This is a genomic window from Cyanobium sp. Aljojuca 7A6 (genome assembly GCF_024346455.1).
In the GTDB taxonomy this organism is placed as follows: Bacteria; Cyanobacteriota; Cyanobacteriia; order PCC-6307; family Cyanobiaceae; genus Cyanobium.
In genome coordinates, this window is record NZ_JAGQCY010000005.1 from 54326 (window position 1) to 111295 (window position 56970).

The window sequence follows — 56970 nt, forward strand, 5'->3', positions numbered from 1 at the left end:
GTTGTCCTCCGGAAGGATGCAACCCACCGCAAAGCGGGAGAAGGGCTCCGCGGGCACCAGGCCGTAACCCTTGCCGCCGAGGCTCTGGAGGGCACCGGCGAGCAAAAGGGAATCACCCCCCACGCCATCCACCTGGCCGGCCAGCAGCGCCCGCACCGCCGGCTCGATTCCGGCGAAGGGCACCCGCACCGCCGTCGGCTGCACGGCCGCGATGGTGGCGCTGCCCAGGGAATCCTTCACCACGCCGATCCGCTTGCCCGCCATGGAGGCCGCGGAGCCGTCGAGCCCCCCCTGCCGGGTGAGAACGCGAATCCCGGAGAGGGCAAAGGGCATGGAGAAGTCGACGTACATCTCCCGCTCCCAGGTGAACTGGACCCCACAGGCCAGATCCACATCACCGCGGCTCACGTCACGGAACACCGCCAGCGGATCCGCATTGGCGGTGTAGACGATCTTCACCGGCCGGTTGAGATAGGTGGAGACCTCCGCCTCGATCAACCGGGCCACATCGAGGCTGTAGCCCACCAGCGACTTGCTGGCATCGCGGTAGGCGAAGGGCACCATGTCGGTGGGACCCGCCATGGTGATCTCGCCGGTGCGCGCCGCCTGCTCGAGCACCGATTCGGCCCTGGCTGCCGTGGGGTTGCCCAGCACCGCCACCAGCGCCAGCAGCAGGGAGGGCCCCACCACGGCGCCGCGCCGCGCCCAGGCGGCGACCCCGATCGGGACGGCCTTCGCTGGAGCTGCTGGCTGCGGAAGGGCTGGATGCGGCACGGGTCGCTGCGGCACGCGGGTCGGCTCGGGGGTCATCGCCGCCCACTCTGGCAACCGATCGGGGGCGGAGCCACCGGTGCCAGGGGAGTGCGGCGATTCTTCACCAAGGCCCCGGCTCAGGCCAGCAGGGGGTCGAAGCGCATGCTCAGATCCAGCCAGGGGCTGCGGGTGACCGGGGCGCTGGTAGAGATCAGATCGATGCCGGTGGCGGCGAAGGCCGCCAGCTGCTCGGGCCGCACCCCCGAAGCCTCCAGCAGCAAGGCTGGCGCCAGGGCCCGCAGCTGGGGCACCAGGGCCGCCAGCGCCGCCGGGGTGAAGTCGTCGAGCAGCACCGCATCGGCCCCGGCACGCACGGCGGCGACGGCTTCGGCAGGGGTTTCCGCCTCCACGATCACCTGCGCCGGCCAAGGGGCCGAGGCCCGCACCGCCGCGATGGCCAGCGCCACGCCGCCCGACCAGGCCAGGTGGTTCTCTTTGAGCATGGCGGCATCATCGAGGCCGAGGCGGTGGTTGCAGCCGCCACCGCAGCGCACGGCGTATTTCTCCAGCACCCGCAGGCCCGGGGTGGTCTTGCGGGTATCAGCCAGGCGCACACCGGTGCCAGCCAGGGCTGCCACCAGGTCGGCGGTGGCCGTGGCGATGCCCGACAGACGCATGGCCAGGTTGAGGGCCGTGCGCTCCGCCGCCACCAGGGCGGCCGCCGGCCCCTCCAGCTCCAGCAGCCGCTGGCCGGCGACCACCGGCTCCCCATCAGCCACCAGCAGCCGCACTGAGGCCTCGGGATCCAGCAGCGCCAGCAGCGGCCCCACCAGCACCCCGCCGCAGAACACCCCAGCGTCCCTGGTGACCCAGTGGGCCCTGCCGTGCCGGCCGATCAGGGCAGGGGCGGTGAGATCGCCGCGGCCGATGTCCTCCTCCAGCCAGCCGCGCAGCTGGGCCGCCAGGGCAGGGCTGAAGGACAGCACAGGGAACGCCGCCAGGGCAGGAGACATGGTGAGCCGCGTCAGCTGCCGACAGGGGGGGCCGGGTCTGCCGGGGCGAAGGGCGGACAGACCCGCTTCACCGAATCACAGCCAAAGATGGTGGGCTTCTGCCAGGACAGGGGAATCTCCAGCAGGTCGCGGCTGCCGGTGATCCCCTGGACCAGGAACAGCACCGCTGCCAGGGCCGACGCGGTGAGGTGCAGCCGGCGCCAGCGCAGGTCTTTGAGGATCTCCGGGCGGGCGGCCAGCGAGAAGATCATCAGCCCCACCACGCCCACCCCGGCCCAGTAGTGGGATTGCCAGAACTCGGCGCTCAGCGGGTTGTCGCTGAGGCGCCACACCTCCGGCTGGGCGCCGAGCCCGAGCACGCCCGCCCAGGTGAGCAGGGCGAAGACGAGCCGGTAGCCCTTGGCCTTCACCTGCCAGAGGGCCAGCAGGGACACCACGGTGCCCACCAGCACCAGCAGCAGCTGCAGGGCGCGGGCACCACCCCCGGTGAAGCCTTCGGCTGGCTGCTTGGTGACGATCACCACCGTGAGCGCCACCAGCACCACCAGCACCACCCCCGCCGAGAGCCACTGGCCCAGATCGGCATGGTCGCGGCCTGTGGTCGGGGGCAACTTGGCCCTGTCGACACGGCGCTGCCGGGCCTGGATGCCGAGCCGAACCACCATGCCGATCAGGGGATAGATCAGCACCACGGCCAGAGCGGGATGCAGGATCCAGAGCCAGTCGATCGTTTCCATCCGCCCGGTGGTACCTGTTTGCCAAAGCATTGACGCAACCGGTTGAGCGGTCAACCAGGGTGAGCGTTTCGTGATGGCGCCGGCGCCGGCTATTTGCCGATGCAGAAGCGGGAAAAGATCCGGTCCAGCACCGCCTCGCTCACCTCCTCGCCGGTGATCGCCCCGAGGCCCGCGATGGCGCCGCGCAGATCGATGGTCCAGAAATCCCAGGGCAGGCCCTGGTCGGCCGCCTCCAGGGAGCGCTCCAGGCTGGTGGCGGCGGCCGCCGCCAGCTCCCGCTGACGACCGTTGAGGGCCACCTGCAAGCCCTGGATCTCGGCGGCGCCGCAGAGGCCCAGCAGGGCCGCCACCAGGCCGTCGCGACCCGCGCCGCTGAGGGCGCTGATCCTCACCAGGGTCGCCTCCGGCGGTGCCGACGGGACGCCGGCCGGAGCGGCCCCCGGCGGCAGGGCATCGCGCTTGTTGCCCACCAGCAGCAGGGGCACCCCCTCGGGGACAAGGGCCCTCAGCTCCTCGTCGGCAGCGGTCCAGCCGGCCAGCAGATCGAAGAGCAGCAGCACCGCATCGGCGCCGGCCAGGGCCTGGTGGCTGCGGTCGATGCCCAGCTGCTCCACCCGGTCTTCGGTTGGGCGGATGCCGGCGGTGTCGAGCAGAGTGAGCGGTACCCCATCGAGCACCAGGTCGCTTTCAAGCAGGTCCCGGGTGGTGCCGGGCAGGTCGGTGACGATGGCCCGCTCGCGGCGGCTGAGCAGGTTGAGCAGGCTGGATTTGCCCACATTGGGCCGGCCGACGATGGCCACCCGCAGGCCCTCGCGCAGCAACTCCCCCTGGCGGGAATTGACCACCAGTTGCTGCAGCTCGCCGCGTACCGCCACCAACTCAGCCCGCACCGCCGCCCCATCGAGGGGGGGCAGATCTTCCTCAAAGTCGACCCGCGCCTCCAGCTCGGCCAACTGGTCGAGCAGGCGCTCCCGCAGGCCGCCGATGCGGCGCTGCAGGCCGCCGTCGATGCCGGCCATGGCCAGTTCAGCCGCCCGCCGGCTGCGGGCGGCGATCATCTCGGCGATAGCCTCAGCCCGGGTGAGGTCGAGGCGGCCGTTGAGGAAGGCGCGCTGGCTGAATTCCCCGGCCCCGGCGAGGCGGGCGCCGGCGGCCAGCGCCAGCTCCAGCACCCGCCGCACGGCGATCAGGCCGCCATGGCAATGCAGCTCCACCACGTCCTCGCGGGTGAAGCTGCGGGGGGCCCGCATCAGCAGCAGCAGGGCCTCATCCACCCGCCGGCCATCGGCCGGATCCACCACATGGCCGTACAGAACGCGATGGCTCTCCCAGCGCTGGGCGCCGGGGGCCAGAAACAGTCGCCGGCCGATCGTTTCGGCCGCCGGGCCCGAGAGACGCACGATCGCCACGCTGCCGGCCCCTGCCGCGACGGCGGTGGCGATCGCAGCGATGGTGTCGCCGTTAGGGTTCGCGCCAATCGGGCCATCTCCCCGCGTCACTGGTCCCATGGCACCGTTTCGCCTTCAGTCTCTGTCCCCGCCGCGGGCCCTGAGGGCGGCGAGGAGAAAGCTGCGGCAGGCGATCGAATGGGTCTGGCGCCAGGAGGGAAGCCACGGCCAGCGGGCCAGGGGGCTGGCGGCGGGGGTGTTCATGGGCTGCTTCCCGATCTTCGGCTTCCAGACCCTGCTGGGGGTGGCCCTGGCCAGCCTGGTGCGGGGCAACCACCTGCTGGCCGCCGCCGGAACCTGGATCAGCAATCCGATCACCGACGTGCCGATGATCTGGCTCAACTACCAGCTGGGCAGCCTGCTGCTGGGTCCGGGCAAAGGCTGGCCGGCCGGCGCAATCCTGCATCACGACACCCTGCGTCAGCTGGGCTGGGACTTCACCTCCCGCCTGCTGCTCGGCTCGGCTGTGGTGGGCACCGTGCTGGCCCCGCTCAGCGGCCTGCTGTGCCTGCGGTGGCTGCAGCGCCGCCAGGACCAAGATTCAGGTGGAAGGCACCCATAACCACTGCGCCTCAGTCCGGGAGGCTTGAGGTGAGCTGGTCCGACGGGTGCGACCCAGAGTTGTGCCGGGTCATCCGCGACTGTGAACCCTGCGGCCATCAAGCCAGAGCAGCCTTGACCCCCCTCCAGCAAATTCTGGGGTGTTCTTTTGAACAATGGGATAGGGGATCGATCTTGACCAATCGCATCCCCCGGGAACTGCAACCCTTCCCGCCGATGCACGTCTGTGGCCCCGCCTAAACAGCAAGAACGAGCCTCAGGCTCCTTTGGAGTGGAGCAGTCGGCAAATTAATGTAGGATCCCGGCGGCTGCAGCGAACCCAACCGTCATACAGCTTCATGAATGAGGCGGCGAAGTCAGCCGCCCAAGCCACCTCCATCGTTCACTGGCAAGCATCAACTTCTGCAGGCAGTTTGTTGTGAACTCAAAGGCATTACTGATCGGATGGGTCAATGGTCCCATCCGGGATGGCTGGGCCTCTATTGACATCAACGCAACACGAACAGTCAGATGCCCCAATTCTCTGGGACATCTGACCTCGCTGCCCTTCTGGATGCTTCGGCTGCCGAGAATGCAATGCCGTCACAGGTTTCACTGACTCTGATTGTTCCCTCGCACAATGGTCTTGACTGCCGCATCAAATCCGACGAGCTCCCTGGTCGGTTCTCTTCTCTTTCCCGAATGGTTCAGTCAAGGCAGTCGCTCATCCGATCTGTTGGTTCCGAACAGAATCAACGCACCAGTTCCTGAGACCGGCGGCCCGCTCCCCGCCGCAAGGTGGGAGTTTTCGACGACACAGGCCATCCCCTCCCCAGGCGGATCGACGAACAGAGAGACCAACGCTGTCATCGCGCCAGCTCAAGATCGTCGTGGCTCCCTGTTTCAATCCAGCGCTCGCCTCGAATCCTCTCCGAGCGTCGTCCAGAGCAGCCATCAGGTCCTGAGCGAGTCCTTCGCCAAGCTCACCACCACAGCCACCGCCTCAGGCCGTGGCTGCTGTCTCTGCAAGGACTGCAGCCAGCTCACCATCGACACTGACCCGGCCGTCTCGGGCGCCACTGCTCAGGCCCCCATTGTCCTCAGCGGACAGTTCACCCTGGCCGGCTCAGTGGATCTGAGCAAGACCTTCCAGCTCCACAGCAATCCCATCGCCACGAAGTCGATCTTCCTCGACTTCGATGGTTTCAGCATCAGCTCCACACGCTGGGAAAACGGTGGCGCCCTCAGCCTCGCACCCTTTTATACCTCCTTCGACTCCGCCGCCCTGACAGAAATCCAGCGGATCTGGCAGCGGGTGGCTGAAGACTTCTCACCCTTTAATGTCAACGTCACCACCGAGGACCCCGGCTCCGAAAACCTGCGCAAATTCGGCACTGGCGATGACCGCTGGGGCATCCGTGTTGCCTTCACCCACAACCTCAACCTGCTCACTAGCAATGCCATCACCAACGCCGGCGGTGGCGGCACGGCCTACTACAACAGTTTCAACTGGAGCACTGATGACGTGGCCCTGGTGTTCAACCGGGGCGAATACACCGCTGCAGAAACGGCCAGCCACGAAGTGGGCCATGCTCTCGGCCTCGACCATGATGGCGCCGGCACCACCGAGTATTACGGCGGCCATGGCGGCACGGGCCCTACCAGCTGGGGCTCCATCATGGGCGCTCCCTGGGTAGGCAACGACGAAAACCTCACCCAATGGAGCAAGGGTGAGTACGCCAACGCCAGCAACACCCAGGACGACCTCGCCGTGATTGTTGGCGGCAACGGCTTCACCTATTCCGCCGACGATCACGGCAACAGCTTCGCCACGGCAACTGTCCTGAGCGGACTGAGCTTCAGCAGCTTCGGCGTCATCGAGCGGAACACCGACATCGACATGTTCCGCTTCAACACCGGTGCCGGCCTGGTGAGCTTTGACATCGTCAACGCGACCCGGGCCTACATCGGCAGCCCAGGCAGCACCATCACCCAATATATCGCTCCCATCGGGCCCAATCTCGACATCGCCGCCAGCCTCTATCGGTCCAATGGCTCCCTCGTCCAGACCTTCAACCCAGCCGATCTGACCACGGCTAGCTTCTCCATCAACCTCTCCGCCGGCACCTATTACCTCGCTATCGACGGCGTTGGAGCTGGGACCCCCTTCGCCAGCACTCCCACCGGGTACACCGACTACGGCAGCCTCGGCCAGTACATGGTGACCGGCACGGTTCAATCCACCACCAGCCAACCTCCGCCCACTTCCACCCCACCCCCCACCAATAGCCTCCAGGTGCTGGATCCCAACGGCAACGCTCAGTTGCTGCGCGATACCAGCACCGATCTGGTCTCCGTACAGGTCAACGGCGTCACCTCTGCGGTCCGCTTGAGCGGCTCCCAGGTCAAGGCCAGCCAATTCGACGACAGGCAGATCCTCGCTGCTGAAACCGTCAACGGCGCCAACCAGATTCTCTGGAAAGTGCTCTCCACGGGGCAGGTCCGCACCTGGTCACTGGACAACAGGTGGAATTTCGTCTCCTCCAACACCCTGACCGATCCCACCAGCAGCGCGGGGCTACGGCTCCAGCAGCAGTTCATGGTCGATGCCAACGGCACACCGCTGGCCACCCTCCAGGTGCTGGATCCCAACGGCGCCGTTCAACTCCTACGTAACACCAGCACCGATCTGGTTTCGGTTCGGATCAACGGCGTCACCTCAGCCGTCCGCTTCAGCGGCTCCCAACTCAAGGCCAGCCAGTTCGCCGACAGGAAGATCCTCGCCGCTGAAACCATCAACGGCAAAAACCAGATTCTCTGGCAAGTGGTGTCCACCGGGGAAATCCGCACCTGGTCGCTGGATAGCAAGTGGAACTTCATCTCCTCTAACTCCCTGGCCACTCCCACCAGCAGCGCCGGCCTGCTGCTCCAGCAGCAGTTCATGCTCAACGCCAACGGCGCCCCGCTGGCCTCCGCGCCCTTGAACACCGCCACAGAGGCGATCGACCCGATCATCGGCGGCGGCACCAGCCTCGCCCCGGCCGCAGGCGACGACTTCGCCTACGACCAATCAGTCCTGGAGGCTGGCCTGCCCGAGGAACTGACCTTCAGCACCGAGCCGTTCCTGGCCCTCGCTGAGCTCGCCTCCCTGGATGCAACCAACCCCACCAGCACCGATCCTCTGGTCTCGATGTTCCCCGCCACCGGCCATGACTCCTTGCCGACCACCCCCTGGCTGGTCGCCAGCCAACCCCTGGTTTGAATGGCACCGCGGGCGTCCACGTTGACGATCTCGAAAGGTTGTTCCTATCGGTGCAGCCCAGGCGGGCATCGGCTTGGGCCAGGTGGCAGATGCCCTCAAACTCCCGCACCCGCACCTGCTCAGGGCGGTCCTGCCACAGTTCCCAGAACTGCTGCAGACCCTGCTGGGGGTGGCCCTGGCCAGCCTGGTGCGGGGCAACCACCTGCTGGCCGCCGCCGGAACCTGGATCAGCAATCCGATCACCGACGTGCCGATGATCTAGCTCAACTACCAGCTGGGCAGACTGCTGCTCGGCTCGGCCGTGGTGGGCACCGTGCTGGCCCCGCTCAGCGGCCTGCTGTGCCTGCGGTGGCTGCAGCGCCGACAGCGGGCTTCCTGAGCCAGTCCCACTCCCTCAGGATTCGGCCAGCCCTGGAAACACCATCAGATCAATGTGACCACCGGCGGGCTGGCGCCATTCGCGGAATTCTGCCGCCAGGGCCCTGTGCTCATGGTCGAGCGATTGTGATTCCAGATCCAACAGGCGCTGATGCACCAGATCGAGCGTGTTGTCGATGAGCTGGGCAGCCTGTTCGGAGGTCATGGCATCGCTGCGATGGAGAAAAGCCTGAGCTTCGAGGTGTTGTAGAAGACGCCGCCCTGGTGGGCTGTAGCCCCTGACACGGGCCGTCTCCCCCATCGGCGGATGCGCACCGATCAGATCGTCTGCGCCAGCCAGTTCTGCAGCGGCGTCCAGTCATCCCGTTCGTCAATGGCGGCCCAGATCCGCTCGATCACTGGCCGGATCGGGGTTTCCGGCAGGTTCCAGCGCAGAAGGCAGGCGGTGATGGCGGCCTCGGTGGCGGTGCCCGGACCGGCGGCCGCGGCATGGCTCCAGCGCCACCAGGCGTCCCGCCAGGCGAGCCATTCGGTGCGGGGCGGCGCCGGAGCCTCGCCGATGAAAGGCGCCAGATCGTCGGCCGTGGCCGGCAGCCCGAACGCCCGGACGTGCTCGGCCAGGGCGGCGAAGAAGCGGCCATAAGCCACGGGCCAACCGGCCAGCAGCCGCAGGGTGGGGGGCACCGGATCGGGAAGGTCGGCCAGCGCCTCGGCCGGCACCAGCCCAGCGTCGAAGCCGAGGCGCCGGCGCAGGCAGCGGCGGTAGTGGGTCTCGTGGACGGCCCCGAAATCCTCCAGGGCCGCCTCGAGCGGCGCCCGGGGCAGCAGCATCGCCAGGGGCTCCTGCAGCAGGCGCAGGTTGTGCTGGCAGATCAGGGGCTGACGGCCATAGGCGTAGAGGCCGCTGTGGTCGAAATAGGCGGCGGTGAAGCCCGGATCCCAGGTTTCAAGGAAAGCAAAGGGGCCGTAATCGAAGCTCTCCCCGGCCAGCGACATGTTGTCGGTGTTGAGCACTCCGTGGGTGAAGCCCGCCGCCATCCATTCGGCCGCGAGGCGCGCCACCCGCTGTACCAATTCGCCATAGAAGGCCAGCAGCAGCGGCTCACCATCGCTGTGGATCGCCTGCAGGTGCGGGTAGTGGATGGCCACCACATGGCGCAGCAGCCGCTCCAGCTGGGCCGGCTGACGCCGAAAGAGGAGCCGCTCGCAGGTGCCGAAGCGCAGGTGGGTGCGGGCCAGGCGCACCATCACCGAACTGCGGGTGGGGGAGGGCTCATCGCCGCGCCAGAGGTCTTCACCGGTCTCGATCAGCGCCAGGGTGCGGCTGGTGCTGACACCGAGGCGTTGCAGAGCCTCGCTGGCGATCACCTCCCGCACGCCGCCCTTGAGGGTGAGGCGGCCATCACCGCCACGGCTCCAGGGGGTGGTGCCGGAGCCCTTGGTACCCAGGTCCTGCAGCTGGCCGTGGCGATCGCGCAGCTGGCCGTAGAGGAAGCCGCGGCCATCCCCCAGCAGGGGGTTGTAGCTGCCGAACTGATAGCCGTGATAGCGGAGCGCCAGCAGGGGCGTGCGGCCCTCGAACCGCCCATAGGCCGCCTCCAGATCGGCGTCGCTGATGCTGGCCGGGTCCAGGCCGAGCTGGCGCAGCAGCGGGTCATTGCGGAAGCGCAGGCAGGTGAAGGGGAACGTCGCCGCCTCCACCACATCCCAGTACTCGGGCCCGAGCGCCTCGATGGCGCCCTCGAAGGGCAGGCCCAGCAAGGGATTGGGACGGGGCGAAGTCACCAGAGACGCAGGTGCGGACTCGGGGATCGCAGCCATGGGTGGGGCCGGTGATGGAACCAAGACTCTCTCAGCGCGGCAGCTCCTGTGTGACCACCGGCTGGAAATCGGTGGGGAATGAACTGTTCAATTCTGCGTTCACCGTCCAGACCTTTGGCCGCTATCGACTGGTTCTGGGCATCACATTGACTGGCGGCGAATGGAATGATCTGACGGGTATTAATCATGCCTTGCGGGCACGCTTCGGCAGGCACAAGAGCATCCCGTTGTTTCCCGACCTTTGGGTGGCCAATGTGCTTCTGGCCAGCCTGGAGCCACTGGTCGGCTACCACCGCTGAGGAAATCCTGACCACTTGCAGCAGATCCGCCCTGTCGCCACCCATCCACTGTTTTCTGAAGTAGGGTCGCTGTGGGGAGAGTGCAAAAAGCACACCAAAAGCACGCAAGGGATAGATATGAGAATCGCGCAGATTTCTACTCTTCATGAGAGGGTTCCCCCGGTCGGATACGGAGGTACTGAAAGGGTGGTTCACTATCTCACCGAAGAACTGGTGCGGCGTGGCCACGAGGTGGTTCTATTTGCCAGTGGCGACTCTCTCACCAGCGCCCAGCTTTTCCCGTGCGTTCCGCAAGCCCTGCGCCTGAGCGGGCAAGTGGGTGATGCCACGGTGCACAACCAGATCCAGCTCGACCACGTCATCAGCCAACTCAATGACTTTGACATCCTTCATTTCCACAACGGACACTTCCATTTCCCGCTGTCAGATTTGCTGGGTGTGCCCCATCTGAGCACCGTTCACGGCCCGCTTGATGCACCAGAGCAGAAGCTCCTGTATGCCCACTTCGATCGGGTGCCCCTGGTCTCGATCTCCGAAAACCAGCGCCAGCCTGTGCTTGGGGCCAACTGGCTTGGCAATGTGTACCACGGGCTGCCCAACGATCTCTATCGCTTCCAGCCAACTCCCAGGCCCTACCTGGCCTTCATCGGCCGAATCTCACCAGAAAAGCGGCTGGATCGGGCCATTGCCATCGCTTCGGCGGTGGGTCTGCCGCTGAAGGTGGCCGCCAAGATCGATCCGGTGGATGCCCCCTATTTCCACGAACAGATCGAGCCGCTGCTGCGCGACAACCCACTGGTGGAATTCATTGGGGAAGTGGATGACGCCGGCAAGCAGGATCTTCTGGGCCATGCCCTCGCCCTGCTGTTTCCCATCGACTGGCCCGAACCGTTCGGTCTGGTGATGATTGAGGCCAACGCCTGCGGCACGCCGGTGATCGCCTGGCGTAACGGCTCCACCCCGGAAGTCATCCGCCACGGGGTCAACGGTTTCCTGGTGAGCTCGATCGAGGAGGCCATCGCCGCGGTCGGCGCGCTGGAGCAGCTCGACCGATCACGGGTCCGCAGCCACTTTGAAGTGTGCTTCTCCGTCAGTCGCCAAGCCGAAGACTACGAACAGCTCTACCGCCATCAGATCCAGGCCCGCCGCTGCCACAGCCCCGCTCACCGGACTCCGGTGCATGTCTGATCCGCTCCATCCCTTCGTCCTCAAGAACGAAGAAACCTTCGCGATCCTGGATTCCCGTGGCGAAATCTGTCCGGATATCCAGCACGATGTCGGCATCTTTCACCGCGGCACCCGCCACGTCAGCCGGCTGCAGCTGTTGCTGTGGGATCGACCACCGCTGGTGCTGAGCGCCACCGAGCGTGGGGCGGTGGGTGTGCTCGTGAGCCATCTCAGTAACAACGATGACGCGGCCAGTGGCTCTGCGGCGATGACGATCCATCTGGAGCGCAGCACTGTCCTGACCGCCACCGCCTGCCTGCAGCAGTTCTGCTTCACCAGCTATGGCGATCGGCCCGTCGAGATGCCGCTGACCCTGCGCCTGGATGCGGACTTCCGCGACATCTTTGAGGTGAGAGGGTATGCCAGGACGGCGCGGGGCCGCACCGTCCGTCGCGGTGTGGACGGCACCCTGGAGCTCATCTACAGGGGCCTGGATGGGGAGGATCGGGTCACAGTCCTGCGCCTGAGCGATCCCGTTGAAGACGTGGGCGAGGAGCACATCAGCCTTCAGATGACCCTGGAGCCCAGGCAGACACGGCGGCTCTTCCTGGTGTTGGATTTTCACCCCAGTTCAACACCGCTGGGCGCGGAGGATCACTTCAATGCCGCCATGACCGCCACGATCCAGCGCTTCCGGGAGGCCCGGCGCAGTGCCGCTTCAGTAGTCAGCGACAACCCGGCCTTCAACAGCTGGCTGATGCGCTCCTTCTCCGACGTGCATCTGCTGGCCAGCCAGGTGGAGCATGGCCTCTACCCCTATGCCGGAGTGCCCTGGTTCAGCTGTCCCTTCGGCCGGGACGGGCTGATCACGGCACGCCAGATGCTGATGGTGGAACCACGGCTGGCGCGGGGCGTATTGGGCTACCTGGCCAGCCGTCAGGCGATTGTCGATGATCCCGCCCACGACGAGGAGCCCGGCAAGATCCTGCACGAATCACGGCTGGGGGAAATGGCAGCACTCGGAGAAGTGCCGTTCTCCAGGTATTACGGCGCTGTCGACTCCACGCCCCTATTCCTGATGCTGGCAGGCGACTATCTCTGCCGCAGTGATGACCGTGACTTCATCGCTGGCCTGCTGCCGGAGCTGCAGGCGGCCATGGGCTGGATCCACAGGGCGGAAGCCAGCAGCTTCGATGGCTTCCTGCGCTATCTGCGCGTGGCTGAGAACGGCCTGCGCAACCAGGGCTGGAAGGATTCCGACGACTCCATCCACCACGCCGATGGCCAGTTGGCCCAGGGCTCCATCGCCCTGTGCGAAGTGCAGGCCTACGCCTACGGCGCCCGCCGCGCCCTCGCTTCGATCCTGCACCGCCTGGGCAGACCCTCAGAAGCCGAAGGACTGCTGGAGGAGGCTGCCGCTTTGCGTCACCGCTTCCACCAGGCCTTCTGGACGCCCTGCATCGATTCCTATGCCCTGGCCCTCGACGGCGAGGGACAGGCCTGCAAGGTGCGGGCCTCCAATGCCGGGCACTGCCTCCTGACCGGCATCGCCACCAAGGAGGCGGCGGCGGCCATCGCCAGGCAACTGATGGCCCCCACCAGCTTCAACGGCTGGGGTGTTCGCACCCTGGATGAACGGGAGATCCGCTACAACCCGATGAGTTATCACAACGGTTCCGTCTGGCCCCATGACAACGCCCTGATCGGCATGGGCCTGGCCCGATACGGCCACCGCTCCGAGGCCGTGCAGATCCTCTCCGGCCTGTTCGAAACCGCCAGCGCCGTGCCCATGTTCCAGTTGCCGGAGCTGTTCTGCGGTTTCCCCCGCCGGGAGGAGGAGGGGCCCACGTATTACCCGGTGGCCTGCAGCCCCCAGGCCTGGGCCAGCGCCAGCGTGTTCGGCCTGCTGGAGGCGATCACCGGCATGGCGATCGAGCGGGAGCATGGCAGCCATCGGGTGCAGGTGCGCCTGCACAATCCCTCTCTGCCGAGGGGGCTCAACCTGCTGGACATCAACGGGTTGCGGCTGGGCGAGGAGGAGATCAGCCTGCAGTTCCACCGCAGTGACCACGACGTGGGCGTGCTGGTGCGCGGACGATCGCCCGGAGTGGACGTGCTGATCATGAAGTGAGATCCCGGCCGGGATCCGTTCGTGCGCTTCGCTGGGGACAGCAGACTTCATGGCCTGCCTGATGCACCACGTCAGGCAGAAGCCCCCAGCACCGGAACCAGACCATGAGGAGATTGGGACGTGCCGTGATTTTCGCCATCTGTGGGTTCCTGCTTTGTGCCGTGATCAGCTACATCTTGGTACTGCATTACTCACCACGCCATGACCGCGAACTGGAAGCGGCAATGACAAGCTTTTTCTTCTTCGGCCCCGTAGGGGCCGGAGTCGCCTTCGCCGTTGGTTTGTTGTGCTGAAGACGGCGATCGGCCCAAGGCAATTCCAACTTTGGCTTCTCTGTGGACACCCCCTTTCAACTGGGCGGCATGAACGCCCAGAGCATCATTGATACCGTTAAAATGAGCAGGCCAGAAACTTTATCAATTCCGGGCAGATGTCTGTGAGCGTCAACCAGATTCGCTTCATTGATGGGGCTGGTTATGAGCGGTTCATGGGCCAGTGGAGCCAATTGGTGGGCGACATCTTTCTCGACTGGCTGGCCCCACCGGGCAGCCAGCGCTGGCTGGATGTCGGTTGCGGCAATGGGGCTTTCACGGAACGGCTCGTCGCCCGGTGTGCGCCGGCCGCTCTCACGGGAATCGACCCATCCGAGGAACAGCTGGCCTATGCCCGCCTGCGACCGGCATTGCAGGCGGCCGCGTTCTGCCGAGGCGATGCCATGGCCCTGCCCTTTGCCGACAACGCCTTCGACGCCGCCGTCATGCCGCTGGTGATTTTTTTCGTGCCGGAGCCCGCCAGGGGTGTGGCCGAAATGGCGCGGGTGGTGGGCCCCAGCGGCCTCGTGGCCGCCTATGCCTGGGACATGGTGGGCGGTGGCTTCCCCTACCGGGAATGGCGGGAGGAACTCCAGTCGCTCGGAGCGGCCATCCCCATGCACCCCAGTGCAGAGGCCCCCCAGATGGAGGCCCTGCTCGACCTCTGGAGAGACGCGGGCCTCAGCGGACTGGAAGCACGGGAAATCACCGTGGAGCGCACCTTCGACGATTTCGACGACTACTGGGCGACCCTGCTGCTGGGCCCCAGTGTCAGCGACCGATTGGCCACGCTGCAGCCGGCGGCTATCGCGGGGCTCCGGGAGCGCCTGAAGCAACGCCTGCCGCCGGATTCTTCAGGCCGGATCACCCGTTCGGCCAGGGCCATTGCCATCAAGGGAGTGGTTCCGGCCCTGCCCGCCTGACGACTCAGCCGATGCCGGTGCGGCAGAGGTCGAGCACGTCGGCCATCGAGCGGATCTGATCCATGGTGGTGCGCAGCTGGACCGCACTGAGCAGCTCGACCCGCAGGTCGATGCGGGCCGGTTTGCCGGCGCTGGTTCGCACCCGGGCATCGCTGACGTTGATGCGGTGGTCGGAGAGGCGCATCAGGATGTCCTTGAGCACCCCCACCCGATCCAGCACCTCAATGCGTAGCCGCACTGGATAGCGTCGCTGCTGCGCCTCTCCGAGGGAGTTCCAGCGCACCGGCAGCCGCCGTTCCACCGGCACCTGGGGCACGTTGGCGCAGTCCTGGCGGTGGATGGTGATGCCGTGGTTGCCAAGGGCCACGGTGCCGACGATCCCCTCGCCGGGCAGGGGGCTGCAGCAGCCCCCGAGGCGGTACTCGAGGCCCTCCAGCCCGAGGATCGGGCTGTTGTTCGATGGATGGCCGTGGGGGGCGTGACGCGGCTGGGCCGCCGCCACCCCGGCGGCCACCTCCTCATTGGTGGGCGTGGGGGCGGTGGCGGCGGTGCTCAGGCGCACCTCCTCCCGCAGCCGGTTCAGCACCTGTTGCAGGGTGACGCCGCCGAAGCCCAGGGCGGCCAGCAGATCCTCGGTGCCCACCAGGTTGCAGCGCTTGGCCACGCGGGAAATCGCCTCCCCGTTGAGCAGGGCGTCAAAGCCGTCGCGGCCCAGTTCCCGCTCCAGCATCTCGGTGCCCCGCTGGATGTTGTCGTCGCGGTGGCTGCGCTTGTACCAACCACGGATGCGGTTGCGGGCCGTGGGGGTGGCCACAAAGTTGAGCCAGTCGAGGCTCGGGTGGGCGTTCTTGGCGGTGACCACCTGGACGAAGTCGCCGTTCTGAAGCGGCGTGGCCAGGGGACAGAGGCGATCGTTGATGCGCACGCCCTGGCAGTGGTTGCCCACCTCCGAGTGGATGCGGAAGGCAAAGTCGACGGCGGTGGAACCCTTGCGCAACCCCACCACGTCCCCCTTGGGGGTGAACACGAACACCTCCTCGTCGAAGAGGTCCTCCTTGATCGAGGCCAGGAAGTCGCTGCTGTCCTCGCCGCCATCGTCCTTCTGCCAATCGACCAGCTGCCGCAGCCAGTTGAAGCGCTCCGTGTCCCCCGCCGCCGGTGAGCCTCCCTCCTTGTACTTCCAGTGGGCGGCAATGCCGTACTCCGCCACCTGGTGCATGTCGGTGGTGCGGATCTGCACCTCAATCGGCCGATGGCGGCCGATCACGGCGGTGTGCAGCGACTGGTAGCCGTTGGGCTTGGGCAGGCCGATGTAGTCCTTGAAGCGGCCGGGGATCGGCCGGAAGATGTCGTGCACCACCGCAAGGGCCCGGTAGCAGCTCTCCACGCTCGGGCAGAGGATCCGCAGCGCCGCCACGTCGTAGATCTCGTGGAACGCCTTCTGCTGGCGCTGCATTTTGCTCCAGATGCCATAGAGATGCTTGGGCCGGCCGCTCACCTCGCAGTCCTGCAGGCCTGCCGCGGCCAACCGGTCGCGCAGCAGCTGCACCGTGGCTCCCAGCCGCTCCTCCCGTTCGCTGCGCTTGGTGGCGACCTGCTGCTGCACGTCGCGGTAGGACTCGGGCTCCAGCACCTTGAAGGCCAGATCCTCCAGCTCCCACTTGAAGCGGCCGATGCCCAGCCGGTTGGCCAGGGGGGCATAGATGTCGCGGGTTTCCCGGGCGATGCGCTGCTGCTTTTCGGGCTTGAGGGCACCGAGGGTGCGCATGTTGTGCAGGCGGTCGGCCAGCTTGACCAGCACCACCCGGATGTCGCTGGCCATGGCCAGGAACATGCGCCGCAGGTTCTCCGCCTGGGCCTCGGTGCGGTTGGTGAAATGGATGCCGCCCAGCTTGGTGACCCCCTCCACCAGGGCGCGCACCTCCTCACCGAAGCGGGCCTCGATCTCCTCAGGGGTGACCTGGGTGTCCTCCACGACGTCGTGGAGGAAGCCGGCGGCGATCACCGCCGCACTGGCTCCGATGTCACGCAGCAGACCAGCGACGGCGATCGGATGGACGATGTAGGGCTCGCCGCTGGCCCGGAACTGGCCGTCGTGGAGCTGGTAGGCGAAATCGAAGGCCGTGGCCACCAGGGCCTCAGGATCAACCGGGCGCGACGCGTCGCCGACCGGCTGCAGTTGCTGAAGGCTCTGGCGCAGCCAGGCCGGCAGGGGGACGCCGTAGGTGCGCTCGGATGCCGGGACCGAGGCGTAGGCCACCGGAGAGGTACCTGGATCCGGCGCCACTCTCAGCATCACACCCTTCAGGGTCCCCCCATGGTATGGGGCAATCGTCACGAACCAGGGGATTTGCGCATTCGGCCATCCAGACTGGGCACCGCCGGCCCCGTCCATGGCCCCCAGAGCCCCGTCCACCCCGGCAGTGGGCGGCCCACCTTCGATCGGGTGGATCTGACCGTGAGCGCCCTATGCATTGGAGGACGGAAGCCCCATTTGCATGACCGCCACCCACCTTTCGGCCCTGAATCGGCAGCGGTGGCCTGGGCCGTCCACACAACCCAGGTTTCCCCATTGCGATCCTGCGCCCGCTCGCCACTACCAGTGATGAGCGACTCTGTGGGACATGCATCCCCCAAGAAAGGAAGAAGCAATTTCTTAGAAGAGAAATAGAAACACTTTAATCTCTCCAGAGTCTTGATGGACCTTCATGGCGAGGTAGAATGGGGAGCTATCTTCATTCTGGCCGACAGCGCGAGCAATGGTTGTTCTCAACTGGAAAGGTGGTCTCGGCAACGTCACCCTTGACCCGGGCACCTCGATCCTGGTGCCATTTCAGACCACCCTGGCGAGCCTGCTTCCGGTCCCCATCCCGGCTGCCACCGTCGCACAACCAGACGAATACGGAATCTATTTCCTCGTCGAGTCCATTGACCCGACAACAAACGCTGTCACCTTCAAGAAAGACAGCGATGGATTTAAGATACCCCTAGGCTATACCTCATACCGAACAACAAATAACGCATCTACTCCACCTACGATAGACGATTACCTGATTGCAATCGGCTATCCGCCCGGAGTACTACCTGGCGGCACCTACAGCAATGCCCTCAACCTCACAACCATCCGCCTGGGAGATGGCAACGACGTTTTCACCCTGAGCGGCAGCGGTATCACCCAATCGCTCAGCGCCGTCGTCAGCAAGGAGGCCAGCCAAGGCTATATTTTCCAGTCCAACATCTTTGCTGGTGCTGGCGACGATCTGGTTGTCGCCCTGATGCCCTGGCAATCCGTGTTCAAGGGCGGAACCAACACGGCCTACAGCGATGCCATCCACGACCCCTCAGGGACTGGTGTCGCCATCACCCTGAGTGACAGCCTCACGCTGGAGGAGATTCCCTTTGGCGACACCATTGAACTGAAGGGATCCCGATTCGACTGGGACATCGAATTCCGCGACGGCAATGGTGACGGCAGCGTGACCCTGGCTTCCATTCTGGACGAAAGTGACTATATCGCTACATCCAACAACAACAGAATCTACGGGTTTGAGCGCATACTCTTCGGCGACATCTTGTTTGATCTTGTTCTGTATCGGCAGCTGGAAAGCAGCGTTGTTTACGGACAACCCGATTATTACCTAATCGGCAGCGAACCCCAGGCTCCGGAACTCAATTCAGACATGGCGAGTGGATCCGATCTCTGGGAAGCCTTCCGTTTCAACCGCACAAAGCTTGAGGGCATCACCGGCACGGCGACGAATTCAACCGATGTCTTCACAGGCAACGCCAACGACACCCCCTTTCTTGTTGGGGCGCTTCAGTTTGCTTCGTTGAACACCGAAGCTGGCAACGATATCGTTGAGATCGGCAGTGCCGATCAGGCCACGGTTGATCTCGGTAGTGGTTCCGATCAACTGAAGGTGAATGGCGGCTTCTCCCGCTCAAACGCGTTCGGGGGCGATGGTGAAGACAACATCATCCTCAACACCGTCAGCAATTCAAGAGTCTCCGGCGGCTCGGGCAGAGACATCATCGAGGTGCGCACGTCTGCGACAGACACCGCGTTCGACGGCGGTGACGGTTCCGGTGACACCCTGCTGCTGCCGGGCACCTTTGCCTCCTACGCCCTGACCTCCAGTAACACCGGTGGGGTCGTTACCTTCACCGATGGCTTCGGCAACAGCTTCACCGGCTTCGAGACGTTCAAGTTCAGCGACATCAGCTTGGATGCGCTGCAGGAACTCAGTATCACCGGGCCCGCAGCAGCGGTGGAAGAGGGTTCGGGGGCCACGTACACGATCGCCCTCAGCGGCAGCGGCTTGGCGAGCGGGGAGAGCGTCGCTTTCTCCCTACAACTCGGCAATGGAACCGCCCAGTTCTCTTCCGATCTGGCGGCACTGGTCCTGGGTTCGCTGCAGGCCCTCCCTGGAATCGTGCTGCGCAACGTGAGCGTGGATGCCGCCACCGGCCTGATCCAGGCCGTGGCCTCAGCCAACAGGGCGTTCGGCGCGGCTGCCCCCATCGCCACCCTGACCCTGCCGGTCGCGGTGGACCTGCTGGCGGAGCCAGACGAAACCTTCACCGTCACCCTGACGGACTTCGTGCAGTCCCAGACGGCGACCACCACGATCAGCAACGTGCTGCCCGTCACCATCAGGCTCAACGGGCCTGCCACGGTCACCGAAGGATCAACCGCCGACTACTCCGTCGTTCTCGATGGCGTCGGCCTCGCCGCCGGCCGCAGCGTGACCTTCAGCCTCAACTCCGCCGGCGGCACCGCCACGGAAGGTGCAGACTTTGCCGCCCTGCTCGCCACCAGTCTGCAGAAAGCGGATGGCATCCAGCTCAGCGGCATCAGCACCGCTGCCGATGGCACCGTGACGGTCACCGCCACGAACATCAGCGGCGCCGCCCTGGCGGTGGGCGCCACGTTGCTGACTTTGCAACTGCCGATCACCACCGATTCGGTGGTGGAGGGGAACGAAACCTTCGGCGTCACCCTGTCCAGCGGCACGGCGGTGGTCAGCAGCGGGGTGGTCACCACCACCATCAGCGACCTGGTGCCCACGCCCACCATTGCCCTCAGCGGACAGGCGTCCGTGGTTGAGGGGCAAGCAGCGGCCTACGCCGTGACGCTGGCCGGCTCTGGCCTGCTGGCCGGCCAGAGCATCACGTTCACCCTTGATTCGACCAGTGGCACCGCCACGGAAGGGGTGGATTTCGCCGCTCTCGCAGCCGCGGGCCTCACCGCCGGCGCCGGCATCACCCTCAGCAGCATCAGCACCGACCCCGTCACCAAGGCCCTCACCCTCACCGCCGCCAACACCAGTGGTGGCTCGCTTGCAGCCGGATCCCAGCTGCTCAGTTTCTTCGTTGCCACCACCGTCGATACCATTGCCGAGGCGGATGAAGCCTTCAGCGTCAGCCTCACCAGCAGCAACGCCACGGTGGGGGCCGGTTCCATCACGACAACCATCACTGATAACGACTCGGCGGTGATCATGCTCACCGCTACCGCACCGCCCCTGATCACAGAGGGGCGCTCCGCCACTTATGAAGTCTCGCTGGATGGTGTGGCTTTGGGTGTCGGCGGCAGCGTGACATTCACGCTGGATTCCTCGAGTGGCACCGCCATCGAAGGGATCGATTTCGCAGCACTGACTCCTGCTGCGCTGACGGCTGGCGCGGGAATAACGCTGAGCGGCATCGGCATCGACCCAATCACCAAGGCGGTGACGGTGACGGCCACCAATACCAGTGGCGCAGATCTGGCGGCTGGGTCGCAACTTTTGAGCTTCGAAATCACGACCATCGCTGATTCCGTTGTTGAGAACAGTGAGCTTTTTGGTTTGAGCCTCACCAGCAGCCTGGCCACGGTGAGCGGAGGGGCGTTCTTGAGCTCTGTCATCAGGGACTCTCCCTCCAGCTTCCAGAACCCTGGTGCCTTTACAGCCTTCAGCTCAGTCGGCAATGTTTCCCTGGGTAGCAACCTCATCGGCTATGCCCTGCAAGTGGGCAGCGGCAGCCCCATCCAGATCACCTACAACGGCATCAACGCCTCACCCACAAGCCCTGGTTCGGGTTGGACTGCCATTGGCGCCGCGGCCAATGGGGCAGGCTTTGATCTGTTTTTCAAGAACACCAATGGCTCCTATGCGCTCTGGAACCTCAATAGCAGCGGTGCCGCTACGGCTGGAAAGGTGTTGTCGTCGGCTGAAGTTCTGACAGCCGAATCAAAACTAGGTGCTGATCTCGATGGCGATCGCGAAATCGGCTTCTCCTTCAATCCTTCTCGCACCATCGGTAGCGTTAGCTTCGGAACCACACAGCTGGGGTATGGCCTGAGGGTGAACAGCGGCAGCCCCATCCAGATCACCTACAACGGCATCAACGCCTCACCCACAAGCCCTGGTTCGGGTTGGACTGCCATTGGCGCCGCGGCCAATGGGGCAGGCTTTGATCTGTTCTTTAAGAACACCAATGGCTCCTATGCGCTCTGGAATCTCAATAACAGCGGTGCCGCTACGGCTGGAAAGGTGTTGTCCGCTTCTGAGCTTCGTGAGTCAGAAGTAGCCATCAGGGCAGATCTAAGCGGTGATGGCCGGGTTGGTCCATTTGCTTTACGAGGCGGCGGGCCCCAAGCAGATGCCCTCACCGGCTTGGTGAACGTGGCGACCTTCGGCTTTGCTGGCGACGACACCCTGTCAGGCGGCAGCCCATCCGCTAATGGCTTCGACATCCTGATGGGTGGAAGCGGCCACGATTCCTACAGGCTGGCCGCGGGCAGGAGCACGCTGGTGATCGACAACGGCGTGGATTCCACCGATTCGATCACGGCCCTGGGCCTGTCACTCAACGTTGGCACCACAACTCTCAACACCCTGGAAGGTGGCCAACATCTAGTGTTCTCCGATAGGGCAACCAACTCCAGGCTTTATCTCTACGATTGGCAGAACGCAAGCAACCGTATCGAAACCTTCCAGTTCGCCGATGGATCGTTCAGCTTCCAGCAGCTGCAGCAGAAGGTGACAAGTCTCGGTGCCTCTCTAACCGACGCGACCTGGGCCAACTGGGACAGCCAGTTCGGCAACGGTCAGCTCACGCAGATTGGGTTCGCCTCCGGCGCTGCGATGGACAACTTGATCAGCTATTACAAGGCGGTGGACACATCAGGCGTTCTTGCCTGATTTGAGTCACATCGATGGCTTCAGGATCGACTGAGGGCGTGATCCACGGCAAATCCGAGAACCTCTAGTCCCGCAATTTTCCATGGAGCCAACCTCGGTCCTTCCTGCCGAAGGTCCACCATCGGCCCACCCCTCAGTACTCCAGCTGAGAGAGCTGCAGGTGCGCTACCCCGGCAGCGAGCAAGCCACCCTCGATGGCCTCGACCTGAGCCTCTCCGCCGGCGAGCGCCTGGCCCTGGTGGGCCCCTCGGGCTGCGGCAAGAGCACCGTGGCCCGGGCCGTGCTGCAGTTGCTGCCCCCCGGCAGCGTCTGCGAGGGGGAGCTGCTGCTGACCGGCCAGGACCCCCGCCAGCTCAGGCGCGGTGCCCTGCGCCGGCTGCGGGGCGAGGCGGTGGGTCTGGTGTTCCAGGACCCGATGACCCGGCTCAACCCTTTGCTCACCATCGGCGAACACCTGCGTGACACCCTGGCCGCCCACCGCGGCGGGGGCCGCCAGCGGGCCAAGGAACTGCTGGCCCGGGTGGGCATCGCCCCAGAGCGCTACGGCAGCTTTCCCCACGAATTCAGCGGCGGCATGCGCCAGCGCCTGGCCATCGCCCTGGCCCTGGCCCTCCAGCCGCCTCTCGTGATCGCTGATGAGCCCACCACCAGCCTCGATGTGGCCGTGGCCGGACAGGTGATGGCCCAGCTCAGCGATCTCTGCACCGAAACCGGCAGCGCCCTGCTGTTGATCAGCCACGACCTGGCCATGGCCGGCCGCTGGTGCGATCGCATCGCCGTCCTCGACCAGGGGCGTCTGGTGGAGGAGGCCCCCAGCCGCCAGCTGCTCACGGCGCCGGCCTCCCCGCTGGCCCAACGGCTGGTGGGGGCCGCCCGGCTGCGGGAGGGTGGCCACAGCGAGGCCCCCGCCGCCACACCGGTGCTGCTGGAAGTGGAGGAACTGCGCAGCTGGCATCCCCTGCCCTCGATGCCCTGGCAACCGCGCTGGATCAAGGCGGTGGATGGGATCAGCCTGACGCTGCATGAGGGCGAGACCATCGGCGTGGTGGGGGCGTCGGGCTGCGGCAAGAGCAGCCTCTGCCGGGCCCTGATGGGGCTGGCGCCGGTGCGGGGCGGGGCGGTGCGGCTCCAGGGCGTCGACCTGCGCCAGTTGCGGGGCCGTGCCCTGCGGCGGGCCCGGCGGCGCCTGCAGATGGTCTTCCAGGACCCCCTGGCCTGTCTCAACCCCCAGATGACGGTGGGGGAGGCGGTGGCCGATCCCCTGATGATCCATGGACTGGCCGCCCGCCCGGAGGCGCGCCGTCGCGCCCGGCAGCAGCTGGCCCTGGTGGGGCTGGATCCACCCGAGTCCTTCGAAAACCGGCTACCCCGCCAACTCTCGGGCGGTCAGCAGCAGCGGGTGGCGATCGCCCGCGCCCTGATCCTCGAACCCCAGGTGCTGCTCTGCGACGAGAGCGTCAGCATGCTGGACGCCGAAGTGCAGGCCGAGGTGCTGGCCCTGCTGCGGCGCCTTCAGGACCGGCTCGGCCTTGGCCTGCTGTTCATCACCCACGACCTCTCGGTGGCCGGTGGCTTCTGCCACCGGGTCCTCGTGCTCGACGGCGGTCGCGTCGTGGAGCAGGGAGCCGGTGCCGCGCTGCTGAGCCATCCCCAGGTCGCCATCACCCGCACCCTGGTGGAGGCCTGCCCGCGCCTGCCCGCCCTGCCGTGATCCACCCGACGGAGCCGTCCTGGTCTGGAAAGATCAGAGGATCGCGCCCAGCAGGTCGGCAATCAGCAGGTCGTCGAGGGAAAAAAGGCCGCCACCGGAGGTGATCAGCACCAGGCACATCACCACGTACATGGCCGCCTTCTCCCAGCTCGGCGGTTCACCGACGCCCATCGGTCCGGCGTAGTCCCCCTCGGGGATCTGGTACGGATCGGGAGCGATGAAGGGCGTTCCGGAGACGAGTTCCAGCACCATGGCATAGGCCATCGACACCAGGATCGCCAGGGCCGCCAGGGGGGTGAGCAGCCCAGGGATCAGGGCGATCCCGGCACCCCACATCGAGGCCGCCGACAGAAAACAGAGCCATTCCGGCGTCTTCATCGCCGTCGACCACGTTTTGAGGTTGCGCAGCTTCGGCCAGCCGTGACGGATGAAGGCCACCCCCACGAACAGCCGCAGCAGGAGCAGGCCGACGCCCGCCGCCGGGGATGGCCCCACAGGCACGAGCAGCGTGACAATCTCGAGATCCATCGGTGAGCGAAGCAGCGGAACGGCTTGCCGGCCCAACGTAAGCAGGGTGGGCGGTCGGCGCCGCGGCAGGGCGAATCCGCCTCCCCTGGCCATCATGCGGGGCAGGGCTCCTGCCACTCCCCCCTGCCATCGCCATGACCCCATGCACGGCGGCCCTGCCGTCCCCAGGCACCACTGCTCCCCTGGGTGCCTCCCTGGGTGATGGCGGAGTCAACTTCAGCCTCTACGCCCGGCGGGCAACGGCGGTGGAACTGTGCCTGTTCGAGCGCGTCGATGACGCCGTGCCAAGCCATCGCATCGCCCTCGATCCCGCCCGGCACCGCACCGGCGGCTATTGGCACACCCGGGTTGAGGGCATCGGGCCCGGCCAGCTCTATGGCTGGCGGGTGGAGGGGCCCTGGCAGCCGCAGCTGGGGTTGCGGTTCGATCCGGCCAACCTGCTGCTCGACCCCCATGGGTTGGCCCTGGCGATGCCACCGGGCTATGGCCGCGCCCCCGGCCGCAGCAGCGCCGGCGACTGGGGCACCGCCATTAAGAGCGTCGTGGCCGATCCGCTCGCCTACGACTGGCAGGGGGATCGCCCCCTGCACCGGCCCTCGCGCGAAACGGTGATCTACGAACTGCACGTGCGCGGTTTCACCGCCCACCCCAGTGCCGGCCTGCCGCCGGAGCAGGCCGGCACCTACCGGGGCCTGATCAGCAAGATCCCCTACCTCCAGGATCTGGGCATCACGGCGGTGGAACTGCTGCCGGTGTTCGCCTTCGATCCCCTGGCGGCCCCCGATGGCCACCGCAACTACTGGGGCTATCAGCCGATCTCCTTCTTCGCGCCCCACCCTGGCTACGCCTGCAGCAGCGATCCCCTGGCGGTGATCGATGAGTTCCGCGACCTGGTCAAGGCGCTGCACCGCGCCGGCATCGAGGTGATCCTTGATGTGGTGTTCAACCACACCGCCGAAGCCGATGTCGAAGGGCCGTCCTTCTGCTTCCGAGGCCTGGCGGACGGCGACTACTACCTGCAGCAAGGGGATGGCACCTACATCGATGTGACCGGCTGCGGGAACACCTTCAACACCAACCACCCGGTGGTACGGCGCCTGATCCACCACAGCCTGCGCCACTGGGTGCAGCATTTGCATGTCGATGGCTTTCGCTTCGATCTGGCCTCGGTGCTGGATCGGGACCAGACCGGACAGCCGACGCCCCTCTCCCCGATCCTCTGGGACATCGACACCGATCCGGTGCTGGCGGGCACCAAGCTGATCGCCGAGGCCTGGGACGCCGCCGGCCTCTATCAGGTGGGCAGTTTCGTCGGCGACAACTGGCAGGAGTGGAACGGACGCTTCCGCGACGACGTGCGCCGTTTCGTCAAGGGAGACCCGGGCCTCGCGGCCAGCGTCGGGCAACGGCTGATCGGCAGCCCCGACATCTACGGCCACAAGCAGCGTGAAGCCGAGGCCAGCGTCAACTTCATCACCTGCCACGACGGCTTCACCCTGGCGGACCTGGTCAGCTACAACGGCAAGCACAACGAGGCCAACGGCGAAGACAACCGCGACGGCAGCGACGACAATGCCAGCTGGAACTGCGGCGTCGAGGGACCCACGCAGGACATCGATGTCCTGGCCCTGCGCGCCCGGCAGAGCCGCAACTTGCTGACCCTGCTGCTGCTGGCCACCGGCACACCGATGCTGGCCATGGGGGACGAGATGGGCCGCAGCCAGCAGGGCAACAACAACGCCTACGCCCAGGACAACCCCCTCAGCTGGCTCGATTGGTCGCTGTTGGACCGCCAGGCCGACCTGCATCGCTTCGTGCGGGAGCTCGTGACCTACCGCCAGCGGCGGGATGTGGTGGTCAGCTCCCGCAGCCTCAGCCTCGGCGAGCTGGTGCAACGGCATCAGGTGAGCTGGCATGGGGTCGAACCGAACCAACCCGACTGGAGCGAAAGCTCCCATGCCTTCGCCATGACGATCACCAGCATTGGCCAACGGTTCCGCTGGCACGCCATGCTCAACGCCTGGTGGGAACCGCTGCCGTTCCGTTTGCCCCCCGCCGGGGCCGGCCCCCATGCCTGGCAGCGCTGGATCGACACCTCCCGGCCCAGCCCGGAGGATGTGGTGCCCTGGGGCAGCGCGCCGGCCCTGGTGGGTGACACCTACACACTGCAGCCCCGTTCGGTCGTGGTGCTGACCGTGGAGCTCAACCTTGCAGCAGTTGCAGCCGATGGCCATCCGGATCGGCCAGCTGCAGGGCCCACTTAGCTCCGATCGCCTCGGCCTGCTGGCCCAGCTCAATGATCCCGCCGGAGATCAGACGCCCACCCAGCGCCTCGGCCCGATCGGCGATCGCCTCCAGATCCGCCACCCGCAGGCGCAGCTGCCAGTGGGCGATGTCCTGGGGACCCTGGTCGGCGGGCATCGGCCGGCCGCCGCCGGGCTCGCGGTAGTCGAGGCACTCGACGCCAGCACCGCTGGGGCAGCGATGGGAGGTGATGCGCACCCGGGTTGCCGCCAGACCGTCCAGGCCATCCTGTTCCGGGCCGCTGTTGACGCCATCTCCTCCCGCGGCAAGCCCCAGGAGCTCCCGGTAGAAGCAGGCACTGGCGGCCGTATCGGCGATGCCGATGGCGCTGTGATCAAGGCCCAGCAGCGGCCCGGGCGCCTCCTCATGCCAGCGGGCTTCGCCCTTGTCCGGCGGGAACTGCAGAAGCTCCAGCGGATGACCCTCCGGGTCGCGGAACTTGTAGGCGACGATGCCGGCGGCAGCCGTGTTCCAGTCCGGCAGCCGCTGCGGCGCCGCGGAGATCGGCGCGATCCGCCCGGCAGCGAAAGCTGGCTGCAGCCGGGCCAGGGCCGCCGCCATGTCGTTCACCACCAGGCAACCGTGCTGGAACCAGAGGTCGTTGCTGCGCGAATCGGCCGGAATCGGCCGGCCAGGACGGGCGTCGGGTCCCAGCGCGAGCACCTCGGTGAGCTCCAGCAGCTCCGAGCCGATGGCCAGCCGCAGCAGCTTGAGGCGGGTGCCCGGCAGCCCGACCAGGGCGCTGTAGGGGCCTCCATCCACGATCCGGGCCTGGCCACACGGTTGGAAGCCCAGGACTTCGACGAAGAAGGCAGCGCTGGCTTCGGCGTCGGCACTGGTGAAGCCGATGCTCTCGATATGGGGCAACATCATCGCCAGCTAGTTGGTTCGCGGCTGGTTCTGCCAGACAAGGCTGAGCACGCCACCGGTGCAGATCAGCACAGTACCCACCACCACGCCGAGATTCGGGATCTGACCAAACCAGATCCAACCGATCAAGCCAGCGAAGATCACGGACGAATATTGAAAAGCTCCGATGGCGCTTGGATCCGCAAAACTGTAGGAGCGGATCAAAAGCAACTGGAAGCTCAGCAAGCAGATGGCCGAGGCCAAAACCAAGAAGAGTTGATCCGCCGTGATGCTCTGAAAACGCCCCAACATCATCAAACTGGATGTCAGGCTGCCGATCACCAGAAAATAGGCAAGCTGGGTAAAGGCAGACTCGCTCCTACCCAGCGCCTTCACAGCCAGAAACTCAATGGCACAGACGAATCCGGCTGCCAGTCCAAGGAGATCACCGGGCTTGTCGAGGAGGCTCGCATTGGGCTGCACGACAATCACCATGCCGGCAAATCCAACCGCCAACGCCTTCCAGAGATTGGCAGGAATCCGTTGCTTGAGGACCAGCCAGGCCAGCAACGGTATGAACATGGGCGTCGTATTCAACAGGACATTGGCATTGACCAGATTCACCAGCTTGGCGGCGGCCATGAACAGCAGGAAGCCCCCCATGCCCATGCCGCCACGGAGCAGATGCAGGGGCAACACGGCGGTGGGCAGATCGCGACCGCCACGCACAACCAGCACCGGAATCAACAGGACCAGCGCCAGAACGAAAGTGAGCCAAGTGAACGTCAGCGCATCCATGTCGGCACCCACCGCCCGCGCGAAGGCGCTTTGGAGTGTGTTGGCCAGGAACGCTGCCACCAGGAGGGCCGCTCCCTTCGCTACCGAAGTGGCGGCCTGCTCGTTCCCCCCCGGGTCTTGCAACAGACTGCCGCCCATGCGAATGCATCCACGATAGTGCCAAACAGACTAGAGATGGTGCCCATCGTTGTGGCGGCATGATCGGAGCCTGAAGATCACTACTGTGAAGGCCAACGAAAAGGTCCAGGGCACCGAGCCGGGTGTTGAATTTTCAGATAATGACGACATCAACCTGGTTGGGCCTGTTCGGTCGTCGGATCTAGGATGAGCCTGTGAATGTCCCTCCCCAACCCTCTCCTGGCCCCACCCCGATGACGAGCTCCAACCCCCTGGCCGGCAAGGCCCTCTCCACCCTGCTGCAAGGCAAGGTCGCCATCGTCACCGGTGGCAACAGCGGTATCGGTAAATCCATCGTTGAGTATCTCGCCGAACTCGGCGCCAAGGTGGTGATCGACTACCGCTCCCATCCCGAAGCCACCGAAGAGCTGGAGCGTGAAATCGGCGCCTACGGAGGCTGCAGCTTCGGCGTTCAAGCCGATGTGGGCAAGCTCGATGACCTGCAGCGTCTCGTCGATGCCACCGTAGCGAAATATGGCCGCCTCGATGTGATGGTCAACAACGCCGGCATCGAGACCCGCACGTCGATCCTTACCACCACACCGGACAACTTCGACAAGGTTCTGGATGTCAATCTGCGCGGTGTTTTCTTCGCCACCCAGTTCGCCGCCAAGCAGATGATTGCCCAGGGGGGCGGCGGCCGCATCATCAACATCTCCTCGGTGCACGAAGACTGGCCGATGCCCGATAACACCCCCTACTGCTGCGCCAAAGGCGGCGTGCGCATGCTCACACGCACCGCGGCGCTCGAGCTGGCCCCCCACGGCATCACGATCGTCAACGTCGGTCCCGGCGCCGTGGCCACGCCAATCAACGACTCCACCATGAACAATCCGGAGCTGCTGGCCAAGCTGAACGCCGCCATCCCCATGGGCCGCATGGCCCAGCCAGAAGAGATCGCCAAGGTGGTGGGCTTCCTGGCCAGCGACGCCGCCAGCTACATCACCGCCACCACGATTTTCGCCGATGGTGGCCTGATGCACAGCAGCCCCGGCCTCTGAGCGTTGGCAAGCGGGGCCGACCTGGAGCCGCTCCGTTCAGGCCGCCGCTGGCTCCGCAAGACTGTCACGCTCCCGTTCCGCCCGCTCCAGACCCACCTCCACGCCCATGTGCTGATCGGAGCGGCCGGTGATCAGGAGGCTGGCGCTCTGGTTGGTGGCGATCACCCACAGCCACTTGGTGAGCAGGGTGATGCGATTTTCGTTGTCCGGCATGAAGGCCAGGTGGGCCAGGCCCCAGAGCAGCCAGCCCAGGGGCCCGGTGAACTTGAGGCCCCGCAGATCGGCGACGGCGCAAAGGGGACCGATGACCGCCATGCTGCCGAAGTCGAACCAGCGGAAGGGGGGCTGCCGCTGCCCCTGCAGCTGAGCCAGCAGATCCAGGGCGACCCAGCCGCCCATCTGCACCGCCGGTCCGGCCATGCCCGGCAGGGGCTTGCCATCGATCGTATGGGAATAGGAGCAGAGATCGCCCACGACCCGGATTTCGGGATGGCCGGCGATCGAGAAATCCGGCTCGACCACCACCCGCCCGCCGCGGTCGAGCGTGCATCCGGTGCTGGCCGCCAGCAGTTTGCCGAGATGGGAGGCGCGCACACCGGCACTCCAGCAGATGGTGGCCGCCTCCAGCACCCGCTCGCTGGGGGCTCCAGGCGGCGGCGACTTGAAGGCCACCGTGAGACGACCCGCCTCGATGCTCTGCACCCGGCCACCAAGGACCAGCTCGACGCCACGGGAACCCAGATACTCAGCCGCCGCCTTGGACAAGACCGGGTCCATGGCGCGCAGCACCCGATCACCTGGATCCACGAGCAACACCCGACAAAGCTCGGGATCGAGGTGTCGGAAATCGCGGCGGGCGGCGTGGCGCATCAATTCGTTGATCGACCCCGCCAGCTCGCAACCGGAGGGGCCACCACCCACCACCACCACCGACTGCAGGAAGCGGCAACGTTCGGGATCCGGAGTCTGCTCGGCCTCCTCCAGGGCCGATAGAAGACGCCGCCGGATCTCATCGGCGTGCTCGAGGATCTTCATCGGCGGAGCCAGTTGGCGCCATTGTTCGCTGCCGAAGTAGGTGCTCCCCGATCCGGTGGCCAGAATCAGGCTGTCGTAACGCAGGCGGCGATCGTTGAAGACCACCTCCCGGGCAGCGGCGTCGAGATCGACGACCTCCCCGAGCAGCACCTGCACGTTGGCCGCCTTGGCCAGCATCTGCCGCAAGGGCGTGGCCACATCCGCCTCGGACACCAGGCCGGAAGCCACCTGATACAGCAGCGGCTGAAAGAGATTGAAATTGCGCTTGTCCACCAGCGTCACCCGCACCGGCTTGCCGGCCAGCCGATGGGCCGCCTTGAGGCCGGCGAAGCCTCCTCCCACGATCACCACGTGGGGCCAGCGTTTCATCTCGGCGTCGCTGGGCTCCAGCTCAAGGAAGAAGCGTTCCTTAGCCATCGATGCTGTAAGCAGGATAGGGTCAAGCTAGGGGTAATCAGCAGCCCTGGGAGCACGACCCTGCGAAGATGTAGCGACCCTCACTTGCTCTCTGCCCGTGTCGCTCTCCGCCCTGCAGGCCTTCGTCAGCAGCGTCTCCGCCGATGGGCAGCTGCGCCAACGACTCCACGCTGCGGCCCGTCTCGACGACGTCGTCGACCTGGCCAGCAGCCACGGCCACGACTTCAGCAAGGCCACCCTGCTCAAGGCCCATGCCGCCGCCATCGGCAGCGCCCCGGACCACAGGCTGTAAGCGATCAACAGCTGGGGCGACGCCCTGATGCAGGCCTTCGGCGCCAGCGACAAGGATTGAGCAGGGGTGTCCGGCCAGGTCGGGATTTCGCCACAATCCTGTAGCAAATGCTCACAGAACCAGGCCATCTGCCGGGGGCTGGCCAAGGTGATGGAGCAAAGCGTGGCCGGTGCCCGATGCAGCTACAGCTGCCAGCCCTCAATGACCACAACCTGCCCTGGATGGACACCCTCCATCCGATTGTGGTCCACTTCGTCATCGCCATGGCGGTGATCAGCGTGGTCTTTGATCTGTTCGGTGTTGTGATGCGCCGGCCGAATCTGTTTGAAGTCAGCTTCTGGAACCTGCTGTTCGCCACCGGGGCCATCTTCGTGGCAATCATTTTCGGTCAGGTGGAAGCGGGCCTGGCCGATCCCTACGGCGCCTCAGGCACGATCCTCAACCTGCACAGCACCCTGGGCTGGTCACTGGCCGGCATCCTGTCGGTACTCACCGGCTGGCGCTACGTGCTCCGCAACCGTGATCCCGAGACGCTGCCATTGCCCTTCCTGGCCGCCGGTGGGGTGCTGGCCGCCCTTGTGGTGGTCCAGGTCACCCTGGGCAGCCAGCTGGTCTGGGTCTACGGCCTGCACACCGTCCCGGTGGTGGCCGCCGGGCGTGCCGGGCTGATCTGATGACCTTCTCCGTGCCCGGGGCCGAGGCGCCGATCCAGCAGCTGGGGGATTGGCTCGGGCCCAACGACCTCCCCTACAGCCTGCCGATCCATCCGAATCTGGTCCACTTCACGATCGGACTGTTCGTGATCGCCATCGCCTTCGACATCGTCGGCGCCCTCTACCCACTCGAGAAGCGGGTGTTCCGTTTCCTGGCCCTGCCGATCACCCGTTCCGGCTTCCATGACGTGGGCTGGTACAACCTGCTGGCCTGCGCCGTCGTCAGCTTCTTCACCGTGGCGGCCGGTTTCTTCGAGATGCTGCTGGCGGTGCCGATTCCCGGCGTCACCAGCAGCATCGGGCTCCAGAGCATGGAAACGATGCTCTGGCATGGCGTGGGCGGCGTCGCGATCCTGGTGGCGATCATCGCCATGACCGTCTGGCGCGGCTACCAGCGCTTTCTATGGCGCCGGGACATGGGCCGGCAGGTGCAGTGGCTCTACCTCCTGGTGGGCCTGGCCCTGTTCCTGGTGATCGGCCTGCACGGCACCCTCGGCGCCGAACTGGCAGCCGAATTCGGCGTCCACATCACCGCCGACCAGCTCCTGGCCAGCGGAGCCGATCTCCGCGACGCCCTTCCCTGAGGGTCCCCCCTTCCCATGACCTCCTCCACCCCTCGACGTCCCGGCCCCGCCGCCCTGGCCGGCCTGGCCGTCTGGATCGGCCTGCTGGCCCTGATCAGTTACTGGATGGCCGGCGCGTCACTGCGCTGGCTGCCGGTGCAGGCCTCCAATGCCGCCCCTCTGGTGGACGGCCTGTTCAGCTTCGAGACCGGCGTCGGCACCTTCGTGTTTCTGGGGGTGATCTCGGTGATGGGCTGGGTGATGCTCGTGCACCGGGCCGAGAAGTACGACGAAAGCGACGCCGAGCCGATCGAGGGCAACACCCGGCTGGAGGTGATCTGGACCGCCATCCCGCTGGTGCTGGTGATGGCCATCGCCTGGTACGCCATCCAGATCAACACCGAACTGGGGGTGCTGGGGCCGATGGAGCACATCCATCTGCGCAGTCCCCAGGAGCAGCAGGGGGGGTACCCCGGCGACCGGCTGCCGGCGGAGCAGGTGGAGGTGCTCGCCCGGCAGTGGTCGTGGGAATTCCGCTATCCCGGCGATCACGTCTCCAGTACCGAGCTGCACCTGGAGCTGGATCGGCCGGTCACCTTCCGCCTGGTCTCCGAGGACGTTCTGCACGGCTTCTTCATCCCGGCCTTCCGGCTCAAGCAGGACGTGATTCCAGGCCGGGCGATCGATTTCAGCCTCACCCCCACCCGGGTCGGGCGCTACCGCCTGCGCGATTCCCAGTTCAGCGGCACCTGGTTCGCCGCCAACCAGGCCGATGTGGTGGTCGAGACCGCCGAAGACCATGGCCTCTGGCTGAAGCAGGCGGCTGCCGCCCCCCTGCAGCGAGGCCTCAGCGTCGCGGCCGACGAGTACGCCGAGCGCCAGACCAACCCCCGCGGCGGCTGGCCCACGGTGGTGCCGGCCCCCCCGCCCCAGGTGAACGCTCCCGGTTCCAGCTCCCTTCCCCACGACGCCTGAGGCCATGACCAGCACCGCCCTCTCCCCCGAACCGCCCGCCTCCTGGCGGCGTTATTTCAGCTTCAGCACCGATGCCAAGGTGATCGGCATCCAGTACATCGTGGTGGCCTTCTTCTTCTTCCTGGTGGGTGGCCTGCTGGCCATGATCATGCGGGGCGAACTGATCACGCCGGAGGCCGACCTGGTGGATCGCACCGTGTACAACGGCCTCTACACGATGCACGGAACGATCATGCTGTTCCTGTTCATCTTTCCGGTGCTCAACGGGCTCAACAACCTGTTGATTCCCACCATGATCGGTGCCCCCGACATGGCCTTCCCGCGGCTCAACACCGCCGCCTTCTGGCTGGTGCCGGTGTTCGGCATCCTGCTGATCGCCAGCTTCTTCGTGCCCAGTGGCCCGGCCACCTCCGGCTGGTGGTCGTACCCGCCGGTGAGTCTGCAGAACCCCCTCGGCCACCTGATCAACGGCGAGTTCCTCTGGGTGCTGGCGGTGGCCCTCTCCGGCGTCTCCTCGATCATGGGGGCGGTGAACTTTGTCACCACGATCCTGCGGATGCGGGCGCCGGGCATGGGCTTCTTCCGCATGCCCGTGTTCTGCTGGACGGCGCTTGCCGCCCAGACCCTGCAGCTGATCGGCCTGCCCGCCCTCACCGGCGGCGCCGTGATGCTGCTGCTCGATCTGAGCGTCGGCACCTCGTTCTACAGGCCCGAAGGGGGCGGCGATCCGGTGCTGTATCAGCACTTCTTCTGGTTCTATTCCCACCCGGCGGTGTATGTGATCATCCTGCCGGTGTTCGGCATCTTCTCGGAGCTGTTCCCCGTCTATTCGCGCAAGCCCCTGTTCGGCTACGTCTATGTGTGCCTGGCATCGTTCATCATCGTCGGCCTGGGGCTGATCGTCTGGGTGCACCACATGTTCCCCAGTGGCGTGACCCAGTGGATGCGCAACCTGTTCATGGTCACCACGATGCTGATCGCCGTGCCCACCGGGGTGAAGGTGTTCGCCTGGCTGGGCACCCTATGGAACGGCAAGATCCGGCTCACCACCCCGATGCTGTTCTGCATGGGTGGCCTGTTCAACTTCGTCTTCGCCGGGATCACCGGCATCATGCTGGCCACCGTGCCGATCGACATTCACGTCAGCAACACCTACTTCGTGGTGGGTCACTTCCACTATGTGATCTATGGCGCGGCCGTCATGGGTGTGTTCGCCGCCATCTACCACTGGTTTCCCAAGTTCACCGGCCGCATGCCCTACGAGGGCCTCGGCAAGCTGCACTTCCTGCTCACCTTCGTGGGCGCCAACCTCAACTTTCTGCCCATGCACCCCCTCGGTCTGATGGGCATGCCCCGGCGGGTCTCTTCCTACGACCCGGAGTTCGCCTTCTGGAACGTGCTGGCCAGCCTGGGGGCCTTCCTGCTGGGGGTCTCGATCATCCCCTTCCTGCTCAACATGATCAGCTCCTGGGCCCGGGGTCCCAGGGCGCCCCACAACCCCTGGAACGCCATCGGCCTGGAGTGGCTGCTGCCGTCACCCCCGGCGGAGGACAACTTCGGCGAGCACGTTCCCACCGTGATCAGCCGCCCCTACGGCTATGGCACCGGTGAGCCGCTGGTGGAGCACGAGGCCGAGATCGAGCGCGAGCTCACCCTTCAGGAGGCCAACCGATGAGCAGCATACCCGTCCCCCCCGCCAGCCCGTCCGGGGCCCACGGCGAGGGCCAGCACGCCAACCACAACCTGACCGGTTTCATCATCTTTCTGTGCTCCGAAAGCGTCATCTTTCTGGCGTTCTTCAGTGGCTACGCCCTGCTGCGCCTCTCCGCCCTTGACTGGCTGCCCGCCGGTGTCGACGGCCTGGAATGGCGCATGCCGCTGATCAACACGGTGGTGCTGGTGTCCAGCTCCTTCACGATGGTGGTGGCCGAGCATTTCAAAGGCAAGGGGAAGATCTGGCTGTTCCGGGGCTTCTGGCTGCTGACCATGGCCATGGGGGCCTATTTCCTCTACGGCCAGGCGGTGGAATGGAGCGGCCTCACGTTCGGCTTCACCTCCGGCACTTTCGGCGGCACCTTCTATCTGCTCACCGGCTTCCATGGCCTGCATGTGCTCACCGGCATCCTGCTGATGGGCCTGATGCTGGCCAAATCCTTCCTCCCGGGCAACTACGCCGGTGGGGAAGAAGGCGTCATCGCCACGTCCCTGTTCTGGCACTTCGTGGATGTGATCTGGATCATCCTGTTCGTGCTGCTCTATGTCTGGAGAGCCTGAACCATGATCATTGACGACAACCACTACGACGTCATCCTGATCGGCAGCGGTGCCGGTGGCGGCACCCTGGCCGCCGCCCTTGCCGATGGGGGCCACACGGTGCTGTTGCTGGAGCGCGGTGGCGTCATGCCCCGGGCCGACCAGAACGTGGCTGAGGTGGGGCTGTTCCGCAAGCAGCTCTACCACCCCGAGGAGAAGTGGTTCGGCACCGACGGTGATCCCTTCTCCCCCCAGATGGTGCATGCCATCGGCGGCAACACCAAGATCTGGGGCGGCGTGCTGGAACGCCTGCGTGAGCAGGAGTTCGTTGGCGTGCCCCTGCAGGAGGGGCCCTCCCCCGACTGGGAGCTGCGCTACGACGACCTGGCCCCCTGGTACGACAGGGCGGAGACGCTCTATCACGTCCATGGCGTGGCCGGCGCCGATCCCACCGCCCCTGGGCGCAACAGCCCCTATCCCGCCGCGCCACGGCCGGTGGAGCCGTTCCTGGTGGAGCTGCGGGCCGCGCTCGAACGCCAGGGTCTGCATCCCTACGACCTGCCCCTGAGCTGGTCCGATTCAGCGGTCGATCCCACCGGGGATGCCGAGCTGTTCGGCGTGGATCCGGCGCGGACCAGCGGCGGGGTCACGGTCAAGGAGCACGCCCGGGTGATGCAGCTGCACGTCAACCCTTCGGGCCAGGAGGTGCGCGGCGTCGAAGCGGAGATCGACAACCAGCGCTGGCTGTTCCGCGGCCACCAGGTCGTGCTGGCCGCCGGGGCCATCGGCACGCCGGAGATCCTGCTGCGCTCCGCCACCGATCACCACGCCCGCGGCCTGGCCAACGGCTCCGATCAGGTGGGCCGCAACCTGATGAAGCCCCAGCTCACCTCGATCCTCCAGCTGGCGGCCGCCCCCAATTCGGGCCGCTACGGCCGCGGCCATGGCATCACCGACTTCTACTGGGGCGACAAGAACGTCGACTTCCCCCTTGGTTCGATCCAGAGCGGCGGCGGCGTGCTCCAGGACGCCCTGTTCGCCGAATCACCGCCGGTGCTCTCCCTGGTGACCCGCCTGCTGCCGGATTTCGGCCTCGAGCAGCTGGCCTCCCGCTCGATCACCTGGTGGGCGATGAGCGCCGTGCGGCCCGATCCCCACAACCGGGTCGCCCTGCGGGGCAACCTGCTGCAGATTCATTACACGGCCAACAACCGGGAGGCCCACGACCGCCTCGTCTACCGCTGGATCGACAGCCTCAAGGCCGTGGAGGCCGACCCCCTGACCCTTGTCACCAAGGCCGCCCCCACCCACCCCCGCGGCGAAGCGCCCCTGCCGGTGATCGGCGGCGCCTGCGGCACTTGCCGCATGGGCTCGGATCCGGCCACCTCGGTGGTCAACCTGCAGGGCCGCAGCCACGAGGTGGCCAACCTCTGGATCGTCGATGCCAGCGTGCTGCCCTTCTGCCCGTCGGTGGGGGTGGGGCTCACGGTGATCGCCAACGCCCTGCGCATCGGCGCCGCCCTGAAGGCCTCCCTGTGACCCCCAGCGTCCCCAGCCGCGCCGCGCTCGACGCCATCAGCCCGTCGGAAAGCCGGCGCATGGCCGAGCGCGACCACGACCTCGCCCCCTGGAGCCTCTGGGGCAGCTACCTGAGCGAGCGCCAGTGGGGCACGGTGCGCGAGGACTATTCCGCCGACGGGGATGCCTGGACCTCCTTCCCCCACGACCACGCCCGCTCCCGCGTCTACCGCTGGGGCGAGGACGGCCTGCTGGGCCTCTGCGACGACCAGTGCCGCCTGTGCTTCTCGCTGGCCCTCTGGAACGGCGTGGATCCAATCCTCAAGGAACGACCCTTCGGGCTCGGCAATCCCGAAGGCAACCATGGCGAGGATCTCAAGGACTATTTCTTCCATCTCGCCAACACCCCCACCCACAGCTTCATGCGGGGGCTCTACAAGTACCCGCAGCGGGCCTTGCCCTACGAGCAGCTGCGGGAGGAGAACGGCCGCCGCGGCCGCGACCAGCCCGAGTACGAACTGGTCGACACGGGGATCTTCGACGACAGCCGCTACTTCGATGTCGTCATCACGTACGCCAAGGCCGGACCGGAGGACCTGCTGATCCGCCTGCGGGCCACCAACCGCGGCCCCGAAGCGGCCCCGCTCACCCTGCTGCCGAGCCTGTGGCTGCGCAACACCTGGCGCTGGGGCTATCCCGATGAAGTCGAGCACCGGATCCGCCCGGTCGGTGGCGCCGGCGATGGCGCCAGCGGCCCATCGGTGGTCACCGATGGGATCCCCCATCTGGGGGTGTATCAGCTCGACTGCGAGGAGCCCGGCCACTGGATCTTCACCGACAACGAAACCAACAGCGAGCGGCTCTGGGGCCAGCCCAACGCCACGGCCTTCCAGAAGGACGGCTTCCACCGCCATGTGGTCGACGGCGAAACCGGCGCGGTGAATCCGGCCCTGGAGGGCAGCAAGGCGGGCCGCCTGCTGCAGCGCACCCTGGCCGCCGGCGAGGAATGGGTGGTGGAACTGCGGCTGCACCGCGTCGACGGCCCCGCGCCGGCCCCTGCCCTGGAGCGGGACGCCGTTGCAGCGACCTTCGCCGAACGTGAACGGGAGTGGCTGGAGTATTTCGAGCATCGCGTTCCCGGCCTGTCCGAAGACGACCGGCGCATCCACCTGGCCGGCACCGCCGGGCTGCTCTGGTGCAAGAAGTACTACGGCTGGAGCGTGATGCGCTGGCTGGAAGGCGACCCCACCGGCACGCCCCCACCGGCCCAGCGGCGTCACACCCAGAACGCCTACTGGCAACGGCTGCACGCCCACGACGTGATCTCGATGCCGGATTGCTGGGAATACCCCTACTTCTGCCAATGGGATCTGATGTTCCACGCGGTGGCCTTCGCCGTCTTCGATCCGGCGACGGCCAAGGAGCAGTGCATGCTGCTGCGCAAACCCCACTACACCGCACCCAACGCCCAGACCCCCGCCTACGAATGGGCCCTGTCCGATCCCAATCCGCCGATTGGCGCCTGGGCGGCGATGCGCATCTATCAGATCGATCGCAAGAATTCCGACACCGCCGATCTGGCCTTCCTGCGGGCGGCCCTGCGCAAGCTGATCCTGGAGTACGGCTGGTGGGCGAACCGCAACGACCGCTCCGGCGACAACGTGTTCGAAGGGGGCTTCCTGGGCCTCGACAACATCGCCGTGTTCGACCGGCGTTTCCCCCTGGCCGACGGCAGCATCATCGAGCAGTGCGACGGCACGGCCTGGATGGCCTCGCTCAGTCTCAACCTGCTGCAGATCGCCGTGGAGCTGAGCCACGAAGAGCCGGAGTACGCCGACATCTGCGAACGGTTCGTGGTGGATTTCGTGCAGCTGGCCATCGGCCTCAACAATCCGGCCGGCCGCAACTACCTCAACTGGGACGAGGAGGACGGCTTCTATTACGACGTGATCAAACGGCCCGACGGCAGCGTCGACTACCTGCGCACCCGTTCACTTTCGGGCCTGGTGCCGCTGCTGGCGGTGCAGAGCTTCGACATCGACACCGTGGCACGGCTACCGATGCTGGATGTCACCCGCACCCTGGCGTGGTTCACCCATGAGCGCACCACACCCTCCTGGATCGTGGAAAATCTGGGGATCTGGCACAACGACCGGGTGCTGTTCACCCTGGTGCCCAGGGAGCGCCTGCAGCGCATCTGCGAGCGGCTCTTCGATGAGGCGGAGTTTCTCTCGCCCTACGGCATCCGTTCCCTTTCCAAGGTGTACGAACGGCACCCCTACACCTACACCGAAGGCAGCCAGAGTCAGACCCTCGCCTACAGCCCGGCCGACAGTCCGGTGGCCATGTTCGGGGGCAACTCCAACTGGCGCGGGCCGGTGTGGATGCCGATGAACTTCCTGCTGATCGAATCGCTGCAGAAGTTTGCCCACTTCTACGACGACAGCTTCAAGGTGGAGTTCCCCACACGCTCCGGCCACTGGATCAGCCTCTGGGAGGCCTCCCTGGAGCTGGAAAAACGCTTGGTGGGTCTGTTCCGCCGGGATAGCGAGGGCCGCCGCCCCTTCAATGGCGGCGTGGAGCTCTTCCAGAGCGATCCCCACTGGCGCGATCTGATCCTGTTCAACGAATACTTCCACGGCGACAATGGCAGCGGCGTCGGTGCCTCCCATCAGACCGGCTGGAGCGCCATGGTCTGCAAGATGCTCAACCAGCTCAACCGCTACACCCCCCCCGTCATGAACACCCCGTCATGAGCTCCCCGTCCCCCAGCGCCGCGATCGCCGGTCCGAGTGTTCACACCTCGCCCCTGCCGGCCGCAGAGCAACTGCAGGTGAGCCACGGGGCCCACTTCGATGTGGTGATCATCGGCAGCGGCGCCGGTGGCGGCACCCTGGCCCGCCACCTGGCCCCCACGGGCCTGAAGGTGCTGGTGCTGGAGCGGGGCGACTGGCTGCCCCAGGAACCCCAGAACTGGGACGCCGAAGCGGTGTTCCAGCAGAACCGCTATGTGTCGAAGGATCCCTGGCTCGACAAGCACGGCAAGAGCTTCCAGCCCGGCAGCCATTACTTCGTCGGGGGCGCCACCAAGATGTATGGCGCTGCCCACTTCCGCCTGCGCCAGCAGGACTTCGAGCAGCTGGCCCACTTCGATGGCACATCGCCGGCCTGGCCCCTGCGCTACGCCGATTTCGAGCCCTGGTATCAGAGGGCCGAGGAGATGTACCACGTGCACGGCCAGCGCGGTGAGGATCCCACCGAGCCGCCCTGCAGTGGCCCCTACCCCCATCCGCCCGTGGCCCATGAGCCGCGGATGCAGAAGCTCGTCGACGACCTGCGCTCCGCCGGGCTGCACCCGTTCCATGCCCCCAGCGGCGTGCAGCTCGATGAGGCCAACATGGCCTTCAGCCGTTGCCGCAAGTGCAACTGCTGCGATGGTTTCCCCTGCCTGGTGCACGCCAAATCGGACGCGGAGGTGCTGGGCCTCCGGCCGGCCCTGGCGAGCTCCAACGTGTCCCTGCTGACGCGGGCGCTGGTGAAGCGGCTGCACACCGATGCCTCCGGCCGCACGGTCAGCGCCGTGGAGCTTGAGCGGGACGGCGAGCCGCTGACGGTCAGCGGGGATGTGGTGGTGGTGAGCTGCGGCGCCGCCAACAGCGCCCGGCTGCTGCTTGTATCGGCCAACGACCAGCATCCCCGGGGCCTGGCCAACGGCTCCGACCAGGTGGGCCGCCACTACATGTTCCACAACAGCAAGGCGATGGTGGCCCTGGCCCATGAGCCGAACCTCACCGTGTTCCAGAAAACGGTCTCCATCAACGACTGGTATCTCGGGGATGCCGACTTCGACTATCCGATGGGCAACATCCAGATGACGGGCAAGACCAACGGCACGATCATGAAGGGCTACGCGCCTCTGGAAACCTTCCTGATGCCCGGCTGGAGCATGGACAAGATCGCCCAGCATGCCCTCGACTTCTGGATCTCCAGCGAGGATCTTCCCGATCCCAACAACCGGGTGACCGTGACCGGCTCCGGTCAGATTCAGCTCAGCTACACCCCCAACAACCTCACCGCCTCGGCGCGCCTCGTCAGCCGGCTGGAGGGCCTGCTGGATCGCCTCTATCTGCGCCAGCACCTGGTGGAGCGCCAGTTCTACATCGCCAACAGCATGGGCATCGCCGCCGTGGGGCACCAGGCCGGCACCTGCCGTTTCGGCAGCGATCCGGCCAGCTCGGTGCTCGACCTCGACTGCAAGGCCCACGAACTCGACAACCTTTACGTCGTCGACACCAGCTTCATGCCCACGATCGGCGCCGTGAATCCCTCCCTCACCGCCATCGCCAACGCCCTGCGGGTGGGCACCCACCTGGTGGAGCGGCTGCGGGGCTGAGGGTGGCCATGCGCAACCTGAATCGGCTCCCTGGGCCCCCTGACGAGCGGCGGGTGCTGCTGGCCCTCGGCAGCGCCTGGGCCCTGACGGCCGGCTGGTTCCTGTTCTGGCCGGTACCCACCGAGGTGATCGGCCGGGGGGTGGTGATCGTGCCCGGTGGCGCCACGGTGATCGATGCCCGGGCCGAGGGTCAGATCCTCAGCCTGCCGGTGCGGGTTGGGGAGCGGGTGAGCCGTGGCCAGACCCTGCTGCGCCTCTACCTGCCCACCCTGGAGCAGCAACTGCGCCGTCAGGAGAAGGATCTGGCGGAACTGATCCGCATCAACGCCGATCTCGACCGGCGCGACCAGGCGCGACTGGCCTCGGCCCGGCGGCTGCGGGACACGGCCCTGGCCCAGCTGGGTGGCAACCGTGAACGCCTCGACGCCCTGCGTCGCGTCTACGACCAGAAGGTGGCCGATTTCCGCCATCTCGCCCGCCGCGAGGTGGTGGCGCCCCTGGCCGGGGAGGTGGTGGCCAGCGAAGACCGGGCCATCCAGCTCGACAACAGCGTCGCCGATCTCGGCATCCGCGAACGGGAGGCCATCGACGCCTGGGAGACGGTGAAGCTGGGCATCGAGACCGAAGCCCAGCGGCGGCGCTTTGCCATCAGTGACGCGCGCCGCGCCGTGGGGGTCACCCAGGCCCGGCTGAGCTTCGACGGCAGCCTCAACGCCACCCGGGATGGGCGGCTGCTGGACCTGCAGGTGGTGAGCGGTCAGACGGTGAAACCGGGCCAACGCCTCGGCACCCTGGGGGGCCCTGAGGGTGGCCAGACCCCGCAGGCCGTGGCCTACTTCGCGCCGGCCGATGCCCGCCGCCTGCGCCCCGGCCTGGCCATGGAGGTGGTGCCGGACTGGAACGAGCGGGGCCGCTTCGGCGGCATCCGTGGTCGCGTCAGCAGCATCAACCTGCTGCCCGCCACCAGCGAAGATGTCAACACCACCATGGGCAACCCCCAGCTGGCGGAAGCCCTGGTGCGACACGGACCGGTGATGCGCACCGAGATCACCTTGCTGAGCGCGGGCGACGCTGCCGACTTCGATGGCTTCCGCTGGACCCTCAGCCGCGGCAGCAGCGTCTTTCCGATCCGCGAGGGGCTGACCCTCAAGGCCCACGGCTACGTCGAATGGCGCCCACCGGTCAGCTACCTGCTGCCGATGCTGCGCGACCTCACGGGCAGCTATCGCACCCTGCGCCAGCAGGAGCGCCAGGACCAGGCGCCCCTGCGGCAGCAGGACGCTTTGCCATGACCCGCGAACTGCCCTGGCTGGTGCTGGTGGCGGCCCTGCTGGTGGTGTTGCTGCATGCCAACGCCCCGGAAGTGTGGTTCTGGTTCGCGGCCCTGCTGGTGCTGCTGCTGTGGCGCACGTTCGCCTGGCGCCACCGCCGCTGGCAGCGGCTCTGTGGCGGTGCTCAGGAGCCGCCCAGCACCAGCGGCAGCGCCACCGGCTGATCGGGCCGGTCCGGCACCGGCAGCAGCTCACGCAGCAGCTGGGCGTAGCTGACATTGGCCAGGGTGGTGGACTCGGCCACCCCCTCCATGGCGCCGGTGAGGGTGGCCACCGTGGTGGCCACATCGCTGTAGTCGGCCAGTCCGAGCTGGTAGCGGGCCCGCACATCGCGGAAGGCCTCCCGGGAGGCGCTGTAGGAGGCGCGGGCCGCCACGATCTGGCGCAGGGCGGCCCGGTGGTCGTAGAAGGCGGCCTCGAGGCGCTGGCGGATGGCGTTGCGTTCGCGGGCCAGGCTCTGGTCGGTGCGCGCTGCGGCGCTGCGGCTGGCGGCCACGGCGCCGGCGGTGACGCCGCCATCGAAGAAACGCCAATGCAGCTGCAGGCCCGCGGCCCAGTCGGAGCGCTGGTTGAGCAGCTGGGGAATGAGGGCCGAGCTGCAGCAGCCATCCAGCTCGATCACCGGTTGGGTGATCAGCCCCTGGCCGTAGCCACCGGTGGCCACCAGCCGCAGGCTGGGCAGCAGTTCGGCGGCGCGGCGATCGGCCTGGCGCAGCAGGCCGTCACGGGCGGCCTGCAGGGCCCGCAGCTGGGGGTTGTCGCGCCAGCCGCGCACGATCGTCTGCTCCAGATCGAGGGGCCAGGGGGGCTGCAGCCGCACCGCCTCGCTGGCCCGCAGGCTGACATCGAAGGGCACGTTGATCAGGTTGCTGAGCTGGCGCTGACGGCTCAGCTGCAGGGCCTCCGCCTGCTCAAGGCGATAAAGACTCTGCTGCAGGGCGGCCTCGGCCCGGAGCCGGTCCAGCCGCGGCACCAGGCCCGCCTGCTGGAGGGCCGCCACCTGGTCGCGCACCACCGTGTCGCTCTCGGCGACGGCCCGGCGAATGCGCTGCAGCTGGTCGGCGAGCTGCAGGCCGTAGTAGGCGACGCTCACATCCAGCTGCAGCTGGCGCAACCGATCGGCGTAGCGCTGGCGGGAGGCCTTGAGGCCGTCGTCGGCCTCAGCGATGCTGGCGGCGCGATAGGGGCTGATCAGCTCCCAGCCCAGTTCCATGCGGGCGGCGGCCGCACCAACATTGGACTGCACCACATTCCAGCCCTGGTTGCGGACCAGAAACGGGGAGCCCGCTGGATAGATCCCGGCGTTGTCGGTCCAGACCTGGCTGTAGGAACGCTGCTGGCGGAAGCCACCGGCCAGGTTCAGGCCCAGGTCCGGCCACCAGCGCCCCCGGGCCGAGCCGGCCAGGTCCTGCTGCTCGCGCACCCCCAGCACGGCGGCGGCCAGATCCGGATCGTTGCGCACCGCCACCGCCAGGGCCTCGGCCAGGCTGAGCCGCTGGCGCCGCGCGATGTGCACCCCCTCGGGCGCCTGCGGCAGGGCCGTCGCGGCCGGGGCCGGCAGGTCGGACGCGGTGGGGGCGGCGCCTTCCGCATCCCCAGCCCCATCCACCTCCGGCCCGGCCGGCAGCAGGCTGCGGTCGAGCCGTTCGAGATCCTGCTGAAACCCCTGGAGGCTGCGCAGCAGCACCGGGGAGGGGGGTGGCAGGCGGCGCGGCTGGGGCACCGGAACCTGGGCCTGGGCCTGGGCCACCGGCGCCAAGAGAGCCAGAGCCAGGGCCGGGACCAGCCAGCCTGGGACGCGGCATCTGGTCATGGCTGACGGGGGAACGGGTCTGGCACCGCGTCCTTGCTGGGGGGAGCCTGGATCAGGTCGTGGAGGCCCAGGCTGGTGCGGGCCAGACAGCCGATCGAGAAGCAGATGGCGGCACTGCCGAACAGGCCCAGCTGAGCCTCCTGCGTCTCACCTTCAAGGCGGGTCATGGCCAGCAACACCACCCCGGCGGCCAGCCAGGGCAGGGTCACGACCATGCCGAGCTGGGAACGGGTCATCGCCATCAGCGCAGACCCAGCTCCTGGCGTAGCTGCAACTCCAGCTGGCGCACAGCGCTGAAACGCGCCATGGCCCAGGAGAGCTGACAGACACAGCCGATGGAGAAGCAGATCGCCGCGTTGCCGAACAACCCCCAGGCGTGGCTGTGCAGGTTGAAATCCTCGGCCAGCAACAGCCGCAGCGCCAGGATCACCAGCAGGCCGGCCACCACCCAGGGGCCATACACCCAGCCGACAAAGAACTGATCGACGAACAGCCGACGCGGCGACGGGGCCATGACACCGATAGCCAGGAGCCCAAGTCTGCCGCCGGCACCCGGCGATACAAGCCGCCCCAGCCGCAGGTCCAGCTGGTCCTCAGGAGCTGCGCCGCCTGAGGGCCAGCAGCAGCGACTCGAACACCTCCGGCAGGGGCGCCTCGCACACCAACCGCTCGCCGCTGATCGGGTGGTCGAGGGCCAGCCGCACCGCATGCAGGGCCTGGCCGCTGAGGGCCAGCGGCAGCTTGCGGCAACGGCCATAGGTGGCATCGCCCACGATCGGATGGCCCGTGTGGGCGCAGTGCACCCGGATCTGGTGGGTGCGGCCCGTGTCGAGCTTGAAGCGCAGCAGGGAGTAATCGCCCAGGGGCTCGACCAGGCGCCAGTGGGTGCAGGCATGGCGCCCGGTGCTGTCCGAAACCACGGCGTACTTCTTGCGATCGACCGGATGGCGACCGATGGCCGCCACGATCGTGCCACTGTCGGCCGCGGGCTGGCCATGCACCACCGCCAGGTACTCCCGCGAGGCGATGCGCTTCTGGATCTGCACCTGCAGCTTCACCAGCGCCTCCTGGCTCTTGGCGACGACGATGCAGCCGGTGGTGTCCTTGTCGAGCCGGTGCACGATGCCGGGCCGCATCTCGCCACCGATGCCCGGCAGGTCGGGGCAGTGGTGCAGCAGGCCGTTCACCAGGGTGCCGTCCTTGTTGCCGGGGGCGGGATGGACCGTGAGCCCGGCGGGCTTGTTGATCACAATCAGATGGGCGTCTTCGAACAGCACGTCCAGCGCCATGGGCTGGGCCACCAGATAGGGCAGGGGCTCCGGCGGCGGCATCCACAGCTCCACGCTGTCGTCGGTGCGCAGGGGCGTCTTGGCCCGACCCGTGACGCCGTTGACCCGCACATATCCCGCCTCGATGAACTTCTGGATCCGGGCTCGGCTCTGCTCGGGCCGCTGGGACACCAGCCAGCGGTCGAGCCGCATCGGCAGCGGCTTCGGGTAATGGAGCGTCAGCAGCTCCCCTTCACCTTCACCAAACGCGGCCATCACAGCATCATCGTCAGTGCGGCTCTCCCCACATGGGGCCGTCGGAGGGCGGTGGGGAGTAACCGGGCGGCAGTTTCGATAACCAGACGTCTGCATCATCACTTCGACCCCGACCATACGGTGAGCAGTCAACGCTTCTGGACGCCATTGGGGTCATTGATGGGTGAACCCCAATCGCTGACAACGCCCGGATGTGCGAATGGGCCATCACGAGCAGAATCCATGCCTACAGGAGGGCGGGTCATCGGGTCAGTCCGCAACGCATCATCTCCCCACCACAACCACCGCCGGCGTCATGACACCCCGCAGCCTCCCGCCGTTGCTTCACCAACAACAGCAGCGACCAGTCGGCCATCGGTTGGAGTGGTTCTTTTGGACACTGGTCAGCCTCTCGACCCTGATCTATTTGGCTGCAGCCGGAAACGACAACAGCTTTCATGATTTCCTCGGAGGGCGGTTTCCAGTTGCAGACGGGTTCGACTGGCTGAAGGCTTCTCTGGATGCAGCCAGTGGCTACCGCACGGATTATGGGGTCCGGAGACCCTGGAACCTCCCTTTCAACGTGGCCTCCCTCTGGCTCGGTCACCGCATCGGACCTGACCCTCTGGTGAGTGCTCTGGCCATCAAACGGCTCTTGGCTCTGGCGAGCATCGCCGCCGTTCTGACGGCGCTCCGTCCGCGGCTGACGCTGATCGCCACAGCGGGGCTCGGCGCGCTCCTGGTGAGCACGCTACCCAGGTTTGAATCGTCTCCATTCCTGGACTTCACTGGCCAGGGCCTTGGCTACACCCACGGCTCCGAACTCAATGCCTTCATCTTCGTGAACGTCGCCCTTGCGTGGTTCGTGCTGGGGAACGATTCTCTCAAAGCCGGGAGGTTCCGCGAGCACGCCATTCGAAGCGCCGCTGGCTTTCTATTGCTCACACTGGCGGTCCAGGCCCGCCCAGGAACTCTGGGATTACTCCCTTCCCTGGCGGTCCTGGTAGCCGTTGCGGCAGGTCGCCTCGGGTCCCAGGGGAAGCAGCCGTCCTGGGCCTGGCGACGCCTCCTCTCCATCCTGCTGCTGGCCCTTCTTGGCTGGTTGCTGATTTCGGGAGGACAGCTGGCGCTGGAGCGAAACCTGGCCAGAACCGCCTGCGGGTCCATCGGCGCCAACTCGGGGGGTTCGATCATGGGCATGGCCACAGGCCAGACCTGGCGCGAAGCCTTGAAGGAGACCAACGAAACCGGATTGCCGGGATGTGGCCGTGAACTGTCAAGGATCCAGAGAAACATTGGCATCGAGCGCCTACGAAGCAACCCACTTCCCTTTCTCAACCTCCTGAAGCGCAATACGCTCATGCTTCTTTCTCTCCCCTCCGTCTTACTGACCTTGATTTGTCCTTGGATCTTGATGCTTGCTTTGACCATGCAGAAAAGATCCTTGAGATGGCGAGAGGACAGGGCCAACTCAGGAGAACTTCTGATCATTGGCCTAGCTCTATGTGGTAGCTTAAGCATCATCGCTTTCCAGTTTTTATTCTTCAGTGAAGCAGGGTTAAGGCCATCAACTCCCTACAGCATCTTCCCATTTTTGCTTCTTATTGGCACTGTCGATAAAAGCCTTGTAGTCATTTCCCCTTCATTTTCTCCCGCTGGAATTCAATCAAGGCACGGTCCTTTCATTGCTCCTCTCCTGACGCTGGCTCTGGCCGCTTATTTGACAGTGGGCATGCTACTGATCCATCGCCAGGCCCTTCTCAGCGCTGGCTATGGCCAGGTGACTGGATCCATACAGGTCACTCCAGGATGGTTGAAAGAGTGGACGGATTACCGGGCCATTTCTCCGTCAATTGAGATCATGTATCAATCCCAAATCTCTCCAGATCTTACGGGAATGACGAACTCAGAGCATCAAATACCTGCGCTGATGTGTGTTCATTACAGTCGTAGGGGTTTGCCTTGGGGAATGCCATTCGGGAAACTGAGCATCACCCGTGGACAGTGCTGATCGAGATCACGAAACTTCCACTCCCGAACCTGAATCAAGTTGGGGAGTGACGGGTAGCTCCAAGGAGATCGGCCCCAGCAGCGAGCGGCGGAAATCATCGAGCAGGCGCTGGGCCATGCGGGCCGTGTCGCCACTGGTGTGGCGGGCTGCGCTGGCACTGAGCCAGGCAGTAGCGTCCGGAGCCCCGGGGGGCATGGCCACCCCGTAACGCCGCTCCAGCAGCCCGGGCGCCACCCCGGCGGCCGCCACGATCTCCAGCTGGGGCAGCAGCCGCAGGAAAGCCAGGGCCACCGCTTCGCCGTCGTAGGAGGCCTGGCCGATGTCGTCGCAGAGGGCCAGCCGCAACCCGGCCAGCTGGTCATCGAGGCGGGGGGGCAGCACACCGGGGGCATCGAGCAGATCCAGGTCCTGGCCCAGCCGCACCCAGCGCAGGCTGCGGGTGACACCGGCCCGGCGGGCGCTCTCCACCACCTTCTGGCGCACCAGCCGGTTGATCAGCGCCGACTTGCCCACGTTGGGGAAACCGAGCATCAGGGCCCGCACCGGCCTGGCCCGCATTCCACGGCCGGCCCGGCGGGCGTTGAGCTGCTCCCCGGCCCGGATCGCCGCCTGTTGCAACTGCTTCACGCCGGTACCCACCTTGGCATCGCACCACCAGGGCACCTCGCCCCGCGCGCGAAACCAGCCGTCCCAGGCCAGACGGGCCGCAGGGCTGACCATGTCGCGGCGATTGATCACCAGCAGGTGCTGCTTGCCCCGGATCCAGCGCTGCAGCCGCGGGTGGCCCGTGGCCAGGGGGATGCGGGCGTCGCGCACCTCGATGACCAGATCCACCTTCTCCAGATTGGCGCTGAGGGCCTTCTCCGCCTTGGCGATGTGGCCGGGGTACCACTGAATCGGTGGGGCGGCCGTGCTGAGGCGGACGGTGTCGCCGGCGTCCGGCATCAGGGCACCACCAACACCGGACAGGGCGCCAGCTGCAGCACCCGGGCGGCGGTGCTCTGGTGGTCACCCTCCAAGGTGATGCCCCGGGTGCCCATGACGATCACGTCGGCGTTGATCTCATCGGCCACGTCGCCGATCACGAAGGCCGGCTTTCCCTCCCGCTCGAGCACCTCACAGGCCACGCCGGCCTGGGTGAAGCTGGCGCGGGCCTGCTCCAGCAGCCGGGCCACATCGGCCGGGTCATGCATCACGCCTTCTTCGGCCTCCACCACCGACAGCAGCACGATGCGGCTGCCGTGGCGCTGGGCGAGCTGCAGGGCGACGGCCGCCGTTTCCATCGTCTGGCGGCTCTGGTCGATGGGAAACAGGACGGTGTCAAACATGGTGGTAGGTCCAGCCCCCTTGTCCTAGCGCCGACCGCTGCGGCCGCCAGACACAGGGGGTGGGAAGAACCGAATCGCGCCAGTGGCGGGGTGGGAGGGGCCGGAGGCTAATCTCCCCCCGGCTTTCCTTACACGTAACCGTGGCGAAGCGATCCCTCTCCAGCCTCAGCGCCGATGATCTCCGCGGCCAGCGGGTGCTGGTCAGGGTCGACTTCAACGTACCCCTCGATGAGGCTGGCGCCATCACCGATGACACCCGCATCCGCGCGGCCCTGCCGACCGTGCGCCATCTGATCGACCACGGCGCCAGGGTGCTGCTGGCGGCCCACTTCGGCCGGCCCAAGGGCCAGGTGAATGACGCCATGCGCCTCACCCCGGTGGCGGCCCGTCTCAGCGAGCTGCTGGGCCAATCCGTGGTCAAGACCGACAGCTGCATCGGCCCCGACGCCGAGGCCAAGGTGGCCGCCATGGCTGATGGCGATGTGGTGCTGCTCGAGAACGTGCGCTTTTTCGCTGAGGAGGAGAAGAACGACGCCGGCTTCGCCGCAAAGCTGGCGGCCCTGGCCGACATCTACGTGAACGATGCCTTCGGCGCCGCCCACCGGGCCCATGCCTCCACCGAGGGGGTCACCAACTACCTGAGCCCCAGCGTGGCCGGCTTCCTGATGGAGAAGGAGCTGCAGTACCTGCAGGGCGCCATCGATGAGCCCAAGCGCCCCCTGGCCGCCATCGTGGGCGGCTCCAAGGTGAGCAGCAAGATCGGCGTGCTCGAGTCGCTGATCGACAAGTGCGACAAGGTGCTGATCGGCGGCGGCATGATCTTCACCTTCTACAAGGCCCGTGGGCTGGCGGTGGGCAAGAGCCTGGTGGAGGAGGACAAGCTGGAACTGGCCAAGGAACTGGAAGCCAAGGCGGCCGCCAAGGGCGTCCAACTGCTGCTCCCCACCGATGTGGTGCTGGCCGACAACTTCTCTCCTGACGCCAACACCCAGACCACCGCGATCGACGCCATCCCCGATGGCTGGATGGGCCTCGACATCGGCCCCGATTCGGTGAAGGCTTTCCAGGACGCCCTGGCCGACTGCAAAACCGTGATCTGGAACGGCCCCATGGGCGTGTTTGAGTTCGACGCCTTCGCCGCCGGCACCAACGCCATCGCCCACACCCTGGCCGAGCTCAGCGGCAGTGGCTGCTGCACGATCATCGGCGGCGGTGACTCGGTGGCGGCGGTGGAGAAGGTGGGCGTGGCCGAGAAGATGAGCCACATCTCCACCGGCGGCGGCGCCAGCCTGGAGCTCCTTGAAGGCAAGGTGCTGCCAGGCGTGGCCGCCCTCGACGAGGCCTGAAGCAGGGCCTCAGATGGTCCCGGGGGTGCCGGGCCTGCCCTCACCCCATTTCCCCTTGCGGTCGCCCTTGCCCCACTGGGGCATGGCGATGCCGTTGCGCTCGAACAGCGCCTTCATGGACGCCCGATGCTGCTGACGCTGGCGCTGGCTGGCCTCGCGCTGCTGCTTCATGCAGCCTCGCAGGGCTTCGCTACTGCCGGCGGCGGACAGGCAGCGCTCGCCGCTCTGCAGGATGGCGATGCGGGCCTGCTGATCGCTGATCGCCAGGCGCTTCTGGTCGGGAAAGATCTTCTGCATTTGGGCGGGTGTGGGACGTCCGGCCTCGGAAGGGCCGCCCTGGGCCATGGCGACACCGGTGGAGCCGAGGATCGCGGCGAGAACGGCGATCCGCAGGGGCTGAAGAAGGTTGGAAGGCATGGGAGGAACTTTGCTGAACACATCCATCGTGACCGTCACGTGTGACGGCAATCGGACTGGCCACTCGCCAGCTGTGACCAGATGCGACTGATGCTGCCTCACACCCCCGGCAGGGGCCAGGCCCGCAGCGCTACGGCGAAGCGCCCCAGCGAAGGATCGGCAGCCGCAGGCGCCTCCAGCCGCCGCAAGTCACCGCCATGGTCACGGGCCACCTTGGCGGCGATGGCCAGGCCCAGGCCGCAGTGCCCCTCGCCGCCGCGGGCCTGATCGAGCCGCTGGAAGGGCGTCATGGCCTTCTGCCACTGCTCCGGGTCGATGCCCTCGCCACAATCCCAGACCTGGATTTCAAAGCCACTTTCCACGGGTCCAGCCTCGCCGCGGAGGCGCACCGCCCCGTCGCCCGGGCCGAGGGGCCGCAGCACCAGCCGCAGGGGCGGCCGGCCGTAGGTGAGGGCGTTGTCGAGCAGGTTGCCCACCGCCCGCGCCAGTGCAATCGGGCGCACCCGCCGCACCAGGGGCTCCAGATCCAGCTCCAGGGGCACCTCCCCCACCGCCGCCGCTGCCTCCGCCACCAAGGCATCGAGCGGCACGAGCACGGGACTCTCCCCGGCTTCGGCCCCGGCGAAGATCATGAACTGGCGGGTGATCCGCTCGATCGAGCGGATGTCGGCCTGGGCCCGCTCCAGTTCCTGGGGCGCCATCGGGCCCTCGGCGGCAAGCGCCAGGCGCAACCGCAGCCGGGTCAGGGGACTGCGCAGGTCATGGGCAATGCCGGCCAGCATCGTGGTCCGCTCCCGGCCGGAGTCCTCCAGCCGCAGCAGCATGGCGTTGAAGCGGGCCATCAGCTGCCGCACCGCCGGGGCGCCCTGGTCCGGCAGGGCTTCCGGCAGAGCTTCCAGGCCCACGTCGGCCAGGGCCTCCTGCAGACGGGTCAGGGGCCGCTGAATCTCCAGCGTCAGGAAGAGCAACAGGGCCCCGAGTGCGCCCAGGCCGATCGACATGGACAGCAGCAAGGGATCGGGCGGCCAGCCCCGCGGTGAGGGCAGGGAGACGAACAGCCACACCGGCTCGAGGGGAGAGGCCATCTCCACCCACACCCCCCGCTGCGGGGAAAAGGCCGGCTGCACCGCCGGACAACGGCCCAGCCGGCGGCACAGCTCCGCCTGCAGCCGCTCGGCCTGCCAGCGCAGCCGCCGGTCCCCCCGGCCCACCCACCTCGCCGTTGCCGCCGGCTCTGGCCGGCGGCCCACCACCAGCTGCATGCCGCTGATCTGGCCAAGCACCTCCGGGCTGAAGCGTTCCAGGGCCACCTCCCCCAGCACCAGATTCGAGGCCACCTCCGAGCCCGTCTGAATCAGCAGCTGCTGGGCCAGGCGCCGACCCAGCAGCAGGTGCAGCAGCAGCAGGCTGAGGGCGGCCGCGCCGGTGCCAGCCAGCAGGTAAGCCAGCGTGCGCCCCAGCGACGGCCGCCAGAAGCGATCAGGACTGGCGGGGCTTGCCATCGGGGACGAACACGTAGCCATAGCCCCAGACCGTCTGCACATAGCGGGGCCGGGCCGGCTCCGGTTCGATCAGCCGCCGCAGCCGTGAGACCTGCACATCCATGCTGCGACTGTCGGTGTCGCTGCCCGGGCCCCGGGCCAGTTCGATCAGCCGCTCCCGTGACAGGGGCCGGTGGGGGTGCTGCACGAAGGCCGCCAGCAAGGCGAACTCGCCGCCGGTGATCGTCAGCGCCTCCCCCTGGCGCTCCAGGGTGCGGGCCGCCAGATCCACCTCGAGGTCGCCGAACCCGATCCGGGCCCCATCGGGCTGGGGCAATCCGCCGGGGAGAGTGCCGCGGCGACGCAACACCGCCTCGATCCGGGCTGTCAGCTCCCGCGGCAGGAAGGGCTTGGCCAGGTAGTCGTCGGCCCCCTGCTCCAGGCCGATGATCCGATCCACCGCATCGGCCCGGGCCGTCAGCATCAGCACGGGCAGGTCGTCCTCCCCGTCCCGCAGGCGCCGCAGCAAGGTGAGGCCGTCGTCGCCGGGCAGCATCAGGTCGAGCACCAGCAGGTCAGGACGCTGGCCCTCCAGCCGGGCCATCAGCTGGGCGCCATCGCCCATGCAGCGGACCTCGTAGCCCTGGTCACCCAGGTAGGTGGACAGGAGATGGCGCAGATCCGGATCGTCATCCACCACCCAGATCCGATGGGGTCGGCCCATGGTTCAGAGCTCGAGCGACTGGCGATCGGCGACAACGCGCACACGCTTGGTGGCGCTGACGATGCCGTTGGGGTGCACCAGCAGCACGGCCCAGGTCTGGGAACCGGGGGAGAGGGGAGCCTGCACGATCTTGAACAGCCCGCCGCCGCCGAGGGCGCCAAGTTCCATGCTCGGGCTGGCCATCGTGGCCTGCTGCTGGGGGGTGATGGCCGCAATGCCCCCAGCGGAGAGGGCACCGTCGAGGGGATCGTCGAAGATCACGTCGACGTCGTAGCGCTGGCCGGTCAGCACCGCGTCGGGGATCAGCAGGCTCACCGGCAGGGGCTTGTCACCGCTGCGCAGCAACGACTGCTCCCGCAGCACCGTCTGGCCATTGATGCGGGTTCCGTCGCTTTGCAGGGCCAGCTGCTGCTCCGCCTCCAGCCGGTAGGTGGTGCCGCCCTGACGCCGGGTGCCATCCACCCGGAGGGTCACCGTGGGCTGGCCGTCGCGCATCTGGGCGCCGCTGCGCAGCTGCCAGCGGGCATCGGGAAACTGCTGCCGCAGCAAGCGGCGGCGGCTTTCCAGCTGGGCGGGATCCAGCCCAGGCCCCGCCTGCAGCAGAGCAGCCAGGGCCGTGTCGGAGCTGCTGTTGAGGGCACTTTCGAGGGCCTGCAGCTGGGCGGGCGAGGGCGGGGCCGCCAGGGCGGGGGCCACACCAGCGCCGGCCAGCACGATGGTCGCCAGCAGAGCGCCCAGCCGCTGCGACGGCTGAACCGGGGGGAGGGAGGCGTTCGGCAGGCGGGACGGGACCATGGAGAGGGAGGGAACCGGGGCGGCGGTGAGCGGACCGGAATCGGCTTTTAAGTTAGGCGCGCTCGTCCCACCCGCCCATGCCGACCCTGCTGATCGCCGCCAGCGGCACGGGTGGCCACCTGTTCCCCGCCCTGGCGGTGGCCGAAGCTCTTCCCGCCGACTGGCAGGTGCACTGGGTGGGGGTACCGAACCGGTTGGAGACCGACCTTGTCCCCAGCCGGTACCCCCTGCACATGGTGCGGGCCGGCGGACTGCAGGGACGGGGGCTGCGGAAGCTCTGGAACCTGCTGCAACTGCTGCTGGCGGTGCTGCCGATGCGGCGCCTGATCCGACGGGAGGGGGTGAGCGCGGTGTTCAGCAGCGGCGGGTACATCGCCGCGCCGGCGATCCTGGCCGCCCGCTGGTGCGGGGTGCCAGTGGTGCTGCACGAAAGCAACGCCATTCCGGGCCGGGTGACCCGGCTGCTGGGCCCCCTCTGCACCCGGGTGGCGGTGGGCCTCCCCCAGGCAGCCGAGCGCTTGCCCCGCTGCCGACCCCTGGTGTGCGGCACCCCGGTACGGCGGGACTTCCTTACCCCCTCGCCCCTGCCGGAGTGGGTGCCCGGAGGTGACGGCCCCCTGCTGCTGGTGATGGGGGGCAGCCAGGGGGCCCTGCGCCTCAACCGCATGGTGCGGCCCCTGCTGCCGCAACTGGCGTCCAGCGGTTGCCGCATCGTGCACCTCACGGGCAGCCAGGATCCTGAGGCTGGAACGCTGCAGCTCGACGGGGTGGTGGAGCGAGCCTTCAGCGACGAACTTCCGGGCCTGCTGCAGCACTGCGATCTAGCCGTCAGCCGGGCCGGCGCCGGCAGCCTCAGCGAGTTGGCCGTCTGTGGCACGCCGGCAATCCTGGTGCCCTTCCCGGCGGCCGCCGACCGGCATCAGGACGCCAATGCCGCCGCCGCCGCCAGCCTGGGTGCCGCGGTGATCGTCTGGCAGCACGAGCCAGGCGAACCGGCCCTGGAGCGGGCTGTGTGGCGGCTGCTGGGGCCCCGCCTGCGGGGCAGCCCCGCCGGCGCCGATCCCCTGGTGCCGATGGGCGACGGCATGGAGGCCCTGGCGGTGCGGGACGCCGACCGACGGCTGGTGCAGGTGCTGGAGCAGCTCATCGGCCGCGGCTGATCTGCTCCAGGGCCGCCAGCAGGCGCCGGTTGCCGGCCCTGTCCTGGACGGCGATCCGCAGCCAGTTGTCGCCGAGGCCCTCGAAGGAGCGGCAGTCGCGCACCAGGATCCGGTGCTGACGTTCCAGTGCCAACCGAAGTGGCTGGAGCGAACCGGCCGCTGCTGTGCTCCGCACCAGCAGGTAGTTGGCGGCCGAGGGCAGGGGCTCCAGTCCGGGCACCTGGGCCAGACGCCCCGCCAGCCAGGCCCCCTCTGCGGCCACCCAGTGCTGCACCCGCTGCTGCCAGCGCCGCAGGCCGGCCTGATCGGCCATCAGAGCCTGCCCCGCCGCCGCCGCCAGGCCGTTGACGGGCCAGGGGTCGCGCCAGGCGGCCCAGCGGGACAGCCGCTCAGCGCCACCCAGGGCGTAGCCGAGCCGCAGTCCGGCGATCGAGAACAGCTTGGTGAGGCTGCGAATCACCACGAGGTTGGGATGGGCTTTCAGGAGCGTCACCAGCGACTGGTCCTCCCCGTCGGGCACCAGCGGCAGGAACGCCTCATCGGCCACCACCAGGGCAAAACGCTCCAGCAGGGGTTCCAGCGAGGCCCGGCTCCAGAGCTGGCCGGTGGGGTTGTGGGGATTGGTGAGCCACAGCACGGCCGGACGGGATGACGCGGCGGCCGCTGCCAGCGGCCAGGCGCAGGGGCCGGCGCCACACCAGTCCAGGGGCAGCGGCAGGCCTAGCCACGCGCCGCCCCAGCAGTCCAGGGCCCGGCGGTAGTCGGCGAACCCTGGCTCCGGCAGCAGGCTCAGGCCACTGGCGGCGGCGTCCCGCGCCGCCCAGGTGAACAGTTCGGCGGCGCCGTTGCCAGGCAGGACCATGGCCGGGTCGAGCCCGTGCCAGGCGGCGATGGCCCCGCGCAGGGCCCGGTAGTCCCGATCGGGGTAGTCGCGCAGATCGCTGCCCAGCGCCCGGTGCAGCAGGCGCTTCAGCCGGGGCGGCGGACCGAAGGGCACCAGGGAGGCGCTGGCGTCCAGCAACTGGGCCGGCCGGCATCCGAGACGTCGGGCGGCCGCCTGGAGATTGCCGCCATGGGGTTCCGGCGGTTCAGGTAGCCCCGTCACCGGGTGGGGAGCTGGCACCGGCTCCAGGGAACATTCAGGCGTTAATAACACGGAAGGGTGGCGGTGCTGCTGCAATAGGGGAACCACCGGTGACCGCACCCGCCCCGTGCCCTCCTCCCCCCTCCAGCCGGTGATCAGCGCGATCGGTGAGGTGTTGCTGGGCAAGGAGCACCAGGTGCGGCTGGCCCTGGCCTGCCTGCTGGCCCGCGGCCACCTGCTGATCGAGGACCTGCCCGGCATGGGCAAGACCACCCTGGCGGAGGCCCTGGCCCGCAGCTTCGGGCTCGGTTTCAAGCGGGTGAGCTTCACCAGTGACCTGCTGCCCGCCGATCTGACCGGACTGAACGTGTTCGACCCCGGCGCCGCCAGCTTCCATTTCCAGCCCGGTCCCCTGTTCAGCCAGGTGCTGCTGGCCGACGAGATCAACCGGGCCAGCCCC

General features: G+C 67.0%; 48 protein-coding genes and 1 pseudogene (2 of these 49 only partly in view). 27 read left to right on the forward strand and 22 right to left on the reverse strand.

Features of this window, described 5'->3' with window-relative positions:
* The 4 genes from grrP to mnmE form a co-directional block, all read right to left on the reverse strand.
* Nucleotides 1–810 carry the 5' portion of an extracellular substrate binding-like orphan protein GrrP gene (gene grrP, locus KBY95_RS06210; RefSeq protein ID WP_254964101.1) on the reverse strand. The gene continues 237 nt to the left of window position 1, outside the view, so the window shows 810 of its 1047 coding nt (coding positions 1–810); it begins with the start codon at nt 808–810; the stop codon falls past the left edge of the window.
* An 80-nt stretch (nt 811–890) separates the two neighbouring features.
* On the reverse strand, nt 891–1766 hold the full coding sequence (nadC, locus tag KBY95_RS06215; RefSeq protein ID WP_254964102.1) for a carboxylating nicotinate-nucleotide diphosphorylase: 876 nt from the start codon (nt 1764–1766) through the stop codon (nt 891–893).
* Between the two features lie 11 nt (nt 1767–1777).
* Nucleotides 1778–2503 (reverse strand): DUF4079 domain-containing protein, encoded by a 726-nt coding sequence (locus KBY95_RS06220; RefSeq protein WP_254964103.1) that lies wholly within the window; start codon nt 2501–2503, stop codon nt 1778–1780.
* 89 nt (nt 2504–2592) lie between these two features.
* Nucleotides 2593–4011 (reverse strand): tRNA uridine-5-carboxymethylaminomethyl(34) synthesis GTPase MnmE, encoded by a 1419-nt coding sequence (gene mnmE / locus KBY95_RS06225; RefSeq protein WP_254964104.1) that lies wholly within the window; start codon nt 4009–4011, stop codon nt 2593–2595.
* Between mnmE and KBY95_RS06230 the strand changes: the two genes are divergently transcribed.
* The 3 genes and pseudogenes from KBY95_RS06230 to KBY95_RS06240 form a co-directional block, all read left to right on the forward strand.
* On the forward strand, nt 4010–4513 hold the full coding sequence (locus KBY95_RS06230) for a DUF2062 domain-containing protein (RefSeq protein ID WP_254964105.1): 504 nt from the start codon (nt 4010–4012) through the stop codon (nt 4511–4513). The genes mnmE and KBY95_RS06230 overlap by 2 nt on opposite strands.
* A 1107-nt stretch (nt 4514–5620) precedes the next feature.
* Nucleotides 5621–7753: a zinc-dependent metalloprotease family protein gene (locus KBY95_RS06235; RefSeq protein WP_254964106.1), complete on the forward strand. Its 2133-nt coding sequence runs from the start codon at nt 5621–5623 to the stop codon at nt 7751–7753.
* A gap of 151 nt (nt 7754–7904) precedes the next feature.
* Nucleotides 7905–8132, forward strand: a pseudogene (locus KBY95_RS06240) (DUF2062 domain-containing protein); the annotation flags it as partial.
* A 15-nt stretch (nt 8133–8147) separates the two neighbouring features.
* On the opposite strand, the gene KBY95_RS06245 reads toward KBY95_RS06240, so the two are convergent.
* Both KBY95_RS06245 and KBY95_RS06250 read right to left on the reverse strand, forming a co-directional pair.
* Complete coding sequence (locus tag KBY95_RS06245; protein ID WP_216906763.1) at nt 8148–8336, reverse strand: hypothetical protein; 189 nt, start codon at nt 8334–8336, stop codon at nt 8148–8150.
* A 113-nt stretch (nt 8337–8449) separates the two neighbouring features.
* The gene (locus KBY95_RS06250) at nt 8450–9952 is read right to left on the reverse strand and encodes a YdiU family protein (RefSeq protein WP_254964107.1); all 1503 of its coding nucleotides are present in this window, start codon (nt 9950–9952) and stop codon (nt 8450–8452) included.
* A gap of 50 nt (nt 9953–10002) precedes the next feature.
* On the opposite strand from KBY95_RS06250, the gene KBY95_RS06255 reads away from it, so the two are divergent.
* From KBY95_RS06255 to KBY95_RS06275, 5 genes are all read left to right on the forward strand, one after another.
* Nucleotides 10003–10251 (forward strand): hypothetical protein, encoded by a 249-nt coding sequence (locus KBY95_RS06255; protein WP_254964108.1) that lies wholly within the window; start codon nt 10003–10005, stop codon nt 10249–10251.
* 15 nt (nt 10252–10266) lie between these two features.
* On the forward strand, nt 10267–11439 hold the full coding sequence (locus KBY95_RS06260; protein WP_254964109.1) for a glycosyltransferase family 4 protein: 1173 nt from the start codon (nt 10267–10269) through the stop codon (nt 11437–11439).
* Complete coding sequence (locus KBY95_RS06265) at nt 11432–13549, forward strand: glycogen debranching N-terminal domain-containing protein (protein WP_254964110.1); 2118 nt, start codon at nt 11432–11434, stop codon at nt 13547–13549. Before KBY95_RS06260 ends, KBY95_RS06265 begins: the two co-directional genes overlap by 8 nt.
* 125 nt (nt 13550–13674) lie before the next feature.
* Nucleotides 13675–13842, forward strand: coding sequence for a hypothetical protein (locus KBY95_RS06270; RefSeq protein ID WP_254964111.1), 168 nt, complete (start codon nt 13675–13677; stop codon nt 13840–13842).
* A gap of 137 nt (nt 13843–13979) precedes the next feature.
* The gene (locus KBY95_RS06275; protein WP_254964112.1) at nt 13980–14783 is read left to right on the forward strand and encodes a class I SAM-dependent methyltransferase; all 804 of its coding nucleotides are present in this window, start codon (nt 13980–13982) and stop codon (nt 14781–14783) included.
* 4 nt (nt 14784–14787) lie between these two features.
* Here the strand turns inward: KBY95_RS06275 and KBY95_RS06280 are convergent, their stop codons facing one another.
* On the reverse strand, nt 14788–17079 hold the full coding sequence (locus KBY95_RS06280) for a bifunctional (p)ppGpp synthetase/guanosine-3',5'-bis(diphosphate) 3'-pyrophosphohydrolase (RefSeq protein ID WP_254964211.1): 2292 nt from the start codon (nt 17077–17079) through the stop codon (nt 14788–14790).
* A 463-nt stretch (nt 17080–17542) separates the two neighbouring features.
* Here KBY95_RS06280 and KBY95_RS06285 point away from each other — a divergent pair, with 463 nt between their 5' ends.
* Together KBY95_RS06285 and KBY95_RS06290 are read left to right on the forward strand one after the other, a co-directional pair.
* Nucleotides 17543–21970, forward strand: coding sequence for a Calx-beta domain-containing protein (locus KBY95_RS06285; RefSeq protein ID WP_254964113.1), 4428 nt, complete (start codon nt 17543–17545; stop codon nt 21968–21970).
* A gap of 82 nt (nt 21971–22052) precedes the next feature.
* Nucleotides 22053–23681 (forward strand): ABC transporter ATP-binding protein, encoded by a 1629-nt coding sequence (locus KBY95_RS06290; protein ID WP_254964114.1) that lies wholly within the window; start codon nt 22053–22055, stop codon nt 23679–23681.
* A 33-nt stretch (nt 23682–23714) separates the two neighbouring features.
* Here the strand turns inward: KBY95_RS06290 and KBY95_RS06295 are convergent, their stop codons facing one another.
* The gene (locus tag KBY95_RS06295; protein ID WP_254964115.1) at nt 23715–24209 is read right to left on the reverse strand and encodes a DoxX family protein; all 495 of its coding nucleotides are present in this window, start codon (nt 24207–24209) and stop codon (nt 23715–23717) included.
* Nucleotides 24210–24343: 134 nt separating this feature from the next.
* On the opposite strand from KBY95_RS06295, the gene glgX reads away from it, so the two are divergent.
* The gene (glgX, locus tag KBY95_RS06300) at nt 24344–26473 is read left to right on the forward strand and encodes a glycogen debranching protein GlgX (protein ID WP_254964116.1); all 2130 of its coding nucleotides are present in this window, start codon (nt 24344–24346) and stop codon (nt 26471–26473) included.
* Here glgX and KBY95_RS06305 read toward each other — a convergent pair.
* Nucleotides 26412–27386: a VOC family protein gene (locus KBY95_RS06305; protein WP_254964117.1), complete on the reverse strand. Its 975-nt coding sequence runs from the start codon at nt 27384–27386 to the stop codon at nt 26412–26414. The two genes, glgX and KBY95_RS06305, sit on opposite strands and share 62 nt — an antisense overlap.
* Nucleotides 27387–27392: 6 nt before the next feature.
* Complete coding sequence (locus KBY95_RS06310) at nt 27393–28298, reverse strand: DMT family transporter (RefSeq protein WP_254964118.1); 906 nt, start codon at nt 28296–28298, stop codon at nt 27393–27395.
* A gap of 233 nt (nt 28299–28531) precedes the next feature.
* Here KBY95_RS06310 and KBY95_RS06315 point away from each other — a divergent pair, with 233 nt between their 5' ends.
* A complete protein-coding gene (locus KBY95_RS06315; RefSeq protein WP_254964119.1) occupies nt 28532–29338 on the forward strand; it encodes an SDR family NAD(P)-dependent oxidoreductase in 807 nt (268 codons plus the stop codon).
* 36 nt (nt 29339–29374) lie between these two features.
* On the opposite strand, the gene KBY95_RS06320 is transcribed toward KBY95_RS06315, so the two are convergent.
* Nucleotides 29375–30790, reverse strand: coding sequence for an NAD(P)/FAD-dependent oxidoreductase (locus KBY95_RS06320; RefSeq protein ID WP_254964120.1), 1416 nt, complete (start codon nt 30788–30790; stop codon nt 29375–29377).
* 97 nt (nt 30791–30887) lie between these two features.
* Here KBY95_RS06320 and KBY95_RS06325 point away from each other — a divergent pair, with 97 nt between their 5' ends.
* The 11 genes from KBY95_RS06325 (at nt 30888) to KBY95_RS06375 (ending at nt 42992) form a co-directional block, all read left to right on the forward strand.
* Complete coding sequence (locus KBY95_RS06325; RefSeq protein ID WP_254964121.1) at nt 30888–31082, forward strand: Nif11-like leader peptide family natural product precursor; 195 nt, start codon at nt 30888–30890, stop codon at nt 31080–31082.
* Between the two features lie 176 nt (nt 31083–31258).
* On the forward strand, nt 31259–31756 hold the full coding sequence (locus KBY95_RS06330) for a DUF2231 domain-containing protein (RefSeq protein ID WP_254964122.1): 498 nt from the start codon (nt 31259–31261) through the stop codon (nt 31754–31756).
* On the forward strand, nt 31756–32379 hold the full coding sequence (locus KBY95_RS06335; protein WP_254964123.1) for a DUF2231 domain-containing protein: 624 nt from the start codon (nt 31756–31758) through the stop codon (nt 32377–32379). The genes KBY95_RS06330 and KBY95_RS06335 overlap by 1 nt, the downstream gene beginning before the upstream one ends.
* Before the next feature lie 15 nt (nt 32380–32394).
* The gene (locus KBY95_RS06340; protein WP_254964124.1) at nt 32395–33333 is read left to right on the forward strand and encodes a cytochrome c oxidase subunit II; all 939 of its coding nucleotides are present in this window, start codon (nt 32395–32397) and stop codon (nt 33331–33333) included.
* Nucleotides 33334–33337: 4 nt separating this feature from the next.
* Entirely contained in the window at nt 33338–35008 is a 1671-nt protein-coding gene (locus tag KBY95_RS06345; RefSeq protein ID WP_254964125.1) for a cbb3-type cytochrome c oxidase subunit I, read from the forward strand.
* On the forward strand, nt 35005–35607 hold the full coding sequence (locus KBY95_RS06350) for a heme-copper oxidase subunit III (RefSeq protein WP_254964126.1): 603 nt from the start codon (nt 35005–35007) through the stop codon (nt 35605–35607). The genes KBY95_RS06345 and KBY95_RS06350 overlap by 4 nt, the downstream gene beginning before the upstream one ends.
* Before the next feature lie 3 nt (nt 35608–35610).
* Complete coding sequence (locus KBY95_RS06355; RefSeq protein ID WP_254964127.1) at nt 35611–37125, forward strand: GMC oxidoreductase; 1515 nt, start codon at nt 35611–35613, stop codon at nt 37123–37125.
* 59 nt (nt 37126–37184) lie between these two features.
* The gene (locus KBY95_RS06360) at nt 37185–39860 is read left to right on the forward strand and encodes an MGH1-like glycoside hydrolase domain-containing protein (RefSeq protein WP_254964212.1); all 2676 of its coding nucleotides are present in this window, start codon (nt 37185–37187) and stop codon (nt 39858–39860) included.
* Nucleotides 39857–41497, forward strand: coding sequence for a GMC family oxidoreductase (locus tag KBY95_RS06365; RefSeq protein ID WP_254964128.1), 1641 nt, complete (start codon nt 39857–39859; stop codon nt 41495–41497). The genes KBY95_RS06360 and KBY95_RS06365 overlap by 4 nt, the downstream gene beginning before the upstream one ends.
* Nucleotides 41498–41505: 8 nt before the next feature.
* On the forward strand, nt 41506–42789 hold the full coding sequence (locus tag KBY95_RS06370) for an NHLP bacteriocin system secretion protein (protein ID WP_254964129.1): 1284 nt from the start codon (nt 41506–41508) through the stop codon (nt 42787–42789).
* On the forward strand, nt 42786–42992 hold the full coding sequence (locus KBY95_RS06375) for a hypothetical protein (RefSeq protein ID WP_254964130.1): 207 nt from the start codon (nt 42786–42788) through the stop codon (nt 42990–42992). The genes KBY95_RS06370 and KBY95_RS06375 overlap by 4 nt, the downstream gene beginning before the upstream one ends.
* On the opposite strand, the gene KBY95_RS06380 is transcribed toward KBY95_RS06375, so the two are convergent.
* From KBY95_RS06380 to KBY95_RS06395, 4 genes are all read right to left on the reverse strand, one after another.
* Complete coding sequence (locus KBY95_RS06380) at nt 42953–44641, reverse strand: TolC family protein (RefSeq protein WP_254964131.1); 1689 nt, start codon at nt 44639–44641, stop codon at nt 42953–42955. The genes KBY95_RS06375 and KBY95_RS06380 overlap by 40 nt on opposite strands.
* Entirely contained in the window at nt 44638–44877 is a 240-nt protein-coding gene (locus KBY95_RS06385; protein WP_254964132.1) for a hypothetical protein, read from the reverse strand. Before KBY95_RS06385 ends, KBY95_RS06380 begins: the two co-directional genes overlap by 4 nt.
* Nucleotides 44878–44882: 5 nt before the next feature.
* Nucleotides 44883–45155, reverse strand: coding sequence for a hypothetical protein (locus KBY95_RS06390; protein ID WP_254964133.1), 273 nt, complete (start codon nt 45153–45155; stop codon nt 44883–44885).
* Between the two features lie 79 nt (nt 45156–45234).
* Entirely contained in the window at nt 45235–46185 is a 951-nt protein-coding gene (locus KBY95_RS06395) for an RluA family pseudouridine synthase (RefSeq protein WP_254964134.1), read from the reverse strand.
* A gap of 295 nt (nt 46186–46480) precedes the next feature.
* Between KBY95_RS06395 and KBY95_RS06400 the strand changes: the two genes are divergently transcribed.
* The gene (locus KBY95_RS06400; protein WP_254964135.1) at nt 46481–48175 is read left to right on the forward strand and encodes a hypothetical protein; all 1695 of its coding nucleotides are present in this window, start codon (nt 46481–46483) and stop codon (nt 48173–48175) included.
* A gap of 6 nt (nt 48176–48181) precedes the next feature.
* Here the strand turns inward: KBY95_RS06400 and ylqF are convergent, their stop codons facing one another.
* Entirely contained in the window at nt 48182–49120 is a 939-nt protein-coding gene (gene ylqF, locus KBY95_RS06405; protein ID WP_254964136.1) for a ribosome biogenesis GTPase YlqF, read from the reverse strand.
* The gene (locus KBY95_RS06410) at nt 49120–49503 is read right to left on the reverse strand and encodes a universal stress protein (protein WP_254944890.1); all 384 of its coding nucleotides are present in this window, start codon (nt 49501–49503) and stop codon (nt 49120–49122) included. Before KBY95_RS06410 ends, ylqF begins: the two co-directional genes overlap by 1 nt.
* A gap of 140 nt (nt 49504–49643) precedes the next feature.
* On the opposite strand from KBY95_RS06410, the gene KBY95_RS06415 reads away from it, so the two are divergent.
* Nucleotides 49644–50849 carry a phosphoglycerate kinase gene (locus tag KBY95_RS06415; RefSeq protein ID WP_254964137.1) on the forward strand — a complete coding sequence of 402 codons (1206 nt, stop codon included), beginning with the start codon at nt 49644–49646 and terminating at the stop codon, nt 50847–50849.
* A gap of 9 nt (nt 50850–50858) precedes the next feature.
* Here KBY95_RS06415 and KBY95_RS06420 read toward each other — a convergent pair whose 3' ends face one another.
* From KBY95_RS06420 to KBY95_RS06435, 4 genes are all read right to left on the reverse strand, one after another.
* A complete protein-coding gene (locus tag KBY95_RS06420; RefSeq protein WP_254964138.1) occupies nt 50859–51266 on the reverse strand; it encodes a hypothetical protein in 408 nt (135 codons plus the stop codon).
* A gap of 98 nt (nt 51267–51364) precedes the next feature.
* Nucleotides 51365–52768 (reverse strand): HAMP domain-containing sensor histidine kinase, encoded by a 1404-nt coding sequence (locus KBY95_RS06425; RefSeq protein ID WP_254964139.1) that lies wholly within the window; start codon nt 52766–52768, stop codon nt 51365–51367.
* Nucleotides 52746–53471: a response regulator gene (locus KBY95_RS06430; RefSeq protein ID WP_254964140.1), complete on the reverse strand. Its 726-nt coding sequence runs from the start codon at nt 53469–53471 to the stop codon at nt 52746–52748. Before KBY95_RS06430 ends, KBY95_RS06425 begins: the two co-directional genes overlap by 23 nt.
* A gap of 3 nt (nt 53472–53474) precedes the next feature.
* Nucleotides 53475–54266: a hypothetical protein gene (locus KBY95_RS06435; RefSeq protein WP_254964141.1), complete on the reverse strand. Its 792-nt coding sequence runs from the start codon at nt 54264–54266 to the stop codon at nt 53475–53477.
* A 77-nt stretch (nt 54267–54343) separates the two neighbouring features.
* On the opposite strand from KBY95_RS06435, the gene KBY95_RS06440 reads away from it, so the two are divergent.
* Complete coding sequence (locus KBY95_RS06440) at nt 54344–55426, forward strand: glycosyltransferase (RefSeq protein WP_254964142.1); 1083 nt, start codon at nt 54344–54346, stop codon at nt 55424–55426.
* Here KBY95_RS06440 and KBY95_RS06445 read toward each other — a convergent pair.
* Complete coding sequence (locus tag KBY95_RS06445; RefSeq protein ID WP_254964143.1) at nt 55410–56549, reverse strand: histidinol-phosphate transaminase; 1140 nt, start codon at nt 56547–56549, stop codon at nt 55410–55412. The genes KBY95_RS06440 and KBY95_RS06445 overlap by 17 nt on opposite strands.
* Before the next feature lie 88 nt (nt 56550–56637).
* On the opposite strand from KBY95_RS06445, the gene KBY95_RS06450 reads away from it, so the two are divergent.
* Nucleotides 56638–56970 carry the start of a MoxR family ATPase gene (locus tag KBY95_RS06450; protein WP_254964144.1) on the forward strand. It continues 579 nt past the right edge of the window, so the window shows 333 of its 912 coding nt (coding positions 1–333); its start codon is at nt 56638–56640; its stop codon lies beyond the right edge, outside the window.

Excerpts from the sequence above, each read along its gene's own strand:
- nadC (WP_254964102.1), bottom strand. The coding sequence starts at position 1,766 with ATGTCTCCTGCCCTGGCGGCGTTCCCTGTGCTGTCCTTCAGCCCTGCC.
- KBY95_RS06220 (WP_254964103.1), bottom strand. The coding sequence starts at position 2,503 with ATGGAAACGATCGACTGGCTCTGGATCCTGCATCCCGCTCTGGCCGTG.
- KBY95_RS06230 (WP_254964105.1), top strand. The coding sequence starts at position 4,010 with ATGGCACCGTTTCGCCTTCAGTCTCTGTCCCCGCCGCGGGCCCTGAGG.
- mnmE (WP_254964104.1), bottom strand. The coding sequence starts at position 4,011 with ATGGGACCAGTGACGCGGGGAGATGGCCCGATTGGCGCGAACCCTAAC.
- KBY95_RS06245 (WP_216906763.1), bottom strand. The coding sequence starts at position 8,336 with ATGACCTCCGAACAGGCTGCCCAGCTCATCGACAACACGCTCGATCTG.
- KBY95_RS06250 (WP_254964107.1), bottom strand. The coding sequence starts at position 9,952 with ATGGCTGCGATCCCCGAGTCCGCACCTGCGTCTCTGGTGACTTCGCCC.
- KBY95_RS06265 (WP_254964110.1), top strand. The coding sequence starts at position 11,432 with ATGTCTGATCCGCTCCATCCCTTCGTCCTCAAGAACGAAGAAACCTTC.
- KBY95_RS06275 (WP_254964112.1), top strand. The coding sequence starts at position 13,980 with ATGTCTGTGAGCGTCAACCAGATTCGCTTCATTGATGGGGCTGGTTAT.
- KBY95_RS06280 (WP_254964211.1), bottom strand. The coding sequence starts at position 17,079 with ATGCTGAGAGTGGCGCCGGATCCAGGTACCTCTCCGGTGGCCTACGCC.
- KBY95_RS06285 (WP_254964113.1), top strand. The coding sequence starts at position 17,543 with ATGGTTGTTCTCAACTGGAAAGGTGGTCTCGGCAACGTCACCCTTGAC.
- KBY95_RS06290 (WP_254964114.1), top strand. The coding sequence starts at position 22,053 with ATGGAGCCAACCTCGGTCCTTCCTGCCGAAGGTCCACCATCGGCCCAC.
- KBY95_RS06295 (WP_254964115.1), bottom strand. The coding sequence starts at position 24,209 with ATGGATCTCGAGATTGTCACGCTGCTCGTGCCTGTGGGGCCATCCCCG.
- glgX (WP_254964116.1), top strand. The coding sequence starts at position 24,344 with ATGACCCCATGCACGGCGGCCCTGCCGTCCCCAGGCACCACTGCTCCC.
- KBY95_RS06305 (WP_254964117.1), bottom strand. The coding sequence starts at position 27,386 with ATGATGTTGCCCCATATCGAGAGCATCGGCTTCACCAGTGCCGACGCC.
- KBY95_RS06310 (WP_254964118.1), bottom strand. The coding sequence starts at position 28,298 with ATGGGCGGCAGTCTGTTGCAAGACCCGGGGGGGAACGAGCAGGCCGCC.
- KBY95_RS06315 (WP_254964119.1), top strand. The coding sequence starts at position 28,532 with ATGACGAGCTCCAACCCCCTGGCCGGCAAGGCCCTCTCCACCCTGCTG.
- KBY95_RS06320 (WP_254964120.1), bottom strand. The coding sequence starts at position 30,790 with ATGGCTAAGGAACGCTTCTTCCTTGAGCTGGAGCCCAGCGACGCCGAG.
- KBY95_RS06330 (WP_254964122.1), top strand. The coding sequence starts at position 31,259 with ATGCAGCTACAGCTGCCAGCCCTCAATGACCACAACCTGCCCTGGATG.
- KBY95_RS06335 (WP_254964123.1), top strand. The coding sequence starts at position 31,756 with ATGACCTTCTCCGTGCCCGGGGCCGAGGCGCCGATCCAGCAGCTGGGG.
- KBY95_RS06340 (WP_254964124.1), top strand. The coding sequence starts at position 32,395 with ATGACCTCCTCCACCCCTCGACGTCCCGGCCCCGCCGCCCTGGCCGGC.
- KBY95_RS06345 (WP_254964125.1), top strand. The coding sequence starts at position 33,338 with ATGACCAGCACCGCCCTCTCCCCCGAACCGCCCGCCTCCTGGCGGCGT.
- KBY95_RS06350 (WP_254964126.1), top strand. The coding sequence starts at position 35,005 with ATGAGCAGCATACCCGTCCCCCCCGCCAGCCCGTCCGGGGCCCACGGC.
- KBY95_RS06355 (WP_254964127.1), top strand. The coding sequence starts at position 35,611 with ATGATCATTGACGACAACCACTACGACGTCATCCTGATCGGCAGCGGT.
- KBY95_RS06360 (WP_254964212.1), top strand. The coding sequence starts at position 37,185 with ATGGCCGAGCGCGACCACGACCTCGCCCCCTGGAGCCTCTGGGGCAGC.
- KBY95_RS06365 (WP_254964128.1), top strand. The coding sequence starts at position 39,857 with ATGAGCTCCCCGTCCCCCAGCGCCGCGATCGCCGGTCCGAGTGTTCAC.
- KBY95_RS06370 (WP_254964129.1), top strand. The coding sequence starts at position 41,506 with ATGCGCAACCTGAATCGGCTCCCTGGGCCCCCTGACGAGCGGCGGGTG.
- KBY95_RS06375 (WP_254964130.1), top strand. The coding sequence starts at position 42,786 with ATGACCCGCGAACTGCCCTGGCTGGTGCTGGTGGCGGCCCTGCTGGTG.
- KBY95_RS06380 (WP_254964131.1), bottom strand. The coding sequence starts at position 44,641 with ATGACCAGATGCCGCGTCCCAGGCTGGCTGGTCCCGGCCCTGGCTCTG.
- KBY95_RS06385 (WP_254964132.1), bottom strand. The coding sequence starts at position 44,877 with ATGACCCGTTCCCAGCTCGGCATGGTCGTGACCCTGCCCTGGCTGGCC.
- KBY95_RS06390 (WP_254964133.1), bottom strand. The coding sequence starts at position 45,155 with ATGGCCCCGTCGCCGCGTCGGCTGTTCGTCGATCAGTTCTTTGTCGGC.
- KBY95_RS06395 (WP_254964134.1), bottom strand. The coding sequence starts at position 46,185 with ATGGCCGCGTTTGGTGAAGGTGAAGGGGAGCTGCTGACGCTCCATTAC.
- KBY95_RS06400 (WP_254964135.1), top strand. The coding sequence starts at position 46,481 with ATGACACCCCGCAGCCTCCCGCCGTTGCTTCACCAACAACAGCAGCGA.
- ylqF (WP_254964136.1), bottom strand. The coding sequence starts at position 49,120 with ATGCCGGACGCCGGCGACACCGTCCGCCTCAGCACGGCCGCCCCACCG.
- KBY95_RS06410 (WP_254944890.1), bottom strand. The coding sequence starts at position 49,503 with ATGTTTGACACCGTCCTGTTTCCCATCGACCAGAGCCGCCAGACGATG.
- KBY95_RS06420 (WP_254964138.1), bottom strand. The coding sequence starts at position 51,266 with ATGCCTTCCAACCTTCTTCAGCCCCTGCGGATCGCCGTTCTCGCCGCG.
- KBY95_RS06425 (WP_254964139.1), bottom strand. The coding sequence starts at position 52,768 with ATGGCAAGCCCCGCCAGTCCTGATCGCTTCTGGCGGCCGTCGCTGGGG.
- KBY95_RS06430 (WP_254964140.1), bottom strand. The coding sequence starts at position 53,471 with ATGGGCCGACCCCATCGGATCTGGGTGGTGGATGACGATCCGGATCTG.
- KBY95_RS06435 (WP_254964141.1), bottom strand. The coding sequence starts at position 54,266 with ATGGTCCCGTCCCGCCTGCCGAACGCCTCCCTCCCCCCGGTTCAGCCG.
- KBY95_RS06440 (WP_254964142.1), top strand. The coding sequence starts at position 54,344 with ATGCCGACCCTGCTGATCGCCGCCAGCGGCACGGGTGGCCACCTGTTC.